Below are 57671 nucleotides of genomic sequence, written 5' to 3' on the forward strand. Positions count from 1 at the left end.
CTAAAGTTGCGCGCAGTTTCGATAGTCCCCCACGTAGATGATCAAAGAATCCAGTCACGTTTTCGCTCCCTCTCTGTAATTGTTTTTGCCGCACATGCGGCCCGTGAAAATAAAAAGAACGTAATAAAGGCGCGCCCTGCGCACCTAATATTTATGTTATTGTAACGCCTCTTATGACAATAAACAAGAAAATAAAAACAAAATTTTAAAAAAAGTAATAAAAATCCCCAAAAACAACCCGCCACGCCGCCGCAGCTTCACCGTCTCGCGCCAAATAAACGCAGGAACGCCGGCTCGTTTTGCCGCATGACCTGGATAGCAAATCTCCGTCAACGCCTTCACGCGACATCCGGCGCCCCCCCTGCCCCCACATAAGATCATAGCGGAAAGACGAACCGTCCCCCCGCGGAGAAGTTTGCGGGGGGACGGTTCGTTATTTTATCGTTTATTTATTGGCGCCGTTCGTTTACCGCTTGCCTTTCCTTCCGAGCATCGCGGCCGCAGCCAAGGCCAGCATAGCTATGCCTCCCGCTCCGGAAGAACAGCCGGTTCCTGGGTTGTTGAGCCATGGATGTGGGTCCGGGTTGGGCTCCGGCGCGACTGTGATGTGCGCCTCCACTTCGGCTAGGTAGTAACTTGCGCCATGTGGTACGAAGGCGTAAACCATGACGTCCGCGCTGCCTGTCTTGGTGCCGGTGACGCGCGCCACAGTTGCGTCGCCGCTTATAGCAAAGTTTTCTATCTTTGCTATATTCTGGGAGACGGCTGTTTGAAGCGCGTAGCTCGCTCTGGGGTAGGTGCGCACCGTAATGTCCGATGAAGTATTTACAACGGCCTTGAGGTCGTAATCGTCAAATAGGATGGTCGTGATTGGGATATTGGCCGCGTCGAAGGAGGCGACGCCTGGTGACGCAGTCCTATTGTCGTTTTTTCCGACACCGCTTGCAGCCGCGTCGGCGAGCCAGCCGCAGTTGGTAACCGTGGCGGAGAAGCCGTTCTGCCCCACTACGCCGCCGACCGCCTCGTTGCCATTAACGCTGCCGATCATCACGCTGCTGGTCACAGTGCCGTTGGCAACGATGCTGATGTTATCCCCCACTGCGTCGACTGCGACGCTGTCGATTATCACGCTGTCGGTCACAGCACCGTTGGGAACTGAGCTGATGTTATTCCCCACTACGCCGCCTACCGACTCGTTGCCCTTAATGCTGTTAGTCATCACGCTGTTGGTCACAGCGCCGTTGGGAACGATGCTGATCTTATCCCCCACTGCGTCGACTGCGACGCTGTCGGTTATCACGCTGTCGGTCACAGCGCCGTTGGGAACTGGGCTGATGTTATTACCCACTACGCCGCCTACGACTCTGCCGCCTGTAACGCTGCCGGCCATCGCGCAGTTGGTAATTGTGCCGCGGTTCTGGGCCGCCACACCGCCAACGTTAATATAGCCGGTGACGCTGCCGGTCATCGCGCAGTTGGTCACCGTGCCGTTGAAGTTATCGCCCGTCACGCCGCCGACGTTAATAGTGCCGGTGACGCTGCCGGTCATCGCGCAGTTGGCCACTGCGCCGCCATTATCACCAGCCACGCCACCTACGGAAGCCCCGCCCGCTACGCAGCCTGAGAGACGAAGGTTTTTTACCACGCCGGCTCGGCCGATATATCCGAAGAGGCCCTGATGTGATGAATCGCCCGTCTTGTTGATGTAGAGGCCTGTTATCGCGTGTCCGCCGCCGTTGAAAGTCCCCTTGAAGGGCTTCAGTCGCATTCCTATCGCGGTCCATTCGCGCGCGCTGAGGTCTATGTCGTTTGAGAGGATTATTGTTTTGTCTTTGAAGTCGTCCGAGCCGGCGTTTACAAGCGCCGCTGCGCCCGCTAGCTGCTGCGCAGTTGTGATGGTGAAGGTGGTTTTATTCTTGTCGTGCCAGGATATGTCCGCGGAGGCAGCCCAGTTCGTCGTAGGCGCGGGGACGACCTTGACTTTGCAGACCGCGGATAAGTAGCTTAAGTGTACACTTATAGTTGCGTCGCCCGGCGAGACCGACGTGATATCGCCTGAGGCGTTTACTGTAACGACGTTCCAATGGTCTGACGTCCATGTCAGCCCTTCGCCGGCCGAGGAGCGCCAAAGTATGGGCCACATTCTCGGATCGTCGCCCGCCGCCGCTGCGAGCCGCATCGTCTGAGCGTCCGAAGGTGTGACGCCGCTGCTTGCTTCGCGCGCCGCGAAGATCGTCACTTCACTTGGCGTCATCGATAGTATTGAGGCGTCCTGCTCCGCGAAGGAACTCACCATCATAAACGGAGCAAACGAGATAACGGCGATAAACGCCGCAAGCACAGAAATATTTAATCGTTTACCCTCTCCCTTGTACGCTAAAGTTTCGCGCAGCTTAGACGGTCCCGCTCGTACAAGATCAAAAAATCCAGCCATGTTTTCGCTTCCTCTCTATATTATTATTTTTTACCGCGCTCGCGGCCTGTGGAAATTTTCGTTTATCTATCGTTTTGTTTATTGTGCCGTTCGTTTACCGCTTGCCTTTCCTTCCGAGCATCGCGGCCGCCGCCAAAACAAGCATCGCTATGCCTCCCGCTCCGGCTGAACAGCCGCCTGAGCTGCCGCTTTCCGGCGTTGGCTTTGGATCCGGCGCTGGAGCTGGGGCCGGGTCAGGCTGCGGCGGATCGGGTTTTGGCGGAGCAGGCTTTGGCGGCTCCGGCAGGACTGTGAGGCGCGCCTGCATCTGGGCTTTGTAGTTTTTTGCGCCCCTTGCGACGATGGCGGAAACCATGACGTCCGCGCTGCCTATCGTGGCGCCGGTGACGCACGCGGCCGTTACATCGCCGCTTATCGCAAAGTTTTCTATCTTCGCTATATCAGGAAAAACGACCGCTTTAAGTGCGGCGCTCGCACCTGGGTAGGTGCGCACCGTCATGTCCGATGAAGTATTGACAGCGGCCATGAGGTCGTAGTCGTCAAAGAGGATGGTCGTGACTGGAATGTTTGCCGCGTCGAAGGAGGTGACTTGAACTGATGCTGGCCTCTTAGGCTCGCCGATTCCATCATTAGCCGCACTGGCAAGCCAGCCGCAGTTGGTCGGCATAAAGCCGCCGACGTTGGAACCAATTACGCCGCCGACCTTAGAAGAACCCGTGACGCTGCCGGTCATCGCGCTGTTGCTCACCGTGCCGACGCTGATGCCAACCACGCCGCCCACCTCAGAAGAACCCGTGACGCTGCCGGTCATCGCGCTGTTGCTCACCGTGCCGAGGTAGTTCCAGGCCACCACGCCGCCAACAATATTACCACTGCCAGTGACGCCGCCGGTCATCGCGCAGTTGCGAACAACTGTGCCGAAGTCATCGTTAAAGCCCACCACGCCGCCAACAATATTACCACTGCCAGTGACGCTGCCGGTCGTCGCGCAGTTGCTCACCGTGCCGCTGGCGTTCCTGCCCACTACTCCGCCGACCTGAGAAGAACCCTTGACACTGCCGGTCATCGCGCAGTTAGTCACTGCGCCGACGTTATCACTCGCCACGCCGCCTACGGAAAATCCGCCTGCTACGCAGCCTGAGAGACGGAGGTCCTTTATCGCGCCGGCTGCATCGATACATCCGAAAAGGCCCTGATTCTTATCCTGAGGGCCCGTCTTGTTGATGTAGAGGCCCGTTATCGCGTGTCCGCCGCCGTCGAAGGCGCCCTTGAAAAGTTTCGCATCTGTTCCTATCGCGGTCCATTCGCGCGCACTGAGGTCTATGTCGTTTGTGAGGGTTATCGTGTCGCCCGTGAAGTCGTCCGAGCCGGCGTTTACAAGCACCGCTATGCCCGCGAGCTGCTGCGCTGTTGTGATGGTGAAGGTGGTTTTATTTTTATTGTGCCAGGATATGTCCGCGGCATCGGCCCAGTTCGTCGTAGGCGCGGGGACGACCTTGACTTTGCAGGCCGCTTGACTGCCGCTGGCAGTGTGCGTCGCGGTGATGTTTGCACCGCCCTGTTTGACCGATGTGATGTCGCCTGAGGTGTTTACTGTAACGGAGTTCTTATTGTCTGATTTCCATGTCAGCCCTTCGCCGGCCGGGAAGACCGAAATTGTGAGCCGCATCGTCTGTGCGTCCCCAGATGTGACGCCGCTGCTTGCCTCGCGCGCCGCGAAGATCGTCACTTCTTTTGGCGTCACCGTAAAGTTTGAGGCGTTCTGCGCCGCGAAGGAGCGCTTCATCATAAACGGAGCAAACCCGATAACGGCGATAAGCGCCGCAACTGCAAAAATATTCAATCTTTTTGCTCCTCCATTATGCACAAAAGTTCTGCATAGCTCCAACGGTCCAGCACGTACTAGATCAAAAAATCCAGCCATGTTTTCGCTTCCTTTCTATATTATTTTTTACTGTGCTCGCAACCTGTGGAATAAAAGAACGGAACAAAAGCGTACCTGGCACGCCTTATATTAATCCTGATTTTAGCGTATTTGTTAATAATATTCAAGAAATAAAAAATAAAATTTTAATAAAATCAATAAAAATTATAAAAATTAACCAACCGCAGCCTGGCGGTCAGGCGTTATTGCGGAAAGACGAACCGTCCCCCCGCGGAGAAGTTTGCGGGGGGACGGTTTATTTCTTTGCTGCGGCGCGCCGGCGCGCCGGGGGGGGGATGGCCGCGGCCGGTTGTACGAAATGTGCGCCGTTAGAAATTCTGCACCAGGCTTTCAAAGGTGTCGGCCGCGCGGATGAGTTTCGTCTCGCCCGATGCTGTGATGAGCACTTCGGCGGGGCGCAGGCGGCAGTTGTAGTTGGAGGCCATCGAGTAGCCGTAGGCTCCGGCGTTTTCTACCACTATCATGTCTCCTTCGCGCACTTGCCCAAGCGCGGCGTTTTCTGAAAGGATGTCGCCGCTTTCGCAGATGTTGCCCACTACGACGGCGGTCTCTTTTGAAAACGGCGCGGGCGCTCCCGGGTCTTCTAGGTTTTTTATTATGCGCATTTCATGGCGCGAGCCGTAGAGCACGGGGCGCATGAGGACGTTGAAACCGATGTCGGTGCCTATGTAGCCTTCGCCGTGGTTTTCTTTCAGCGCGTTTACGGTGCCGAGCAGCAGGCCGCATTCGGCGCAGATGTAACGGCCCGGCTCGCATTTGAAGTGGACGAATTTGTTGTCGTAGCGTTCTATAAAATCGTCGAGGATTGGAAAGAGTTCGCCGCGCAGTTTCTCAAGGTCGAGGCGTTTTTCGCCGGGGCTGTAGGGGACGCCGAAGCCGCCGCCGAAGTCTATAAATTCGAGGCCGGGGAAGTTTTGTTCTATCATGGCAAGGAGGCTTTTTGCGGCGCGCACGTAGGCGTCCGGCTCAAGAAAGAGCGAGCCTATGTGCTGGTTTATGCCGACGAGCTTCATGTCGTATTTCGCCAGTATCTCTTTTACTTCACAGCAGAAGGCTGGGTCTACTCCAAATTTCGTTTTGTCTCCGGCCGTTACGACTTTGTCGCAGTGTCCCGCGCCTATGCCGGGGTTGAAGCGGATGGCGGCGCGGCCTCCGCGGTTTATGCTGCCGAGCCTTTCAAGCTGGGATACTGAGTCTACGCTGACTAAGATGCCGCGGTCTACGCAGTAGCGCAGTTCGTTTGTGGAGACGTTGTTTCCTATGTAGAATATGTCGTCGCCGGAGAAGCCCGCTTTTTCAAGCAGAAATATTTCGCCGGGGGACATTGCGTCGGCTGTGATGCCCTCTTCTTTGATTATTTTCAAGAGGTGTATGTTTGAGTTGGCCTTTATTGAAAAACTGGGAACGATGCGGCCGCAGAAGGCGTCCGCTATCTCTCTGCATCTGCTGCGCAGTATCTCTTCGCTGTAGACGTAGACGGGGGTGCCGTATTCGCTTATTAGGCCGGGGGCCTCTTCTTCTTTTATGAACATTTTTATTCTCCTCCCTGCGCGGCGCTAGAGCCTCGCCGCTTTTGTCGCTTTCGCGGCTGCTGCTACGGCGCGCGCGACGGCGGGAACGACGCGTTCATCAAGCGCAGAGGGGATGATGTAATCTTTTGAAAGTTCTGCGTCGGTGACGAGCGCGGCGAGCGCTTCCGAGGCCGCGAGCTTCATCTCTTCGTTTATCAGTTTCGCGCGCACCGAGAGCGCGCCGCGGAATATGCCGGGGAAGCCGAGGCAGTTGTTGACCTGATTGGGGAAGTCGCTTCTTCCGGTGGCGACTACGGCGGCGCCCGCGGCTATCGCTTCGTCGGGGAATATCTCTGGGGTGGGGTTTGCCATTGCGAAGATTATCGGGTCTTTTGCCATGCTTTTTACCATGGCGCCTGTGAGCAGGCCAGGGCGGGAGACTCCAAGGAAGGCGTCCGCTCCTTTTATTACGTCGGCAAGCGAGCCGCGTCTTTTCTCAGGGTTTGTGACGCGCGACAGTTCTATCTGCGCCTCTGTAAGCCCTTCGGGGAAGCCGCAGCAGAGCGCGCCGCCTTTGTCGCACATGATTATGTTTTTTGCGCCAGCCGATAAAAAGTATCTGGCGATGGAGCTTCCGGCGGCACCCGCGCCGTTTATTACGAGCACTGTATCTTCTATTGAGCGTTTTGTGAGCCGCAGCGCGTTTTTGTAGGCGGCAAGCGCTATCACTGCCGTGCCGTGCTGGTCGTCGTGAAAGACGGGGATATCGAGGAGCTGCTGCAATTTTTTTTCAATTTCAAAGCAGCGCGGCGCGGAGATGTCTTCTAGGTTGATGCCGCCGAAGGAGACGGCTATTTTTGAGACGACGTTTACAAATTCGTCGATATCCTGCGTGGAGACGGCAAGCGGTATGGAGTCGATGCCGGCAAAGCGTTTGAAGAGGCAGCTTTTGCCCTCCATGACCGGCAGCGATGCGGCGGGGCCTATGTCTCCCAGCCCGAGCACGGCGGAGCCGTCCGTTATGACGGCGACCAGGTTGTTTTTTATTGTGACGTTCCAAAGTTCCTCTGGATCTTTTTCAATGGCACGGCATGGCTCCGCTACGCCCGGCGTGTAGACGAGCGCCAGGTCCTCCATGCTGTCAATATTTTTCCTGCATTCGACATTGAGTTTGCCCTGCATTTCTTTGTGCATTTTCAATGAACGTGAATAGATATCTTCCATCAATCAAACCTCCGCGAAATTACGATTTAAAAAGTTTACCCCCTTATAGGTGTTATTGCAAATACCAAATCTCTTTTTTACCGTTATAATTTAGCTGTTTGTACGTATATATAGGATTTGGAGGGTTTTTTATGACATCCGACAAAAAAGAGCTTTATAATAAATGTATATCTTTTCATGGGCACAGCTGCGGCGGCCTCATGATCGGCTTTCGCGCCGCGCTCTGCGCTATGGAGCTGCTGGGAATAGAGGAGCCTTCCTGCGACGAGGAGATCGTCTGCATCGCGGAAAACGACGCCTGCGGCGTAGATGCTGTACAGGCGCTGCTTGGCTGCACCGCCGGCAAGGGAAACCTGATTTTCAGGCTGCGTGGCAAACAGGCTTTCACCATCTTCGACCGCAGACAGAACAAATCGTTCCGGCTTGTGTTAAAAGAAAGAGCTTTTGCCTCAAAAGAAGAGAAGCTTCGTTTTATGATGGAGGCTCCGTCGTCCGAAATATTTGAAGTAAAGACGCCCGCCTTTGAGTGTCCACCGAAGGCAGAAATATATTCCTCTTTTCCCTGCGGCAGCTGCGGCGAAAGAACCGCTGAACCGTGGCTGAGAGCAAAAAACGGCAAAATGTTATGCCTGGACTGCTGCAAAAAATAAACAAAGGCGCGCGGGGCTTTCATTTCAGCAGTACCGCGCGCTTTTTGTTTTACATTCCCATGTAGGCTTTTCTTACTTCGTCTGAGTTCAGCAGTTCCTGCGCGCTTCCTTCGTGGACGACGCGCCCTGTCTGGAGCACGTAGCCTCGGTCGGCTATTTCCAGCGCTTCCTGTACCATCTGCTCTACGAGCAGGATGGTGACGCCGCGCTTTTTTATCTCGACTACCGTCTCAAAGACTTTTTCAACAAGGCTTGGCTGGAGGCCGAGCGAAAGTTCGTCGAGCATGAGCAGCTTGGGGCGCGACATGAGGCCGCGCGCGATGGCGCACATCTGCTGTTCGCCGCCGCTCATCGTCTCCGCCGTCTGGTCGCAGCGCGATTTTAGTATCGGAAACAGCTCGAACATCTCTTCAAGCCTTTCGGCGTTGGCTTTTTTGTCGCCACTTGCGAAGGAGCCCAGCTCAAGGTTTTCGCGCACCGTGAGCTTTGAAAAGAGCCTGCGTCCCTCCGGCACGTAGCTCAAGCCGTTTTTTATGCTTTTGAAGGCGGGGAGGGCTGTGATCTCCCTACCGTCAAAGGTGATGGAGCCGGAGGTGGGGTGCATCAGCCCCGCTATCGCGCGCATGGTGGTGGATTTTCCCGCGCCGTTTGCGCCAAGTACGGCCACTATCTCTCCTTCGTTTACGTGCAGCGATAGGCCGTGGATGACCGGCACTTGGTCGTATGCGCAGCGGATGTTATTTACTTCAAGGATCGCCGCGGCCATCATTCTCCCTCCTTCCGCTGGTGGAGCCTTTTGCTGTATTTTTCGCCAAAATAGGCGGTGATGACGGTGGGGTCGTTTACAACTTCGTGCGGCGTGCCTTCCGCGATTTTTTTGCCGCTGGCGAGGACGACTATTTTGTCGGCGATGGGCATTATGGCTTCCATTATGTGCTCCACCATGAGGATGGTCAGCCCCTCTTCCTTCAGCCTTTTTATGACTGTGACCATGTCTTTGACTTCAGTTGAGGTGAGGCCCGCGACGGCTTCGTCGAGCAGCAGCAGCTCCGGTTCTGTGGCAAGAGCGCGCGCGACTTCGAGCCGTTTTTTGTTGCCTATCGTAAGACCTCCCGCCGGACGGTCTTTGTTTTCTTCAAGGAAGCAGAGCGAAAGACAGCGGTTTGCTACGGCCGTCGCCTTTGCGGTGTCTCCTGTGCGCATGTAGGCGCCGACCATGATGTTCTCGAATACGGTCATTTCTTTTAGCGGACGCACGACCTGGAAGGTGCGCGCCAGCCCCAACCGCGCCATTTTATGCGCGGGAAGGGCCGTCACGTCTTGGTTTTTGAATAGTATTTTTCCAGAGGTCGGCAGGTAGAGGCCGGCGACGCAGTTGAAGAGCGTCGTCTTCCCCGCTCCGTTCGGCCCGATAAGGCCGACTATCGTCCCTTTTTCAACGCTGAAGGAGACGTCGCTGTTGGCTTGCAGCGAGCCGAATTTCATTGTAAGGTCTTTTACCTCTAGCAGCGCCATCAGCGGTCAGCTCCTTTCTCTTCCGGGCCGTTCGTTTCGTCGTTCTGTTTTTTCTTTACGAAATAGCCGAGCAGCCCCATGATGCCTTTCGGCTCTTTTATCATGACGACGATGATGATGAGGCCGAAGATGATGAGGTCCATGCCGGCGCCGAGGAACGAAAGGTAGGCCCTCGTGTATTCCTGCAGCGGAATGAGGACGAGCGCTCCAAGGAACGGCCCCCAGAAGGTGCCTATGCCACCAAGTATGGTGATGAGCACAAATTTCATGGACATGTCAAGCGACATGACCATCGGCGGGTCTACGCGGTAGTTGTATTGCGCGAAGAAGGCTCCGCAGAGCGCGGCGAAGGCCGCAGATATTGCCATGGCTCCAAGCTTGACGAAGGTGCTGTTGACGCCGAGCGACTCCGCCGTCTCCTGTCCCTCGCGCACCGCGAGCAGATAGTAGCCTAAGCGGTGTTTTTCTATCCATCTCACGACGCCGAATACGAGCAGGAAGATGGCGAGGGCCCCAAGGTAATAGCCGGTCTTTGTGTTCGACCACGAGAAGTTGAGCCAGCCGTCGGGCAGTATCGGATAGTCCAGCCCAAGCGCTCCGCCGACTGCGTCCCATATCATGAAGAGCCGGTTGAATATCTCAACGATGGCGAAGGTGGCTATGGCGAAATAGTGCCCCTTGAGCCGGAAGCACGGATAGCTGATAAATATAGAGACGGCGGCTGCGGCTAGCATCCCAATCGGCGCGCCGTACCACGGCAGTGTGTTGCAGGTGACGACGGCAAGCGCCGCGCCGTATGCGCCTATGCCGAAGAATACGGAGTGTCCGAAGGAGACCTGGCCGCCGTAGCCGCTGATAATGTTCCACGACTGGGCCATCGCCGCGTAGAGCAGTATCATCGTAGCTACGTGGCCAAAGAACGAACCTCCTATGACGCCCGGTATGCAGGGCAGTATCAACGCGGCTATGATGAAGCCGTACCAGAGTTTGTCTTTTTTGCTCATAGCCGTCACCACCCAAAGAGCCCTTTGGGGCGCACAAGTATTACGAGAAGATAGATGGCGAATACCGCAACGTATTTTAGCACCGCCGCCACGTAGAAGCCGGTGAAGGATTCGACCAGACCGATGAGGATCGCGGCAAAGAGCGCGCCGGGGATGCTGCCGAAGCCTCCAAGCGCCACTACAACAAAGGCGATGAGGCTGAAGAGGCTGCCGACTTCGGGATGGACGGCCAAGTAGGTGGTCATGAGACCGCCAGCTATGCCGACGCATGCTCCACCGAGGCCGAAGACGAGCAGGTATATTTTTTCAGTGTCTATGCCCATCAGCTCCGCCGCCTCTTTGTCCATCGCCGTCGCCTGTATCGCCCAGCCGAGCCGCGTCTTTTTGATGAGGTAATAGAGCGCGCCTATTATGGCCAGCGAAAACAGCCCGGTGACGAGCTGCGGTACGGAGACGATTGCGCCTCCTATTTCAAATGTCCTGCCGTCAAGCAGTGTGCCGGAGAGCAGACGGAAGTTCGGGGAGAAACGGTTCATGCAAAAGTTTTTCAAAAGCATGGAAAGGCCGAAGGTGGCAAGCAGCGGCGCCATCGCAGCTTTTCCGAGGCTTCTTTTTATTACCCACTTATAGGTGAGCCCTCCTAATATAAAGAGGAATATGCCGGAGGCTATCCATGTAAAGATTGGGTCCAGCCCAAGCATGAAGCCCATCCAGTAGCAAATGTACATCGCCACCATGAGAAACTCCCCATGCGCAAAATTGATTACGTCCATTACGCCCCATATCATGCTGAGGCCGGCGGCTACAAGAGCGTAGAGCAGGCCGCTCAATATGCCGTCGATAAGGACTTGCAGAAAATTGCTCATGCAACGACCTCCTTCAAAAAATGGCGGGGCAGCTTCAGCGCCCCGCCGAGAGACTGCGTGATACTTTTAGGATGTTATGAAAGGTTACTTGCGTTTGTTCCAGGGAACCATCGGCACGATCGGCTCTTTGTCTTTGTATTTGAGCGGGAAGACTGTGTTGTAGCTCTGGTTTTCGAGCTGGGTGATTACGGAAAGCGCCTTTACGTTCTGCCCGTCGGGGCCGAATTTGACGGAGCCGCTGAGCGACATGACGGACGGGAAGTCCATCGTCTGAAGCACTTTAAGCACTTTTTCAGTGTCGACGGCGCCGGCCTTTTCTATCGCCTGCGCAAGCACCATCAGCATGACGGCCTCCTGGATGGAGTCGCTGTCAAAGGGCTGATTGCTCTTCGGCGTGTAGTATTTGTCCTGTATCTTTATCGCTTCGGGCATGAATTTTTTTGCAAGCTCCGGCGAGTAGCCCATGCCGCCCATGAAGAAGTTGCCGTCCGCGCCAAGTTCTTTCTGCACGGCGGGGTTCTGGTATCCGGTGCAGTAGTTGAGGGCTATCTTCGGCAGCCAGTTTACCTGTTTCATCGTGCGCACCCACAGCGAGTAGTCTCCGCCGAGCGCCGCTCCGAACACTGCGTCTGGATTGGCTGACTTCAGCTTCTGCACTTCGCTGTTGAGGTTGGTGGCGCCGTTGTTGAAGGGGACGTCGGCTACGACGGTGAGGTTTATCTTTTTAGCCGCCTTGCGCGCCTCGTCTGCCGCGTGCTTTCCAAATTCCGTGTTTTCGTAGATGAGGCCCAGCGTCTTTATGCCGGCCTTTTTATTTTTGTTCAGGTAGTCGATATAGTCGACGAACTCAACGGATTCTATCGCGTCGGTCGGCGCGTGGCGGAAGAAATATTTATATCCGCGTTCCGTGAGGGCGGCGGAGCTTGAACAGCCGCACATGAATATTTTCTTCGCACGTTCGGCTACCGCGCTTGCGGGCTTCGTAGCGGCGCTGTTGTAGCAGCCGATTATCGCAAAGACTTTTTCCTGATTATAGAGACGCTCGGCCTCCGATTTCGCGACGTCCGGCTTGCCCTGATGGTCGGCCGGGACTATTTTTATCACATATTTACCGCCGAGCAGTCCTGCGTTTGCGGCAAGCGGCGCTTTTATACCGGGATTCTTTGTGTTGATGACCTCAGCCGCAGCTAGCACTGAGTTGACGCAGTTCTGGCCGGAGACGGCGGCGGGGCCTGTCAGCGGGAACAAAGCGCCGATCTTGATCTCTTCGACGGCGAACGCCGACGAAGAAGCAAGGAGAGCGGTGCAAAGAACCAGCATAACGACGATCATGGTGCGTTTGTTCAGTTTCATAATTACATCTACCTCCCTTGTTTTTAGGAGCCTAAGAGGCTCCGTGTTCATTATAAGCCAAATTTTATTTTGCAGTCAATTTCTTTATATATACTTTTCCGACAGCTTATCCCAAAGCCACTATTTATATTGACATTTAATAAGAGCAGCATTATATTCTTAGTATCACAGTGGACAATTCCACGCATTAAAAACAAATAAACATCTCAAGGAGGATGTTATTCTATGATATTTCATGCAGAGGCCGTAATCACACCGCGCGAGGGAGTTCTGGACACTCAGGGCAAGGCCGTTGAAAAGACGCTTGCACATCTTGGATATAAGGGACTGAACGAAGTGCGCGTGGGGCGCATCGTTACGCTCCAGCTTGAGGCCGAAAGCGCCGACGCGGCCACGGAGGCCGTGAAGAATATGTGCCAGGACCTTCTGGCGAACGACCTGATTGAGACTTATAAAATTTCGGTGCGGGAAGCATAGCGATGAGAACAGCCGTCGTCGTTTTTCCAGGAAGCAACTGCGACCGCGACGTACAGCGGGCGGTCGCGGAGACGCTGAAAACACCTGTCGATATGGTATGGCATGAGGAGACGGACTTCGCCTCCGAGCCGGACCTCGTTATCCTCCCCGGCGGATTCTCGTACGGGGATTATCTGCGTTCCGGCGCGATGGCGGCGCGTTCGCCCATCATAGCAGCGGTGCGCCGCCACGCGGAGGCCGGAAAGCTGCTGCTCGGCATCTGCAACGGCTTTCAGGTGCTTACGGAGACAAAGATGCTGCCGGGCGCTTTGCTGGTGAACACTACTACGACCTTCCTCTGCAAAAAATGCTACGTGAGGGTCGAGCAGACGGAAAACCATTTCACCTCCGGCATGAAGAAGGGCGAGATAGCCCAGTACCCCATCGCGCACCACGAGGGGCTTTATTTCCTGCCGAAGGCGGAGCTTGATGCGCTTGAGGAGGCGGGGCAGGTGGTCTTCCGCTACGCTGACCCGAACACCGGCGAAGCGGGCGCGGAGTACGCGCCAAACGGCGCTTTGAACGGCATCGCCGGCATCTGTAATAAGGAAGGAAACATTCTGGGGCTTATGCCGCACCCTGAACGCTCGACGGTATCGCATCTGAACGGCGGAACGGACGGCGCGGCATTCTGGCTTTCTATAGCAGAAGATTTCGCAAAGAGAGGTAGACGTTAATGGATTTCCGCAAGGTTGGACTCTCGGAATCAGAATACAAGAGGATCATAGAACTGCTCGGACGCGAGCCGAACGCTCTCGAACTGGAGCTTATCGGCGTAATGTGGTCCGAGCATTGCAGTTATAAATCTACGCGCCCGCTTTTGCGCACTTTCCCGTCAAAGGGGAAGTATGTGCTGCAAGGACAGGGCGAGAACGCCGGCGTGGTGGATATGGGTGAGGGCTGGGGCTTCGCCTTTAAGGTGGAAAGCCACAACCACCCCTCCGCGGTGGCTCCGTTTCAGGGCGCCGCGACCGGCGTGGGCGGCATCATCCGCGACATTATAGCGATGGGCGCGCGTCCTACCGTCTCTATGGACGGCCTTTTCTTCGGCGACGCGTCGCTTCGCAAGACAAAGAATCTGGCAAAGGGCATCGTTGAGGGCATCGGCGCTTACGGCAACGCGGTGGGCGTGCCCATCCTCGGCGGAAAAACTTTTTATTCTCCCTGCTACAACGACAATCCGCTTGTGAACGCGTTCAGCGCGGGCTTCGTGCGGCTAGACAAGATGGCGAGTTCGCAGACGGCGAAGCCGGGCGATTTCGCGGTGCTGCTTGGCTCAAAGACGGGCCGCGACGGAATCGCGGGCGCCTCTTTCGCCTCGCGCGAGCTTGACGAGGATTCAAAGGCCAGCAAGCCTCAGATACAGATAGGCGACCCGTTTGAAGAAAAGCTGCTTATTGAGTGCTGCATCGACCTGCTTGAAAAGAACCTCATCGCCTCTATGCAGGACATGGGAGCGGCGGGCATTCTTTCATCGTCTAGCGAGATTGCGCACAAGAGCGGCTGCGGCATCGACATAGAGGTAGAAAAGATACCGCTACGCGAAGCTGACATGCTCCCGTGGGAAATTTTCCTTTCGGAGTCGCAGGAAAGAATGCTGCTCGTCGTCGAAGAGCCTCAGCTGGAGGCGGTATTCGCGCTCGCAAAACACTACGGCCTTGACTGCGCCGTGGTCGGCACTATGACGGACAGCAGACGTTACCGCGTCTACAAAAACGGAAATCTCGAAGCGGAGCTGCCTACCTCTATCCTTGGCGACACGCCGGAGAAGATATGGCCCGCGGCCGAGCCAAAGGATATGCCCGCCCGTCAGGCGATAGACCCCGCCTCTTTAAAATGCACGGACGCGGCGGCAGACCTGCTTGAGATGCTTTCCTGCCCCAACGGACATAAAAAAGACGCTATATGGGAGCAGTATGATTCCATGGTGCAGCTCCACACGATAGCCGGCCCCGGCGAACCCGCGGCGATAACGGAGGTGCCGGAAACGCGCCGCGCCTGCGTGCTTACGATGGAGGCCGAGCCGTACAAGTGCTGGACGGACCCGTACACTGGAGCGGCGGAGGCTATGGCGCTTTCGCTTCGCGGCCTGTGGCTCACGGGCGCAGAGACGCTGGGCATGACGAACTGCCTGAATTTCGCCTCTCCCGAAGACCCTGAGAAGTTCTACGAATTAAAGGAATGTCTGCGCGGACTTGCGGAGACCTGCGGCGCTCTTGACTGCCCCGTAGTCTCCGGCAACGTCAGCCTTTACAACGAGACCGCGACCGACCGCATCTTCCCCACTCCGCTCGTTGTGACGGCTGGGCTTGTGGTGGACCGCGACAAAGTTGTCCGCGCCGGCCGCGCACAACCGGGCGACGCCGTATATCTCGTGGGCAAAGCGGAAGGGTCGCTCGGCGGCTCGCGCTATCAGCAGTACAAAGACGGCAGGCCGCTTGGCGTCACCGTCGCCACAGACTTTGAGGCTGAAAAGGCTTTCCGAAAGGCGGCGCTTGACGTGGCGCACCGCCAGCTTGCGCGTTCTGGACGCGTAGTGGCGGGCGGCGGCCTCGTTACCGCTCTTGCAAACGAAGCGGTAGCGTCCGATACAGGCATGGAGATAACGCTTCCCGTTGGAACGCGCGTGGAAAAAACGCTTTTCTCAGAGGGCGGAGCGCGCGCGGTCTATTCCGTGGCGCCCGAGCGCGCGGCGGAGTTTGAAGCGGCGTGGGCCGGTTTTCCGTGCGTGAAGGCGGGCACTGCCGGCGGCGATAAATTTACGTGGCGCGAGGTTCTCTCTCTGCCGCTTGAAGAGCTTAAGAAAGCATTTACGGAGGAAAAATAAATAATATGTGCGGAATTTTCGGAGCGTACAGCCAAAGCGGCAATGCCGTATTGGAAGACATATATCTCGGACTTTGCGCTCTGCAGCACAGAGGCCAGCTATCGGCGGGCGTCGCGTGGACGGATAAAGGCTCCGTACACATCAAAAAGGGCCTTGGACTTGTTCACGAGGCGCTCTCCCAGAGCGAGCTGGCAAAGATAGAGGCGCACACTGCGATAGGACATGTGCGCTACGCGACGACCGGAGGCACGAGGCCCGAGAACTGCCAGCCGCTTGGCGCAAATTACGCGCAGGGGCCGATAGCGATCGCGCATAACGGAAATCTTACGAACGCGGCGGCTCTTTCCAGCTATCTTGCAAACCGCGGCGCTATTTTCCAGACTTCGTGCGACACGGAGACTATCATTCAGCTGATGGCCCATCAGCCGGCGACGGTGCAGCTTGAAGCGCTGGAGACGGCCCTTGGCAAGTTGCAGGGAGCCTACAGCCTCGCCGTTCTGCTTGAAGACTGCCTTATCGCGGCGCGCGACCCCTACGGGTTTCGTCCGCTCGTCCTTGGACGGCGCGGAGACGATTATTTCGTCTCCTCCGAGTCGTGCGCGCTGGATATGATAGGCGCGGAGCTTGTGCGCGACGTGGAGCCGGGCGAGGTGCTGGTGATCGACAGGCGCGGCATCATCTCGCGCAAGATGAAAAAACAGGCGCAGCGTCACCGCAAATGCGCCTTTGAATATGTCTATTTCGCGCGGCCGGACAGCGTCATCGACGGCAGGTCTGTATATAAGGCAAGAAAGAATCTGGGCGCCTGTCTCGGCCATTGCTTGGACTGCCAAAAAGACGCGGTCGTCACGGGGATGCCGGACAGCGGCACGCTCGCGGCGCTGGGCCTCGCGGAGGAAGCCGGCATGGAGTTTGAGGCCGGCGTCGTGCGCAACAGATATGTCGGGCGCACCTTCATTCAGCCGACGCAGCGCGTGCGCGACGCGGGCGTGAAGATAAAGCTGAACCCTCAGCCCGGCATTTTCGAGGGCAAAGAGGCGGTGCTGGTGGACGATTCCCTTGTTCGCGGAACGACGGCCGGCCGCATCGTTTCGATGATACGCGACAGCGGAGCGAGCAAGGTGCACATGAAGATAGCCTCTCCGCCCGTGCGTTTTCCCTGTTATTACGGGATAGACACGCCGAGCTCGGAGGAGCTTGTCGCGGCTCAGATGGAGATACCGGAGCTCTGCCGCAAGATAGACGCGGACTCGCTGGAATATATAAGCTGCGAGGAGCTTTGCCGCGCTATAGGACTTCCGCGCGACGAACTGTGTACAGCATGTTTTGACGGCGATTATGTGGACGAAAATCAGGACGGCGATCTGCTCGAAGTATAGGCTCGCGTAATAAAATATTTTATTGATGCTGTGTATAAGGTAAAAAAATATAAAAATCTAAATTGCGGAGGCGCATTGAAATGGAACTGACAAAAAAGGATTTCATCTACGAAGGCAAGGCAAAGAGGCTCTACACGACGGAGGACGCAAATTACGTTATCGTCGAATACAAGGACAGCTTCACCGCTTTTAACGGCCTCAAAAAGGCGACTATGAGCGGCAAGGGCGTCCTCAACAACAACATTTCGTCAAAGCTTTTCACGATGCTCGCTGAAAACGGCGTTGAATCGCATTTTGTAAAAAGGCTCAACGAAACAGACCAGCTTGTGAAGCGCGTCAACATCGTGCCGCTTGAGGTGATCGTGCGCAATATCACGACCGGCTCGCTCTGCAAGCGTCTGGGCGTCGCTGAGGGCATGACGCTGCCGCGCCCGCTCTTTGAGATGTGCTACAAGGACGACGAGCTTGGCGATCCGTTCATCATCGAAGACCACGCCCTGCTCTTCGGCTGGGCGACAAAGGAAGAGCTGGACAAGATCAAAGACATCTCCCTTAAGGTGAACGCCATCCTCAAGGATTACTTTGAGAAGCTGGGCGTCGTGCTTGTGGACTTCAAGCTTGAGTTCGGCAAGGATATGCAGGGCAATCTTATACTCGCCGACGAAATCTCCCCCGACACCTGCCGTTTCTGGGACAAGTCTACAGGCGACCATCTTGACAAGGACCGCTTCCGCAAGGACCTCGGCGATGTGCTCGGCGCATACGAAGAGATCTGGAAGAGAATTTCAGCTTAGCCTGATATGAGCGGAATTTTCGGCGCGTACAGCGCAAAGGGAAAGCCCGTACTCGAGGAGGTCTATCTCGGCCTCTACGCCTTGCAGCACCGCGGGCAGGAATCCGCCGGCATCGCGTGGACGGAAGACGGACGCGTCGCCTCGGCGCACGGGGTGGGCCTCCTTCACAACGCGATAGACCAGCAGAAGCTTGCGGACGAAAAGGCCTCCTGCGCGATAGGGCACGTCCGCTGTGTGCCGCTTGAAAGCTCCCAGCTCCAGAACGTGCTGCCTATATGCGCCAACTACGCGCGCGGCCCTGTCGCCATCGCGCACGACGGCCTTGTGACGAACCTTGCGGAGCTTACGGAGCAGCTTGAACAGCGCGGCGCTATTTTCCAGTCTTCGACGAACTCGGAGGCGGTGCTGCACCTTATGGCGCAGCGTTCGCACATGCAGCCGGTGGACGCGCTCGTGGACTCGCTCAAAAGGCTCGAAGGCTCTTATGCTATAGCAGTGCTGCTTGAAGACGCCTTCGTCGCGGCGCGCGACCCGTACGGCTTCAAGCCTCTGGTGCTCGGTGAGCGCGACGGCGTCTATTACGCCGCCTCGGAATCCTGCGCGCTCGACATAGTAGGCGCGAAGCTCTTGCGCGACGTGGAGCCGGGCGAGATCGTCGTAATCAACTCAAAGGGGCTGACAAGCCTCCGCGTGAGGCAGGAAAAATGCGGGCGCTGTATGCACTGCTCGTTTGAGTACGTCTACACCGCGCGCCCCGACAGCATCATCGACGGACGTTCCGTCTACGAAACGAGAAAAGAGATGGGACGCAGGCTTGCTCTCAAGTCCCCGTGCGGCGACGCCGACCTTGTGGCGGGAATGCCGGACAGCGGAACTATATCAGCGATAGGCTACGCGCACGCGGCGCGCACGCCCTTTGAAATGGGCGTCGTCCGCAACCGCTACGTCGGACGCACCTTCATCCAGCCAACGCAGAAGGTGCGCGAGCTGGGCGTGAAAATAAAATTGAACCCGATAGAAGAGGTCTTCAACGGCAAGAAGGCGGTCATCGTCGACGACTCGATCGTGCGCGGCACTACGGCGGAACGCGTCGTGGCGATGATAAGAAACTGCGGCGCGGCGGAGGTCCACCTTCGCATCGCCTCCCCGCCCGTTCTGCACCCCTGCCGCTACGGCATCGACACGCGAAAGCAGGAGACTTTAGCCGCCGTCCGCATGACGCTTGATGAACTGTGCCGGAAGGTAGGCGCGGACTCTCTGGACTATCTTACAGAGGAGGACCTCACTGAATCCATAGGCCTCCCCGCCGACAAACTGTGTACCGCCTGCTTTTCAGGCAAATACCTCGAAGACGACAAACAGGAGAAATGCTAAATGAGCAAGCTCAGCTATGAGAAATCTGGAGTAAGCATATCGGGCGGAGACGCCTGGGTGGAGACTATCAAAAAACTTCTCGCAAAGCATCCTAAAGATCCAAACTGCGTGGGCGGCGTGGGCGGCTTCGCGGGGCTTTACAGCATAGGCGGAGGCCAGTGCCTCGCCGCGTGCTGCGACGGCGTCGGCACAAAACTGGAGCTGGCGAAGGCGGCGGGGCTTTACCGCGGCCTCGGACAGGACCTTGTAGCCATGAACGTGAACGACCTCGTGACGGTCGGCGCGCGCCCGCTCTTTTTCCTCGATTACGCCGCGTGCGGCAAGCTGGACGAATCGATGCTGGCTCAGGTCGTTGAGGGCGTCATCGACGCCTGCGACGAAAGCCTCTGCGCACTGCTTGGCGGCGAGACGGCCGAGATGCCCGGCGTTTACGGCGCCGACGGCTTTGACCTGGCCGGTTTCTCAGTAGGCATAGTCGACTGCGATAAGATAATCGACGGAAGTTCCATTCAGGAGGGCGACCTCATCGTGGGCCTTCCCAGCTCCGGCGTACACAGCAACGGATTCAGCCTCGTGCGCAGCGCTCTGGGCGCGGAGGGGCTGAACGTGCCTCTTGATGCGATCCCGGAAGGCTGGAACGAGAGCGTAGGCGAGGCGGCAATGCGCCCGACGAAGCTCTACGTCAAGGCAGCGCTTGCGGCCATAAAGACCGGCGTTGTGCACGGCATGGCGCACATCACCGGCGGCGGCATGTACGGCAACGTCATCCGCGTCATCCCGAAGCACCTTGATATTCTTGTAGATTTCAAATCATGGGAGCGCCCGAAGATTTTCGACCTCATCCAGAGCGCTGGCATTGACGAAGAAGAGATGCGCAAGGTATTCAACCTCGGCATCGGCTACGTCTTCATAGTAGCGCCCAAAGAGCTTGCAGCGCTGGAATCGGCGCTTTGCGAGCTTGGCGAAAAGCCCGTCGTAATAGGCGAGGTCATAAAATGTACCAACCGCGCATAGCGATACTGATCTCAGGCACCGGCACGAACATGGAGGAGCTTTTAAGGGCCTCCATCACAAAAGAGCTGCCGGCGCAGGTATCGTTCGTGGGAAGCGACAATCTTGAAGCAAAAGGGCTGATGAAGGCGGCCGCTCTTGGCGCCTCCACGCGCGTCTTCTTCTATAAGCGCGACGGGCGGAGCTGCGCGGAAGAGGCTCTTGCCGCCGCAATCGAAGAGACGCATACGGACTGGATAGTGCTCGCCGGCTTCATGCGCATACTTTCACCCGAATTTGTACGGCGTTTCGCGCACCGCATCATAAACATCCACCCGGCGCTGCTGCCCGCCTTTCCCGGCGCGCACGGCATACGCGACGCATGGGAGGCCGGCGTGGCTGAAACCGGAGTGACTGTCCACATAGTGGACGAAGAAGTTGACCATGGGCCGATTTTGGCGCAGCAGAGCGTGCGGCGCGAAGCAGACGACACGATAGAGACGCTTGAGGCAAAGATACACGCCGTGGAGCATAAAATATATAAACTCGCGCTGAAAGAGTTCCTTGAAAATCATCCGGTAGAGATAGATCAATGGGAGGCTGACAAAGTGAAAAAGATGGAGACGAGAAAGGCGCTTATATCCGTATGGGATAAGACTGGCGTACTCGAACTTGCGCGCGGGCTTGCCGCGCACGGATATGAGATTGTATCCAGCTCCGGCACCGCGAAACACCTTGAAGAGGGCGGCGTCAAGGTAACGGAAGTAGTTGACATGACGGGACTGCCCGCCATTTTGGGAGGCCGCGTAAAGACGCTGCATCCGACCATAATGGGCGGAATACTGGCAAGACGCGGCGTAGCTCAGGACGACGAGGACCGCGAGAAGTTCAACATTCCGCTCATCGACGTCGTAGTCTGCACGCTCTACCCCTTTGAAGAGACCGCGAAAAGCGGCGCCGACCTCGACCATCTCATTGAAAAAATAGACATAGGCGGAGTGTCGCTCATCCGCGCCGGAGCAAAGAACTACTACAACGTAGCCGTTATAACGGACATAGACGACTACGGCCGCGTGCTCGACGAGCTTGAAAAAAAGCAGGAATTTACGCTTGAGTTCAAGCAGGAGCTTGCGCTCAAAGCCTTCCGCAAAACGGCCTCCTACGACGCCGTAATCTATCGCGGCCTCTGCAAAGAGGTTGGCGCGGAGGACGAAGTTGAAGCCTACAAGGTGCTGCCGCTTGAAATGAAGCAGAAGCTCCGCTACGGCGAAAACCCCCACCAGAAGGCGGCCCTTTTTATGCCCCCGCTTGAAGAAAGCCCGTTTGAACAGCTCTCCGGCAAGGAACTTTCCTACAACAATCTGCTCGACCTCGACACGCTGCTGCGCGGCTGCTCCGTTTTCCAGGACGCCTGCGCCTGCACGATAGTAAAACATACGACGCCCTGCGGCACGGCAATGGGAGCTTCGCCCATCGAAGCCTTCAAAAAGGCGCTCGCCTGCGACCCTGTCTCCGCGTTCGGCGGCATCATCGGTATGACGCGCAAGGTGGACCTCGAAACTGCAAAAACGATAACGGAGACCTTCTTTGAGATCCTGGCCGCGCCTGAATTTGAAGAGGGCGTAGTCGATTACCTGAAAGAAAAGAAGCCTAACCTCCGCGTGCTGAAGCTAAAGGCCGGATACGCGCCGAAACTCCAGCTCATCGGCAACCGCTGCGGCTATCTCGCGCAGGAGGACAAACTTCCCGCGCTGCCGACGCAGCAGGACGGCAAATGGCACGGCACACCGCGCCCCGAGCTCTGGGACGACATCATCTTCGCATGGAAGACGGCCGCCATCACAAAGAGCAACGCAATAGTGCTGGTCAAAGACGGAGCCGCGGTTGGCATTGGCGGCGGCTTCACAAACCGCGTAGACGCCGCGGAATACGCGATGAAGCAGGCGGGAGATAAGGCCCGCGGTTCGGTGCTCGCCTCCGACGCCTTCTTCCCCTTCGCGGACTCGGTAGAGCTTGCGGCAAAGGCCGGAGTCACAGCCGTCATAGAACCGGGCGGCTCCATCCGCGACGACGAGGTGATACAGAAGGCCGAAGAACTTGGCCTGAGCCTCTTTATCGGCGGCACGCGCACCTTCCGCCACTAGGAGACTATAATGAAAGTAATGGTACTTGGGGGCGGCGGCCGCGAGCACGCGGTCGTCCACGCCCTTTCAAAGTCAAAGATAACCTCCGAACTGCACTGCTGCCCCGGCAACCCCGGCATAGCGAAGCTTGCGCAGTGCCATGAGGGCGACATCTGCCGCCCAGAAGCGATGACTGCGCTTTGCGCGTCGCTTGGCATAGAGCTTGTCTTTGTCGGCCCGGAAGCGCCGCTTGTGGCCGGCACGGCCGACGCCCTGCGCGAGGCGGGCATTCCCGTCATGGGCCCCGGCGCGTCGGGCGCGAGGCTTGAAGGCAGCAAAGCCTTCTCAAAGAGCTTCATGAGAAAACACGGCATCCCGACGTCGGACTTCGACCTCTGCACAAACATCGCGGAGTGCGAGACGGCGCTGAAAAAACGCAGCGCTCCGTTCGTGGTGAAGGCTGACGGCCTCGCCGCGGGAAAGGGCGCCTTCCTGCCCGAAAGCTATGAAGAGGCCGTCGCCGTCTGCCGAATGATGCTTGATGAGCAGAAGCTCGGAACTGCCGGCAACCTCATAGTGGTGGAAGACTACGTTCCCGGCATGGAAATGACGGTGCTTGCCTTAACAGACGGCAAAACGGTTAGGATACTGCCGTCAAGCCAGGACCACAAGCGCGCGAACGACGGCGACAAGGGAAACAACACAGGCGGCATGGGCGCTTACTCGCCGGTGCCGTGGGTGGACGACGCCTTCATGAAAAAGGTGACAGACGAAGTACTGACGCCCACCGTAAACGGATTGAACAGCGACGGCATACCATTTCGCGGCGTCATCTACGCGGGCATAATGATAGAACCAAGCGGAGCGCTTTCCGTGCTTGAATACAACGTGCGCTTGGGCGACCCTGAAACTCAGGTGGTGCTTCCCGCCTTCGGAGGAGACTTCGGAGAGGCGGTGCTCGCCTGCGCAAGCGGCGAGCTTGAAAAGGCCGAGTGGCCGGGCGCGGCGCGCGTTGCGCTGGGCGTAGTCATGGCCTCCGGCGGCTACCCCGATACATTTGAAAAGGGCTACGTCATAACCGGCGCGGACGAAGCGGACGAAAAAGATGAAAATACTTTCGTCTATCACGCGGGCACGAAGCTCAACGAGAAGGGCGAGCTTGTGACGAACGGAGGCCGCGTACTTACGGTAGTCGGCATCGCGGACGACCTCGCCGCCGCGAAAAAGCTGGCCTACGCGCGCGCCGAACGGATAAAATTCAAAGACGAACATCACAGAAACGACATCGGCGACAAATCGCTGAAAATGGAGGCGTAAACTATGGCATCACCAAAGATCGGCATCATCATGGGCTCCGCGTCGGACATCCCCGTCGTTGAAAAGGGTACCCCGGTGCTGGATACGCTTGAAATAGAATACGAAGTGGCTATCGCCTCGGCGCACCGCACCCCCTCGGACGTGGAAAACTACGCGAAGGGCGCGCGCGCGCGCGGGATAAAGGCGCTCATAGCGGTGGCCGGCCTTTCGGCCGCGCTTCCCGGCGTAGTGGCGGCCGCCACCACGCTTCCCGTCATAGGCGTGCCAGTCAAGGGCGGCGCCATGGACGGCATGGACGCTCTGCTTTCAATAGCGCAGATGCCTCCCGGAGTGCCCGCAGCCTCCGTCGGCCTGAACGGAGCGAAAAACGCCTGCCTGATGGCGGCGCGCATTGTAGCGGCCTGCGACGACGAGCTGACGCAAAAGCTTGAAGCCTACGCGCAAAAAGAGGCGCGCAAGGTGCGCGAAAGCCGCGAAAAGCTGGACAAACTTCCCGCAGCACCCGAAGAAGCCTACAAATAACTATTACTGACGCTTTACAAGCAAGGGCCGCCGATTAAATCGGCGGCCCTTGCTTTTGCTCGAATAATATATTTTTATAAATGCTTTTCGGCGCCCGTGGTCTTATTTTGCTTTTGGCTGTTGAGATAAGCGATATGTTTTTGAAGCACGCCGTTGAAAATTTCAAGACACGGCTCGGAACTCATTTTCGGACATCTGTGCGTCAGCTTGTAATATACGATGTCCGGCGGAGACTCACAGAGCGTTTGAAATACCGCGTTCGGCGTTTCGCGCGCAAACTGGTTTACGGCGGACTCCGGTATGATGCACCACTGACCGGGACGGCGCATAAGCGAGGTGACAATTTTTACGCAGTCCACCCTTACTTTCAGCGATTTCAGCGGGTCCCATACATGGTCGTGCCAGAGGCGATAGACGCCGCTCCACTCAATGTAAAATTCCATGCTCTGGTCGAGCGCAGAGGCGTTTATCTGCAAAGCCGGAGCCTCTCCGGGATGCGGGATGCGCGCCACCGTGACGCCCTCGCTGTAGATAGGCTCTATCTGGACATATCTTGTGTTTCTTTCGTGGATGGTGATGGCGACGTCCAGCTCACGGCTCTCCACCGCCTGGTACATCTGGTCGGAGGGGTCAGTCTGTATCTTCAAATGAACGGGCGGCTTATGAGCCAGCAGCTCGCGGTAGACCGGCGGCAAAAGACGGCAGTTCACGCTCTCCGAGCCTCCTACCGTGAGGGAGTAGCCGCTCCCCGGGCTGCGCGCGTTTGCTATCTCGCGGCTCACCTCCTGCCATTTCAAGGCCAACGGAAGAAAGCTCTCCCCTGCCGGCGTCAGGCAGACAGATTTCATGCCTTTTTGACGGTCGACCAGTATCATCTCCATCTCATTTTCAAGCTCGCTCAGGTTGTAGCTGATGGTGGACTGAGTCACATTGAGCAGCTCCGCCGCTTTGCCAAGAGTCCGCGACATGGCGACGGCAAGAAACGTTTCGATCCCCTTCTCGTGCATCCTTATCACCTCACTGAAAATGACTGCTGTTGCAAGGATGTTGATTTTTTCAAAAACCGCAAAAAAAATGACGACCCCAAATTTTGTGATGATTTGTTTTCAGTATATTATAACCGAGAGTAAAGAATTAAACACCACACTGGCGGCTCTTATGAGCCGCCAGTGTGGTTTCTGAAAGGGTAGTCTGCCGATTAGATAAAGGCAGGTTCGAAGAATAGGTCGTTTTCTGCGAATCTTGAAAGGCGGAAACGATGCAGGTCGACGAATGGCTTTTCGCCCATAAGCAGCTCCTTGCATATCCTACCGCCCGAAGGGCCGAACTGGAGGCCGTGACCGCTCCAGCCGCAGTTTATAAGCAGCCCTTCTACCGGCGTCCAGTCTATTATCGCGTTGTGGTCTGGCGTGTTGTCGTAGGGGCCTGACCACTGGCGCACGACGCGGACGTCGGAGAGCGCAGGGATGCGCTTTAAGACGCTTTTCGTGACGCCTTCGAGGAATTTCGCGCTGTTGCCGCATTCATAGGTGTGAGGCTCGCCCTGGTCGTCGCGTCCAAACATGAAGGTGCCGTTCGGGCACTGTTTGAAGTAGGCGCCGTCGTCGAGGCAGAGCACCATCGGACACTCAAAGACCTCGACAGGCTCCGTTATAAGTATGTTGTGGCGTTCGGGATAAACGGGGACTTCAACGCCGACCGTATTGCAGAGATCGTTCGTATAGGCTCCGACGCAGAGAAGGACTTTCGGCGCGAACCATTGTTCGCCGCTTTCCGTCTCCACTCCCTTTATTTTGCCCTCCTCTGCAAGCAGCCTATTTACTCTCGTATAGGTCTTTATGTCGGCTCCAAGTCTTTTTGCCGCGTGCCCGTAGGCGAGCGTCAACGTCTGGGGGTTGATGTGCCCGTCGTCCTGACAGAAGGCGGCGCCGATGATGCCGTCAAGGTTCAGGTAGGGCCAGCGCGCGTGTATCTCGGGCGGCGTCATCATGACGGAGGGGATGTCAAGGCTCTGCTGGAGCGCTACGTTCTTTCGCAGCTGTTCGAGGCTCTCTTGTGAATAGGCTACCCACATATACCCCCACTGCGTGAACTCTAGCTTCATTCCCGTATCTAGTTCCTCTTCAAGCGTCGGGAATATTTCAAGGTTGTATTTCGCCATGCGAAGGTTCGTTTCCGTCCCGAAATGCTGGCGAAGCCCCGCCGCGCTGCGTCCCGACTGTCCAGAGCCTAGATATTCCTTTTCAAAGAGTACGGTCTTCACTCCCGCTTTCGCAAGTTCGTAGGCCGTAGAAGCACCGTGTACTCCGCCTCCGACGATTATCACATCCGCTGTTTTATCAGTCATTTTATTCCACCTCCTGATCGCCGCCGTCGGCAAGCAAATGAGCCTTTATCGGCTTTACCGGAGGACGAATGACGCCAGAGCGTATCTCTGACATGGGTTTTCCGGTGGCGCGCGCAAGCTCCCTCATGATGATGTCCCGGCAGCCGCGTCCCTGACAGGGGCCCATCCCTACGCGCAGGATACGTTTTAACTCGTCAAATTCGGTGTAGCCCGCCGCGATCCATTTTCTTATTTCGTCTATTTCTATTTCTTCACAACGGCAAATAACATTGGCTTTTGCCATATCAGCACACCACCTTTATGGCGCGGATATCATCCGCAAGCGCCTTTGGAATGACTACGCTCACTACGTAGGTCCTGTCTTTCGACGGCTCTGTTACCGCTATCACCTCGCCGCACGCGGCCTCTTTGCCTGTGCGGTCGAGACATTTTACAAGCGCGCCCTTTTGGGGCAGCGGGATAAGTTCGTATGGCAGTTTAATGACGGCCTTGTCGTCGCTGTAGGTAAGGTCTATAACAAAACAGGCAAGCCCGGGGCATCTTGAAACGCAGATGCCGCAGCCGGTGCATTTTTCGTAATCTATTTCAGGAGTGTCGTTTATATCCGCAAAGGGCAGCACCGCGCCCGTAGGGCAGCTTGTGTAGCAGGGGTTGCAGGGGATGCGCTTCGGACATTCTATTACCGCGTATCCGCCTTTTTTCTTCTCCCACGCCTCTTTGGGCGGCAGTACGGCGCCCGTCGAGTGCTCTACTAATATTCCGCTGTTGAATAATTTTTCTTTATCAAGGCAGTTGCATGAGCAGCCCATCTTTTACGCCTCCCATCCGCTGACAAGCACCTGGCCGATGCCGGCCAGTATTTTTTCTCCGACTTCGCCCGCGCGGAGATGATCAAGCCTCGTCCAGTATTCGTCAAATTTTTTAGCGTCCGTTTTAAGCCCGAGCGCCGCCGCCGCGGAATGGCCCGCGATCCGCCCCTCAACCATCGCGGCGGAAGCCTCTTCTATGCCGGAGGCGTCTCCCGCGACCCACATATCGGGGCAGCTTGTGCGCATGGTTTTGTCGCGGAAGGGAACGTATCCGCAAAGCTGCGGCACGAACTGCATTTTGCATCCGGCCTGCCAGAAAAGCTCCGTTGTAGGCGTAAGCCCGACGGCCATGCAGATGATGTCGCAGTCTACCTTGACGGGCTCGCCTATTAGCTGGAATTTGTCGTCCAGCTCCTGTATGACGGCGCCGTCAAGCACCTTGTCTCCCGTAGCCTCAACGACAGTGTGTCTCAGGAGGATGGGAATGCCGAGACGCCGTATCTTCGCCGCGTGCACCCAGTAGCCGCCGATCTTAGGCATCGCCTCGACGACGGCCGCGACCTCGACTCCGGCCTGCGCCAGCTGATAGCTGACTATAAGACCGATGTTTCCAGCGCCTACCATTATCACCTTTTTGCCCGGCACGACTCCGTAGACGTTCATAAGGGTCTGAACTGCACCGGCTCCGTATACTCCGGGAAGGTCGTTGTTTGTGAAGGGTATCATTCTTTCCTGAGCGCCGGTCGCCATGACCGCCTTTTTAGCTTTTATCCGGTAATATTCGTCTTCGCCCTTCATCACGGTAAAGACGCCGTCTTCCGGGTAGTAGCCTGTCACCGTTGAATTGCAGCGTATATCCACTTTGTCGCCGAGCGATTTTATCTCGTCAAGAAGGATCTCCGCTATCTTATAGCCGCGCGTTCCCGCGTACTCGTCGCGCGAGCCGAAAAATTTATGCGTCTGTTTTACAAGCTGGCCGCCCGGGTGGAGGTCGCTTTCAATCACCGTAACGTTGGCGCCAGCGCCGGCCGCTTCCGCCGCGGCGCAAAGTCCAGCGGCTCCGCCGCCTATCACCAGAAGGTCTGTCTCAAAAGTTTTTTTCATCGTCATGCCCCCTCTAGCACTCTTCCATGGGGACGCGCCCCTTGTCTTTCTGCGTCTCGACCTTCATGCCGGCGGCAAGAGGCGTGACGCAGGTGCGTACATTTGGCACTCCGTCCACCACCATAAAGCAAGAGCTGCATTTGCCGATAGCGCAGAAAAAGCCCCTCGTTCTTTTCATCTCCGGCGTCACTCGATAGATATGGACTCCGTTTGCGTGAAGCGCCATAGCTATAGGCTCGCCCTCAAACCCTTTGAGCTCGCGTCCGTCGAAGGTAAAGGCGATCTCGCGGCCGTGTTCGTACTCCAGTATCGGGTGTCTGCTGATAAGTTCCATGACCTCTCTCCCTCCCTGAATTTCGGTTAAAACAACAATAAAATAAAACTAAAATGATATTTAAACATTAATATAATATCATGCTTTATATTTTTTAAAAATTGAAAGTTACGGCTATATAATATCGATGTATTGGGCATTTAACAAAACCATGGTAAATTATATTAGCTATATTATTAAATATTGGAAGTTAAGTTTATTTATTGTGGTGTCACGTTTTTCTTCCGCGGATACTCGCCTGTTTTTTCTACATGCGGTACGCCACGCCGGAATATTCCGTTGGGTTCAGCGCGCTTTCAAAATGCCTTATCATCGTTATAAAATCAAACACCGGCAGCCCCGTGTGGCGGTGGACGGCCGCAGAGAACGGCGGCAGGTCGCTGCATTCAAGCTGTATAGCCGCGACGTCCGGGTGTTCGGCAAGCATCAGGTCGCAGACCTCAAGTATCTCGCGCTCAACGACGTCGGTATCCATCGTTCCCTTTTCGCCAAGCACCGACGAGCTAAATTCGGGCTTTTCCTCCATGCCGTAGAGCACAACCGGCATTTCTTTCGTGATGCCTACGTTGAGCAGATGCCGCTCCGTCATGACAGAGGCGTTCGCCGAGATGATGCCGACCTTTTTGCCGCGTTTCAGCGTGCGGAGAACGAAGGGCACCTGAAGCATACTCGACATAAATACTGGAATATCAACGGCGTCGGCTATCTCCTGCTGAAAGAGCGCCATAAAGCCGCAGGCGCCAGTTATCGCGCGCACCCCTTCGGCCTCCAGCTTTTGCGCGCCCTCTACAAACGGGGCGAGCAGCGACGGGTCGCGCTGATTCAAAAGGCGGTCGATAGAGGCGCCGCGCACCTCGTGGTAGCGGACGGGAAACGGAAAGGTGGTGGCGTTGCCGACATTCCCGGGCACGCACGGATAGGCCGCGTCTAAAATAAGTATGCCGACCGCCTCTCCGTCCCATGAGCGCGATTTTGATTTGATTTTGTATAAAGGCAACTTCTCTTCCCCCTTATGAAAGATAAATAGAGAAAATATGTTTCCGCGTATGCTCTAAGTCAGAAGAGACAGAGCGCGCGCCCCGTCTCTTCCAGAAATGACAAAATATATTTATTTCTTGTTGCTCTCCGCGTTCATTGTGCGTATGATGGCCCAGATGAAACACCCAAAGCCTATACCTATGCAAACAATCATATTAAGTATCCACATTATTCAGCACTCTCCTTTCACAGCCGGAAGATCAGTCTAGTTTGTTGGAATGGATGAGGCGTTTTGAGATGAATGGATTGAGCAGGCGGCAGACCATCGCGAGCAGCAGCCATTCCATGACCATTGCGCCAGGCGTGTACTGATACTTCGTGATGGGCCAGAACTTGAACCATTCGCCCGGATACCACGAGGCCGCGTCCCACATCCACCAGCCCCACACGAAGGCAAATTCAAACGGGAAGAATTTGATGCAGCTCCACATCCACCTTACATGTATGTCGGAGCACGGAGCTATATCTTCGTTCCAAAGTTTGCCGACGCCGTATTTGATCGAGGCGAGCGAATAAATGAGCCCGACGACGAGCAGCGCGACACCCCAGACCATGTCCTGATTTTCAAAGACCCTGTTGTCGAGCGCCGAGAATGAACCGACGAACATGAAGAATACCGTAACGCAGAGCGTAGCCTTCACGCGCGAGAAGCCCATGTCGATAAGGTTGCGCGTACCGGTCTCAAGCATCGCGATGACGGAGGAAAGGGCGGCTGAGAAAAGCGCCAGGAAGAAGAGCACGGCCATGATGAAACCGCCTGAGGTGTGCGCAAAGAGGTTCGTCAGGTGGACGAAGGTGAGGCCGTTTGCGCCGGACTTCATTACCGCCATAGGGTCGGGGGCGAGCGCAAAGACCGCCGGCAGCACGACCATGCCTGCCAGCATCGCCGCCACCATGTCTCCAAAGGTGACAGTAAACGCGTTCAGTTCGATGTCTTCATCTTTCGCGGCATAGACGAAGTAAACGTGGAACATGCCCCAGCCTGCCCCGGAGGACCAGGCCGCCTGAGTAAAGGCCGCGAGCCACACCCTCGGATTGAGGAAATCCTTCGGGTCCACATGATACATGTACTCAAAACCCTTCCACGCGCCCGGAAGCATCAAAACGCGGACAAGAAGGATGGCAAGCAGGATGAAAACCGCCGGTATCATTATCTTGTTCGCGGTCTCAATGCCGCCCTGTATCCCGCGGAAGATGATGAGCGCGGAGATGATGACAGCTACGATGAACCAGGCCCACGCTTCGAAGGCGGGAGGCGAGGTTGCGAAGCCTTTAAAAAACTCCGTTGCGAAATCCGTGCCGCCGGTTCTTACGACGTCGAGGAACCCGGTGAAGATGAGCGCAAGATATTTCATGACCCATCCGAGAACGACTACGTAATAGCAGCCAAGCATGATGCAGACCATCGCGCAGAAAGCGCCGACCCACGCGAACTTTGGGCCTAGAAGCGCTTTAAAGGCTCCGGCGTTTGCCATCCTGGTTTTTTTACCGAATACGGATTCAGCGCAGATAAGCGGAACAGCCCAAATAAACAGCGCAAGAAAACAGATAAGTATAAAAGCCCCGCCGTTGTTTGAGGCGACCTCACGCGGGAATCTCCAAATATTTCCAGTACCTACGGCCATACCAAGTATGGTGCACAAAAGCCCCCACCGGCTGGAGAATTGCTCTCCGCCCTTTTTAATTTCCGCCATGTGTATACCCCGCTTTCCTTTTTAAAGATTTTTTAGCGCAAAAAAACAACATCCAGGCCATTAAGCCGCACTCCGTCATACCTCTTTGCATTTCCAAAGAGGCTCTTCTCCTTTCCAACGTGGATCGGCGAAACACATATTGTTGAAATAAATTAAAAATGAATAATTTAAACTGACTTTTTTAGTTTACCATTTTTTATATTTATGTCAATAATTAAGTATAATAGATTATTCTAAAGTAATTGTTAAAATATTAAGATGTATTATGGTCCGAAGCGCGAAAAAACTAGCTGTAGCGCGAATAAATTTAAATTTTAGTTCATACATATCAAATAGTTCGATATTATTTATTAAAAATTTTCAATTATGGTTTGGAGAATTGTTTGTGAAAAAATTTTTGCCGGCTCTTCATCTTCTCAACAGATGAAAAACCGGCAAAATTATCGAAAATAAAGCTATTAAATATTTAATTTTTATATATTAGCAAGCGCTCATCATTTGACTATAGGTTTTTTATTTTGGAGCTCAATCTCAGATTCTAGCCGCAGCAGCTCGTTGATGGAATCTAAATCCAAGTTTTTTAATATCTCGTTGCGGTTTTTTATTCCTATCTCGTTTCGCGTCATTCCGGGATTTTTTTCAAGCTGCGTAAAGGCGGAGACCTTCCTGTCGTCGTGGAAGACGTCAAAATCGACGAAGCGTTTTCCTTTTTCGTTGTACTCGAGGCCCATCGCAAGTTTTTTTATCGTCTCCACGTCAAGCGGCGTGTAGAGCTTCAGCATATAGACCGGTATTGTGCGCCGCGTAAGCGCCTGTTCGCGCTCCCACTTTTCCTCCAGTATCATGCCTATCTGCATCCCCTGCGTCACCGTGAGCAGCCGCTGGCGATGGAGGTCAAAGAGGCCGTCCGAATCGCAGATCTTTATTTCGATGTCGTTCCAATCCGGCGTCCCGAGCGCGTCACCGAGATATTCTATCCCGTGGACGGAGAGAAACTGCACCAGCGCGCCCTTCGACCTGGAATGTATCAGGAGCGCGCGCGGGTGGATGTCATCTATGGATATCGTTTTAGCAAGCGACTTCTGCGTGAAATATATTATCGAGGAGGTGCCGGGAAGGTTCGGAAGAAAGACCGGATCGCGGTCGATTATCTCTCCTCCAAGGTCGCGGTGTATGGCCTCCACGCCGCGCTCTACGTCCCCCAAAAGGCGCATCATAAGATACCCCGGCAGCAGCGCTACGTCCCGCACTCCCTCCGTCATGCGGCTGTTGATTATCGTTGCAAGAAAAAGTTCGATGGGGTTCTCGGATACGTATGTTTCGTGGATGGTTCCGTTTTCCGCGGGCGCGGTCAAAAAAACAAGGCGCCGGGTCGGCCCGTATCTTCGCAGCGCGCTTTCTGGGTCAAACGAGACGAGCGTGCCCCACGCCGCAAGTTTGTGCCTCATCTCCTGCGTACCTGAGGAAAGTTTGAGAGCTATGCTTTCCGGTCCCGTCCTTATCAGCGATATCATTGCTCCATGCCTCCTTTTGGGATCTCTTAAAGATTTACTCTTTTCCGCTGGAGCCTCGCGTTGTCCGTGCCTGGCGGATAAGGTATAGCCGTCACTTCACCTGTGTGGATGTGGATCAGATACATAGACTGGATGCCGTTCAAAAACATTTTTCCGTCCGGGGCGGCGCTTGATGTATGCTGTAGGTCGTGGCCGAACAGGTTGTACTGGGCCGGCGCGGTTGCCACGTCATGAAAGGTGTGCCCGGCCCTAAAGGTGAAATCGCCGATTGAAAAACTGCCCGGCGACGTCCACACCTGCACAGAGCTGTCGTGGTGCGCCGAAAGCAGCGTCGGCGCGTCGTCATGGTTGCCGGTGACAAGGATGGCGCCGTAATCTTCATCTGCGAAAACGGAGAAAAATTCTTTTATTTTTTTCTTGTAAAGGTCAAGCATTCCACGGCGCGTTTCTAGTTTGATGTTGTCTACAAAATCTCCGGTGTGCACTATCCATGCTGGGTTCAGCCGGCGCAGCGCGCGTTTGAGGTATGGATAAATAGTTGACGGAGTGTCGGAGATGTGGAGCACCATATCTTTTGCATCGATGCACGGAGGGTTGAGGCCGAACCAGATGCCGAGATCGTCAAAGTTTCTGATTATTGGGCAGTCTCGTATCTCCTGCAAGGTGGGTTTTGGTATGTTCGGTGGTATCCTTTGTGTCGCCATCCTATCGCCCCTTTCGTCTCAAAAAGAGACCCGAATACGGGCTTACTTAAATAAGGCAGGCAAACCCGTTTATTTTATTTTTTTGAGGCTGCGGCAGTCGTAGACAAAGGCCGGCGGTATGTTCATCATCACGAAACGGGTCTTGACGTCGTGGAATATTTTCGTGAAGGCGCCCTTCATGTGCAGCGAATATTGAAAGGCGACGAAATTGCCGTCGCTGGCGAGCGTCGATGAGATGCCGTCAAGCACCGCCTCGGTCACCTCGCGCGGAAGGACGGTGTAAGGCAGGCTTGAAACTATGAGGTCCACCTTTTCTATGCCCTCCTGCGCCAGTACGTTGGGCAGGCGCGTCGCGTCGTCGTATATGTCAAGGCCGGTCTCGCTGCGGAGGCAGCGGCGCAGCTCGTCCTCTATCTCAAAGGCGAAGAGCCTTGTGTGCGGATTCATCTGATCCATTATGGCGCGCGTCATCACGCCCGTTCCCGCTCCAAACTCCGCCACCGTCCGCACGCGGCTCCAGTCGACATTACAGAGCATAGATGCCGCCAACTGAGGCGAGCTTGGAGTTACGCTTCCTATTGTGCGCGGTTCTGTTACAAATTTTTTTATAAAAAGCACTTTCTCTTTGATTTTATTTTCAACCTGTTCCAAGAGCAAGACAACCTCCAAACTCGAGCATCTTCATAATAAATTAGCAGTAAATCTATAATTTGTACAGGCGTAGATGCACTTTATTGCGCAAAAACGCTAAGATATTTATCTCCGCGGTCGGGCTGCACAGTCACCACCGCAGAACCTTTCGGAAGCAGTTTTGCCGCCTCTATTGCGGCGTGGACGTTGGCTCCCGCGGAAATGCCGCTGAAAAGCCCCTCTTCGGCAGCAAGCCACTTGGCCGCCTCGATCGCCTCGTCGTCCGTTACCGTGACAAACCGCGTTATCTCGTCCATAGCGAGGTTCTTTGGGACGAAGTTCGCGCCGATGCCCTGTATCTTGTGCGGCCCAAAGCGCCCTTCGGTGACGAGCGGGCTTGACGCGGGTTCGACCGCTATGACCTCCATCTCTGGAAATTCTTTGCGCATCGCGCGTGCAAGCCCCGTGATGGTGCCGCCCGTGCCAAACGAGGCTACGAGCGCCGCCGGCTTCACTCCATCAGGGAGCTGCGCCAGTATTTCTGGGCCTGTGGTCAGCTCGTGCGCCATCGGGTTGCCGGGGTTTGAAAACTGGTCGAGCATTATAGCGTTTGGGTCGTCGGCAAGTATTTTCTGCGCCGCAGCTATAGCGCCCGCCATCCCCTCCGCCGCCGGCGTGAGAAAGAGCTCCGCGCCGAAGGCTGCGAGCACCGCTCTGCGTTCCTTTGACATAGATTCCGGCATCGTCAGTATGACGCGAAGGGAAAGCGCGCGGCCCAGCATCGCAAGCCCTATGCCGGTGTTGCCGCTGGTCGGCTCCACGATGACGCTCTCGTCGCGCAAAAGGCCCTTCTCCTGAGCATCTTTAAGCATCCCCCACGCGGCGCGGTCTTTTATCGAGCCGCCGGGGTTTGAACCTTCAAGCTTTATCCACACCTCTGCGCCGCCGGTATCTTTTTTTAATTTGTAAAGCGGCGTGCCGCCTATAAGTTCCATTATTTCCAAATCGTCTATGTTCTTCATAAAATATCTCTCCCGTCCGTAATAAGACGCACAAAAAGCCGTCCCCGCCGTCACGCCGCGCCTTTCATCAAAATAGCGGCCTTTTCAAGCGGATGATAATGAGTTATTATAGCGCGTCTCAATATGATTGAACTGCGTCAAATGTAGAACTTGCGAAATAATTTACGTGAGGCTACAATCATCTGAATTGTTATTGAACGTTGGAGGAACATCTTTATGGAATGCAAAGCAAAATACAGACTCAACAAAGCCGACAGAGATCTATTTTACAGCAGGAACGACCCCAAGGACAGGCGGCTCGGCGAGCTCATAGAACGCGCGTCGCTGCGCGACGTGAAGCAGGATACCGTCGTCATTCTCGGAGTGCCCGAAGACCGCGGCGTCACGGCAAATAAAGGGCGCGCCGGAGCGGCCGCAGGCCCTGACGACATCCGCCGCAGGCTCTACAGGCTGACGCCCGGTTTTTCAATGGATTTTGAAAAGCTGGCGGTCATAGACGCGGGTAACCTTGACACGGAGGGGCTTTCGCTTGAGGCGGTCCACGAGGCGGAGACGGCGGCGGTGGCCGACATCGTTTCGCGCGGCGGCGTGCCGATAGTGCTGGGCGGCGGGCACGACCTCACCTACCCCGGAGTGGCCGGGCTTGTGCGCGGCGCGAAGATAGAACGCGACGGCATGGGGCTTATAAACGTCGACGCGCACCTTGACGTGCGCAGCGACGAAAACGGCATCAACAGCGGCACCTCTTTCTACCGCGCGCTGACGCAGCTGCCGGACGGCGCGCTTCAGGGGCACGCCTTTGTGGAATTTGGGATACAGGAGCAGTACAACTCGCCCTATTATTATCATTGGGTGCTGGAGCAGGGCGGACACGTCGTCACGCTTCGCGAAGTCTCAGAGCGCGTCATGGAATTCTTTTTACAGGCGTTGTCCGCCGCGGGGCAAAACAACCGCGCGGTCGCGGTGTCGCTTGATATAGACGCCGTGCGCAGCACGGAGGCGCCGGGGGCTTCTGCGAGCAACCCAAGCGGCCTCAAAGCGCCGGAGCTGGATAAAATAGCCTATCTTGCCGGGCGCAGCGTCAAGGTGCGCTATCTTGATATAATGGAGGTCTCTCCGCCGCTTGACGAGGACCACAGAACGGCGGCGCTTGCGGCGTCCGCCATATTCTCATTTTTCAGAGGTCTGTGCGAGCGGTAAAGGCGGCCGATATAATGTCCGCAAGCCGCTCCCGCCGCGCCAGGCGGAATTTTCCGCAGGAGGCGCCTTCTTCGGCAGCCGAAAAACCTGCCCAGTGAGGCAGAGGGTTCTCACGGCCCGCTTCTATAGCGGGAGGCGACGCGAGCTCGCCGCGAAACCTTTCGCAGCCGGCAAGCGCTTCATTGAGCGAAGAAAGCGGCTCTCCTGCGCCCTCTTTCCAGAAAAGAAGGCCGCCGTAAGATTTCCATTGATTGACAAGCCCCAGCTCCAAAAACGACGGCGCGGCGCGAAAGAGCGGCAGGCGCAGCTCTTTCTCAAAGAGCCCGACGCAGTCTCCCACGGAGAAAGCGCCGCGCTCCAAGAAACCGTTCGCGCATCTGCTTACGGCGCGAATAGTTTCTTCAGCAAGCGGCAGCCTGAACCCGACGAAGGCAAGCCCGTCGCCCTTGAAGGCCGGCTCGCGGTAAAAGGCCTCTACGCCAATCTCGCATGCGTGAAAATTTTCCAGCATCGCAGAGAGCGCGCGCGTTGTGCCGCCGCGCTCCAGAACGACGCAGCTTTCCCAGCGCGAGCCTTCCGCGAACTGGAGTTTTATGACTGGCGCGCCGCTATTCATCCCATACGACGTCCACGCCTTCGGGCACGACCCACACTGAGGCGGAGACCGCCGGAACATCCATGACGGCAGGGCTTATTGTGAGGAATATCTCGCCGCAGTTGTTCGGCGTGTACGACATCAGGAAAAAATCACCTGCGTCAAGCGTTTCGTTATAGGCGCTATCCGGCGCGTCCAGCGCTATTTTCAGATCGTCCGTCACCGCGTATATCCCGCGCCAGCAAAGAGGGCTTTGCGAGAACCGGAGCATGACGCTGTTTCCACCGGCGGGCACAGGGGCCATAGAGCCGGCGTATCCCTCTGTCGTCATCAGGTTGAAGTCCACGCAGCGCCCCTTTGAGTTTGTGAGCCATTCGCCCTCAAACTCCGCGACATCTGTCAGCGGCTTCATTTTTTTCGGCGCAGTCGACTCGTGCGTCAGCTCTATGCCGCCGTCAAGCAGCATCAAATGACGGTGCACGCCGGGAAGCGCGGTAAAGGTCGATTCCTCTTCCTCGACTATCGCGGAGCTTATGCGCCAGCCGAATTTACGCGAGGCGTAGTCCGCGCCCTCCGGCCAGATGGCAAGCTGCGTCGTGACGCCGCCGCTCCATTTTTTTGCCTCAAGCTCCGATTTCCTGACGACTTTAACTGTAATCGCGCACATTTATAGCCCCTCCAAATCAGAAATATTTTCCTCGCTGAAAACTTTTATCCCGTTTTCCATCAAGAGCTTCGCCGTCACTCCGGCCCCTTTGATTTTGTTACCGCTGAAGGTTCCGTCGTAGATAACAGACGAACCGCACGAAGGGCTTCGCTCCTTCAGCACCGCGTGCGCGCAGCTAAGCAGCCGCGCCAGTTTCAGCGCCTCACGCGCGCCCAGCTCAAAGGCCTTTGTGTTGTCCGCGCCGCTTTTTTCATATACGCGGCCATCGCGTATCTCATCCGGGTTTCGCGGCGTAGGCAGGCCGCCGAGCTGTTCCGGGCAGACTGGGATGAGCGTGTGGCGTAAAGAGAGCGCGGCGACGCGCTCGTTGAGGCATCCGCCTCCGCAGTAGCGGCAGTTCAGCCCAAGCAGGCAGGCGCTTACTAGAATTTTCATGTACGATTCCTCCGAAGCTATGTTTTACGGGCGCAAAGCGCCGCATAGCTGTAAAATTTTAACTGTTACGCATATATGTTATACTTAATCCTATCAAAATCAAATAGGTAGATTTGATTGAGAATGCGGGAGGAAAAGAATATGTTATTTACGAAAAAGTTTAGCACGGAAACGCTGAAGAAGAGTAAAAAACGTTTTTACTGGGTTGGCGGGATAATGTTCGTCATAGGCACGCTCTCGCTTGCGATGCCCCTTCTTGCCTCTTTTGCCGTTGAGACGCTCTGCGGTTTTCTGCTGCTGGCTGTGGCGGCCGGCAACGCCTTCGGCGCATGGTCCGCTGTGCGCGGCGGCGGCAGCCCGTGGCAGCAAGCTTTCATGGCGGTCATATCATTTGCGGCAAGCGTCATATTCCTGACGCACCCGCTCGCCGGCATAATGACTTTGAGCCTTATGCTCTCCGCCTATTTCGTGCTTGACGGCATAGCGAAGATCGCCGAATATGTGCGGCTTCGCCCCATCAACGGTTCACTGTGGATACTTGTCTCCGGGATTTTGAGCATCGTGCTGGCCGTCATGATGTGGCGCAATTTCTTTACGGGAGCCTCTATGATAGGGATAATCCTTGGCATCAATTTCATATTCAGCGGCGTCAGCCTGATAGTTCTTGGACGCGGATGCTCTGAGGCGGCAAAGAAACTGTAGCGCGCCGTAAAAACAAATAAAGGCAAAAAGACGGCCTCTCGCTCTTTGAGGGGCCGTCTTTTGCATTTCGGTCATTTTATTATTCCAAGTTTTTCGATGGTCTCCATATCTTTGTCGCCTCGGCCAGAGAGGTTGACCAGCACGATATCATCTTTGTTCATCTCTTTTGCAAGGCGCAGAGCGCCGGCCAGAGCGTGCGAGCTTTCAAGCGCAGGGATTATGCCTTCCGTGCGGCAGAGGAGGCGGAAGGCGGCAAGCGCGTCGTCGTCTGAGGCGCAGATGTATTCCGCGCGTCCGCTTTCTTTAAGCGCCGCATGCGCGGGGCCAACAGAGGGATAATCAAGCCCGGCCGAGATGGAATAGACCTCAGCCGGCTCTCCCGCGTCGTCGGTGAGCACGTAGCTTTTGAACCCATGCAGCACGCCCGGCTTGCCCATCGTGAGGCTGGCCGCGTGGTTGCCATAGGTGAGGCCGCGCCCGGAAGGCTCGACCCCGACGAGGCGCACCTCTTCGTCTTTTATGAAGGCGGTGAAGGCGCCTATCGCGTTGCTGCCGCCTCCGACGCAGGCGACTACCGCGTCGGGCAGACGGCCTTCGCGTTCTAGTATCTGCGCGCGCGCCTCGTCCCCTATGATGCGCTGGAAATCCTGCACCATTTCGGGATAGGGATAGGGCCCGACCGCGGAACCCAGAAGGTAAAAGACTGAGGTGTCAGCGCAGAGCGCGCCAAGCGCCGCGTCAACGGCCTCTTTGAGAGTCCTCTGCCCCTCCTGCACGGAGACGACCGTAGCGCCAAGCGCCCTCATGCGCAGCACGTTCGGCGCCTGACGCTCCACGTCCACCGCGCCCATGTATATGTCGCACTCCATGCCCATGAGCGCCGCTACCGTGGCCGCCGCCACTCCGTGCATTCCGGCGCCCGTCTCGGCGATGACCTTTGTCTTGCCCATTCTCTTTGCAAGAAGTATCTGTCCGATGCAGTTGTTTATTTTATGCGCTCCTGTGTGGTTCAGATCTTCGCGTTTCAGGAAGATGCGCGCGCCGCCGTTTTTCGCTGTGATGTTTTTGCATTCCGTAAGAGCGGAGGGGCGTCCCACATATTCTTTGAGCAGCCGCAGATATTCCTTTTTAAATTCCGGGTCGGCCTTGCATTCGGCGTATTCCTTTGCCATCTCTTCAAGTATCGGCGTCAGCTGTTCTGGCACATAGGAGCCTCCGAAGCCGCCGTAATACGCGCCGTTTGGAAAACCCGCCGTCATGTCGTTTGTCTGTTTCATAATAAAATTCCTCCTGTTCTAGTCTCAGCTTGTCTTTTCTGTGATACAAAGATACAAAAAACGGAAGAGGCAAGTTCCATCCTCTTCCGCAAAAAATAAAGAGGCCCGAATGAACCCACTCGGACCTCGTAAAAGCACGGGCAACCGGCGGGCAGCTTTAGAGGCTGCGCCACCAACCAAATCTATTTGAAGTCGTTACGTAATCAAGTTTTCTCATAGGAGCAAGAATACCACAAATTTCTCAGTTGTCAAATAGGCGCGCCGCATGCGGCCTCTGCGCCTTCGCGCGTAAAGAGCGGCGCTTTGATTTTATCTTTTGCTTCTGGCCCATTCAAACATAGCGAGGCTTGCCGCAACGGAGGCGTTCAGCGAGCCCGCGCCGCCTTCGCGCATCGGGATGAAGCGAATGTCGTCGCAGGCCTTCGTTACGGCCGTGCCTAGGCCCTCGCCCTCCGCGCCCACTACAATGACGCTGCGCGGCGGCAGGTCTTCTTTGAAGAGCGTTTCGCGCCCCTCCATGGCAAGCCCCGTCACCCAGAAGCCGGCCTCCTGCAAAGAGGCTATCGTCTGCGAGACGTTGCCGGTCTTCACCAGCGGCAGCCTCAGCGCCGCGCCCGCGCTTGTTTTTACGACCGTGCCGGTGGGCAGGCATCCGCCGCGTTTTGGTATCATGACGGCCGACGCGCCGGCTGCTTCGGCGCTTCTTATGACGGCGCCCAGATTATGCGGGTCCTGCAAATGGTCGCAGAGCAAAAGGAGCACGGGGGCGGGAGCCGCCGGAAGCTCCGCGATAAATTCATCCGTCTCCCAGACCTTCATCTGCGCGGTGTAGGCGGCTACGCCCTGATGGTTTTCTCCGTTTGTGAGGCGGTCGAGCGCCACAGTCTCAACGTTTTGGAAGACTATGCCCGCCGCGCGGCAAAGCTCCGATATTTTTGCCCAGATGTGAGGCTGGACGTTTTTTGCAAGCAGCACCTTCATGCAGCGCTCCGGGTTTTCCTCCAAAAGCGCGATGACGGGGTTTCTCCCCCAGCAGATGTCCTCCGACGGTGCCCTATCGCCTTCCGTCTCCGGCGCGCGTCTGTTTCTGTTGTCTCTTTGGCCTCTTGAATAATCTCTTGTATCTCTTTTATCTTTCTCTCTTGGCATCGCCATTTTTCATCTCCTCCAAAAATTCTGACAGATAGAGCGAGGTAGGGCCGTTTGCCCGCGCCACCTCTTCGGGCGTTCCTTTCGCGATGAGCCTGCCGCCGCCGCGCCCGCCCTCGGGGCCCAAATCCAGTATGTAGTCGGACGAGGCCAGCACGTCAAGGTTGTGTTCGATGGCGAGCACCGAATTTCCCTGATCCACAAGCTTGTGCAGCAGTTTCAGCAGCTTCTTTACGTCTGTATAGTGCAGCCCGGTCGTCGGTTCGTCAAGCAGGTAAAGCGTATTGCCGCGGAATTTCTTGCTCAACTCCGTCGCCAGCTTCACGCGCTGCGCCTCGCCGCCGGAGAGCGTAGGGGCTGGCTGCCCCAGCCTTATGTACCCAAGGCCCGATTCCTGGAGCACCTTCAGTTTGTTTGCAATGCGCGGGATGCCGCCGAAATGCTCGATGGCCTCGTCAACTGAGAGGTCCAGCACGTCCGCTATCGAAAGCCCCTTGTAGCGCACCTCCAGCGTCTCCCTGTTGTAGCGCTGCCCCTTGCAGACGTCGCACTTTACGTAGACGTCCGGCAGAAAGAGCATTGAGACCTTGAGCACGCCGTCGCCGCCGCAGGATTCGCAGCGTCCGCCTTTGACGTTGAAGCTGAAACGTCCCGGCTGATAGCCGCGCAGTTTTGATTCCGGCAGCTGCGCGTAGAACTCACGTATAGGCGTGAAGACCCCCGTGTAGGTGGCGGGGTTTGAGCGCGGCGTGCGCCCGATGGGGCTTTGGTCTACGAGCACGATGTTGCGCAGCGATTCGTAGCCTGTGATGCCATCGCATCTGCCGCAGCGCTCGCGGAAATCTTTGTCGAACTTTCCGCGCAGCCCCTTGTAAAGCACCTCATATAGAAATGTGCTCTTGCCGGAGCCGGAGACGCCGGAGAGCGAGGCAAAGACGCCAAGCGGTATGTCTATGTTCATTTTTTTAAGGTTGTTCTCACGCGCGCCGCGAACGCTTATGAGGCCGGCGGGCTTTCTGCGCTCCGGGCCGGGGCGCCATATCCCGTCCGCCTCGCCGCGCAGGTAGAGCGCGGTGCTTGAGTTTCCGCGCATTATCTCCTCCGCGCTGCCGTTTGCGACAAGCTCGCCGCCGTGCTCTCCGGCCTCCGGGCCAAGCTCTACAATGTGGTCCGCCGCCGCCATCGTGTCGCGGTCGTGCTCTACGACTAGCACGGAGTTTCCAAGGTCGCGTATGGCCTTCAGCGTGTCAAGCAGCCGGTTCGTATCGCGCGGGTGCAGCCCGATGGTCGGCTCGTCCAGCACGTAGAGGACGCCGGTGAGCTGAGAACCTATCTGCGACGCAAGCCGAATGCGCTGGCTCTCGCCGCCTGAGAGCGTGTCCGCGCGGCGCGAAAGGCTCAGATAGCCCGCGCCGACGTCGTTTAGGAACGAAAGGCGCTTTTTTATCTCAACGAGCGCGATGCCGACTATCTTCCTCTCGCGTTCGCCCAAGTGCAGCTCTTCAAGCACACAGAGGTGTTCGTCTATGGACATCTCCGTCAGGTCCGCTATGTTGTATTTTCCAAGCGTCACGGCGAGAGCGACCGGCTTCAGCCTTTTGCCTTTGCAGGTGGCGCAGGTGTCCTCGACAAGATAGCGCACAAGCTCGTCCTTCACCATCTCGGATTCAGTCTCTTTATAGCGCTTGTCGAGCCACGGCATGAGGCCGATGTATTTTCCGTTATACTCCCAGTCGCCGTTTTTATCTGTGAAGACAAGTTCCAGCTGTTCTTCGGAGCCGTAAAGCAGCTCCTGCTGTATCTCCTTCGCAAGCTCGCGGAAGGGGCGGCTCAGATCCCAGCCCTTTTTCTCCGCAAGCTTCTCCGCCTTGACGAGCATATATTTCATGCTTTTCCACGGGATGAAGCCGCCTTCGCCTATCGGAAGCTCCGGGTTGACCGCAAGCTCCTCTGAAAAATGCGAATGGAAGCCAAGCCCCGCGCAGTCCGGGCAGGCGCCGTCCGGCGCGTTGAACGAAAAAAGTCTGGGCTCGATGTCAGGCAGGCTTATTTCGCAGACGGGGCAGACATATTTTTCGGTGAGCTCCCTGTCGGCCTCGCCCTCCGTTGCAAGCAGAATGAAGCCGTCCGAAAGTTTCAGCGCCATCTCGATGGCCTCGCTTAAGCGCGAACGGTTTTCCTCTTTGACCCGCATTCTGTCGATGAGACATTCTATAGTGTGGCGTTTTTTCTTGTCCAGCTCCACCGCCTCTTCAAGCCAGTAGAGTGCGCCGTCGATGCGCGCGCGCATATAGCCCTGCTGGTGCAGCTTCAGCAGCAGGTTTCTGTATTCGCCCTTTTTAGCCTTTACGACGGGTGAGAATATTTCAAGCGGCTTGCCGGCGTAATCTTTGAAAATTATGTCTATTATCTCATCGACGCTGTAGCGGTGCACCTCGCGGCCGCACTTTGGGCAGTGCGGCGTTCCAGCGCGTCCGAACAAGAGGCGCAGATAGTCGTATATCTCCGTCACCGTCCCCACCGTCGAGCGCGGGTTGTGGTTTGAGCCTTTTTGTTCTATAGAAATGGCTGGAGAGAGCCCCGTGATGTCGTCTACGTCGGGCTTGTCCGATATTCCAAGAAACTGCCTCGCGTATGAGGAGAGCGACTCAACGTAACGCCGCTGGCCCTCCGCGTAGATGGTGTCGAAGGCAAGCGACGACTTGCCAGAGCCGGAGGGCCCCGTGACGACTACCAGTTTATTTTTTGGAATATTTACGTTTATGTTTTTTAGGTTGTGCTGTTTTGCCCCTGTAATTTTTATTTCCTGTTCCAATCGCGTTTCCGCCTTTCAATTTCTGTATGTCGTCTCTTAACTGGGCGGCGCTCTCAAAGTCCAGCTTTTCGACCGCCTCCCACATTTTTCTTTCCATGAGCGCGATATCCTCCGCGCTCGTTTCGGCCGCCGGAGAGGCCGCGCGAAGCCCTGTGTAGCTTTCTTCGCCCTCCCTCAGAAGTTCGTCGGGCAGTAGGTTTCTTATGCTCTTTATTATAGTCTTCGGCGTGATGCCGTGTTCCTCGTTGAATTTATTCTGATAGGCGCGGCGGCGCTCCGTCTCTTTCAGCGCGAGCGCCATGCTGTCCGTCATTCGGTCCGCGTAGAGTATGACACGCCCAGCGCTGTTTCTAGCCGCTCGTCCTATCATCTGTATCAGCGAGCGGTGTGCGCGCAGATAGCCCTCGCGGTCGGCGTCCAGGATGGCGACAAGCGAGACCTCCGGCAGGTCTATGCCCTCGCGAAGCAGGTTGACGCCTACTAGCACGGCAAAGACGCCAAGACGCAGGTCGCGCAGAAGCTCCGCACGCTCAAAGGTGTCAAGCTCGGAATGGATGTAGCGCACCTTGATGCCGAGCTCCGCCATATATTCCGCAAGGTCCTCCGCGGAACGCTTCGTCAGCGTTGAAACGAGCGCGCGCTCGCCGCGTTCGACGATAGGACGTATCTCCGCTATGAGGTCGTCCACCTGCCCCGTCGCCTTATGCACCTCTACCTCCGGGTCCGGTATGCCGGTCGGGCGGATCAGCTGCTCCACAACGTGGTCGGAGTGTTCAAATTCGTAGTCGCCGGGCGTAGCGGAGATAAAGAGCGCGTTTTTTAGCACCGGCTCATACTCGTCCCATTTCAGCGGCCTGTTGTCGAGGCACGACGGAAGCCGGAAACCGTGCTGCACAAGCACCTCTTTGCGCGCGCGGTCGCCGTTGTACATGCCGCGCACCTGAGGCAGCGTCATGTGCGACTCGTCTACAAAGATGAGCGCGTCCTGCGGGAAGAAGTCCAGCAGCGTGCCCGGAGGGTCGCCCGCCTCGCGCCCGTCGAGGTAGCGCGAATAATTTTCTATGCCGGAGCAGTAGCCCAGCTCCAGCAGCATTTCAAGGTCGTACTTTGTCCGCATTTTAAGGCGTTCCGCCTCCAGATATTTGCCTTCGCTCTCAAACTTCGAGCAGCAAAGCTCCATCTCGCGCTCTATTGCGCCCGAGGCCTTCTGGATGGCGTCGGAGCTTGTGACGTAATGCTGAGACGGGAAGATGCCCACCTTCTCTTTGCGCAGCAGAGAATGGCCGGAGACCGGGTCTATCTCGTCTATGCGCTCAATTTCGTCGTCGAAGAAGGAGACGCGCAGCGCCGTGTCGCTGTAGGCTGGATATATCTCCATCGTTTCGCCGCGGCTCCTGAAGGTGCCGGGCACGAGCGAAACGTCGTTGCGCTCGTAGTAATTTTCTATTAGGCGCATCATGAAGGCGCGGCGCTCCCAGCGCTCGCCCTGCGCGAAACGGAAGATGGCGTCCTCGTAGTTCTTGCGCTTTCCCAGCCCGTAGATGCACGAGACGCTGGCGACTACGATAACGTCCCTGCGTTCCAGCAGCGACTTGGTCGTGGCGAGGCGCAGCCTTTCTATCCGTTCGTTTACGGACGAATCTTTTTCTATATAGACGTCTGAGGCCGGCATGTAGGCCTCCGGCTGATAGTAATCGTAGTAACTCACGAAATAGTTGACGGAATTTTCGGGAAAGAACTCTTTGAACTCGCTGTAAAGCTGGGCCGCGAGTGTTTTGTTGTGCGCCATTACGAGCGTAGGGCGGTTCAGCTCCGCAATGACGTTCGCCATCGTGAAGGTCTTGCCGCTTCCCGTGACGCCAAGCAAAGTCTGATGCACGCCCTCCCTTTCGCGGAAGGAGCGAACAAGTTTATCGACCGCCTGCGGCTGGTCGCCTGAGAGCTTAAAGGGAGCTACAAGGTTAAATCTGTCTTCCATTTGCGCCTTTCTATTGTTTTAAATGTTTTTTAAATTTATTCAGCAGACAAATTGTAGCATACTTACAGGCTGCTTAACACAGTAAATATATTCTAAACCGATAGAGCCGCGTGAAAATCGAGCCGCCCTTCTCAGAGCGGCTCGGCTTTGTTATTTCTTTTCGTCCATTGGCGCGTTCATGTTTCTGTCGACCAACTCTTCTATGTCCGGCGCTTCGTTCAGAACCGCCTTGGAATCAGGCTCGCCCTCCTCCGGTTCTTTGTCTTTTTTATCTTCCGCGTCCGGCTCCTTGTCCTTTTCAGGCTTGGCCGCCTCCGCGCTGTTTTCCTGCGGCGCTGCGTGTTCCTTCTTCGGGTAGCCCAGAAGTTCGTCGAGCTCGTCGCCTTCGAGTATCTCTTTTTCAAGCAGCAGCTTCGTTATCAGCTCAAGACGCTCGCGGTTTTCCGTAAGTATCTCGTGCGCCTTGTTCATGCTGCCGTCGACCAGAGCGCGGATCTCAACATCTATCATGTGCGCTATCTCTTCGCTGTAGTTGCGGTCGTCCACGATGTCATGCCCGAGGAATACTTCGTGCTGCTTTCTGCCGAGCGTGACTAGGCCGAGCTTGTCGCTCATGCCGAACTGCGTCACCATCTGACGCGCTATCTGAGTGGCGCGTTCAAGGTCGTTCGACGCGCCCGTCGTCACGTCGCCGAAGCATATTTTCTCCGCGACGCGGCCGCCGAGCAGCACGCATATTTTATCGGAGAGCTCCTGACGCGAGACGAGGAACCTGTCCTCCTCCGGCAGTTGGAGCGTGTAGCCGAGCGCCATATGTCCGCGCGGTATTATAGAGATCTTGTGCACCGGGTCGCTGCCCTTTATCTTGGCGGCCACCAGCGCGTGCCCAGCTTCGTGGTAGGCGATTATCTCGCGTTCCTTTTTGCTGATTATGCGGCTTTTGCGCTCCGGGCCCGCCATGACGCGGTCTATCGCCTCTTCAAATTCCGGCATCCCCAGCATCTCTTTGTCGCGGCGCGCGGAAAGAAGCGCCGCTTCGTTCACGAGGTTCGCAATGTCCGCGCCGACAAATCCGGGCGTGCGGCGCGCGATGACGTCAAGGTCGACGCCGGGCTCTATCTTCATATCTTTAAGGTGGACTTTCAGGATGTCGCGGCGTCCGTTCACGTCGGGACGGTCTACTACGACCTGACGGTCGAAGCGGCCCGGGCGCAGCAGCGCCGGGTCAAGGATGTCGGGTCTGTTCGTCGCGGCTATCAGTATGATGCCGGCGCCCGCCTCAAAGCCGTCCATCTCGACAAGAAGCTGGTTCAGCGTCTGTTCGCGTTCGTCGTGTCCGCCGCCGAGCCCAGCTCCGCGATGGCGTCCTACCGCGTCTATTTCGTCTATGAAGATGATGCAGGGCTGATATTTCCTCGCCTGCTCAAATAGGTCGCGCACGCGGGCGGCACCCACGCCGACAAACATTTCAACAAAATCGGAGCCGCTGATGCTGAAGAACGGCACGTCCGCCTCGCCCGCCACTGCGCGCGAAAGCAGCGTTTTTCCCGTTCCGGGCGCGCCCAGCAGCAGTACGCCGCGCGGCACCTTCGCGCCGAGCTTTGTGAACTTGGCCGGGTCTTTAAGGAACTGCACGACCTCCACAAGCTCCTCTTTGGATTCGTCGCAGCCGGCGACGTCCGCGAAGGTGACCTTTGGACGGTTGTCAAGGAACAGCTTCGCCTTGCTCTTCGCAAAGCCCATCACCTTGCTGCCGCCGCCCTGCATGTTGTATATGAAGTATATCCAGACGCCAATGAGAAGCAGCGTCGGAAGCAGCGACGTCAGAAGCGCCGTAAGCCATGAGTTCTTCGGCGGAGGCACTATCTCCACCTCGACGCCCTTTTCCGCGACAGTCTGCGGCAGAGTCGCCGCGTCCAGTATATAGGTCGTGAACTCCTTGCCGGATTTCAGCGTTCCCGTAAGCTGTTCGTGATCTATCTTCACCTTTGTGACATTGCCGGAGTTTACCTCCTTCATAAAGGTGCTGTAGGGCATCACGTCGCTCTGTGTTGATTTTTTATTCGAGCTGTCGGGGCCGAGAAATACATTGACAAGGCTGACGACAAGCACGATGAGGACAATGTACATCCCCACGTTTTTAGATATCTTCTTCAAATTTTCAATCCTCGCTTTCTATCTTCTTAAAAATCTCCGCTCTGACTCTTGCGCCGATAGTGGTGATCCGTTTCGTTTATTTTATTCCGCCGGTTCGGCGATGTGCACCGCCTTAAGCTGACGAAAATCTCCGTTGTAATCCAGCCCGTATCCTATGACAAATTCGTCTGGTATGGTAAATCCTGTATATTTCACCTCGACCGGCTGGGTGCGGCGCTCGACCTTGTCAAGCAGTACGCATATCTCCAGCGACTCTGGACTTCTTTCTTTGAGCAGCTTGCTCATGTAGGAGAGCGAAAGCCCCGTGTCAAGGATGTCTTCAACGATTATAACGTGCTTTCCCTGTATATCCGTGTTCAGGTCCTTCTGTATCTTTACGACTCCGCTGCTCTTCGTCGAAGCGCCGTAGGAGGAGATCGCAAGGAAATCCAGCTGGACGTCGACTTCAGGGCCTATCTCGCGCACAAGGTCCGCGAAAAAGACCACCGCGCCCTTCAAAACGCAGACGCATATCACTCTCTTGCCCGCGTAGTCCCTGCGGATACGTTCGCCGAGTTCTTTTACCTTTTCCCTCAGCTTTTCTTCGGAAATCAAAACTCTTCCTATTCTATATTCCAAAACGACGCACTCCCTTTGCGTTATTTTTTCAGACTGCAAACAATGTAAAATAATATCATATTTAGCATTATCTCGCCCACCATGGGAGCGATAAATCGCAGGTATTTTTGCCAGTTTTTTTATTTTTTTCAATATCCGCGCGATGGAGCCATCCCATAGCCCGCGCGGAGTAACATATTTCAATATCCTTCGCCCACTGGAAACGCCAAAAGCCGCCGGCGCGTATGAGGCCCACTAAATTTTCCGTCCGCGCGCGCGAAAGAGTCGGAAGCGAAAGCGCCGCTCCCTGAACGCGCAGCATCTCAGAAAGAGCGAGGTCCGAAAGCGCGGCAAACTCGCGCACCTTCCACGCGGCGACGGCGGGCGGCATATCGACGCGGATCTGCGCTATCCGTTCGCGCGCCGCGCTCTCTTTTTCCGCGGCCTCCGCTTCGGCCTGCCTCGCAAGCCCCAGCATCACGCCCTCAAAGCCGCCGTTCATGTTCTCCTTTATCCACGGGATAAGGATGTTCCGAACTTTATTGCGCATGTAATCCGACTGGTCGTTCGTATAATCGTCGCGCCACGCGACTTTGTTTTCCGAAAGCAGCGCCCGCAGCTCGGCGCGAGTAAAATCTATCACGGGGCGCACGACGCAGCCGCGCCGTTCCGGTATGCCGCGAAGCCCGGCAAGCCCCGTTCCGCGCGCGAGGTTTATTAGCTGCGTCTCAACGACGTCGTCCGCATTGTGCCCCACCGCGATGAACGAAAGGCCGCGGCTTTTCGCCGTCTCTTGAAAATGTTCGTAGCGCGCCCTGCGCCCCGCCATCTCAAAGGACTCTCCGCGAAGCGCGCAGGCGTGCACGTCCACCACCTTTACGGCATACTCCACGCCCCATCCAGCGCAGAGCTCGCGTGTAAAAGAGGCGTCCTCGTGCGACGCTCCCTCTCTGGTGCAGTGGTCAAGGTGCGCAGCAACTACGCGCCCCTTGAAAAATTGCTTCATAAGCCACAGCATGGCTACGGAATCTCCGCCGCCCGAGAGCGCGCAGACTATGCCGGGAGCCGCCTCCCAGCCCTGACGCCGCGCCGCTTTAAGGAATTTAGCGCGAAGGTCCATCGTCCTCTTTGGCCTGCGCTTCGCCGAACTGACAGTACTTACGGAGCGAACAGCGCGCGCAGTCCGGTTTTCTCGCGCTGCATATACCGCGGCCGTGCTCCAAAAAATTCAAATGGCTGCCGCGGAAACGGTCGGCTGGAAGCTCCGCTTCAAGCTTCGCCTGTATCTTGTCCGGCGCGTTCTTTTCATCAGCCCAGCCAAACCTTTTGCTGAGCCTCGTTATATGAGTGTCTACCGGAAAACCGGCCATCCCCAGGTCGAAACACTCCACGATAGCGGAGGTCTTCGGCCCCACTCCGGGCAGCGAGGTAAGGTACTCCCTCACCTGCGGCTGAGTCCACCCGCGCAGCTCCTTCAGGGAATACTCGCCAAAACGCCGCTTCACGGCGGCAAGTATCTGCTGTATGTGAGGCGGCTTCGACTGGCTCATGCCGGCAATGCGGAGCACCTCTTTCAGCTCGTCAAGGTCCGCCGCCGCGACCTCCTCCCACGAGGAGTAGCGGCTCTTCATGTTCGCAAAGGCCTTGTCGCGCAGCTTGTCGTTGGTATTCTGCGAGAGTATCGTCAGAATGAGGTCGTCAAGCGGCTCCTCGAAATAAAAATCCGAAGGCGGGCGCTTTTCGTTGCCGTAAAGCGCCTCCAACTCGTCTAAGATCTCCTTCGCGCACCGTATCTCGGCCATTACTTGCCAGCCTCGTCCTCTGCCGGCGCAGCGCCCTCTTTTTTAACGGAGGCGGGCCTTTTGGCGCTCTGTTTTCTCTTTTTCGGCGGGTCAACCCTGTCGCTCATCTCTTTTTTATAGCGGAACGAACGCTCGACCCAGCCTTCAAGCGCGGCCATGACGCGGCCGTGAATGCTTTTTTTGGGATAGAGGCCGTCCTTGTCGGGGACGCCCGCCGGAACTCCGGTCAGTATCTCTATGCCCTCGTCTATCGTGGCAACGCTCCATATATGGAACTTGCCCTTCTTCACGGCGTCCGCCACCTCGTGGCAGAGCATCAGATGCTGCTCGTTCTGCACCGGTATCATCACGCCCTGTTTGCCGGTAAGCCCGCGCGCCTTGCAGTAGCGGAAGAAGCCCTCTATTTTTTCGTTGACGCCGCCTATCGGCTGTATGCGTCCCATCTGGTCAACGGAGCCGGTGACGGCTATAGCCTGATTGACAGGGGCCTCCGCGATGGCCGAAAGCAGACAGTAAAGCTCTGTAGAAGAGGCGCTGTCGCCCTCGATGCCGCCGTATATCTGCTCAAAAGCTATCCTTGCGCTTATCGAGATAGGATATTTTTTGGCGTACATCTTGCCCATATAGCTTGAAAGCGTCATAAGCCCCTTGTTGTGTATCGGGCCTGTCATGCTAGCCTCGCGTTCAATATTTATCACGCCGTCGTTTCCCATAAAGACGTTGGCCGTGATGCGCACCGGCGAGCCAAACGAATGGTCTATCAGCTGCGACACGGTGAGGCCGTTTATCTGCCCTACGGCCGTCCCCTCCGTCTCTATCTTGATGACGCCGTTTTTATACTCTTCAAGCACCTTCTCCTCCCACATGTCGGAGCGGAAAAGCTTTTCATAAAGCGCGCGCTGCACGTGGTCAATGCCTACGAACCGTTTGTTCTCCGCCTTCGCGAAGACCGTAGACTCCACAAGAAGCTCCGTGATACGGTCGAGCTGCGTCGAAAGTTTGTTGCGGTCGTCCGCTAGGCGTGAGGCCCATTCCACGACCTCCCCCACAGCCGCCGCCGTGAAATTGACATGACCCTCAGTCTCAGCGAAGCCCGCCACGAACTGCGCCAGCTGGAACTCGGACTGCGGCGTCCTCGGCATCTCGGAATCAAACTCAGCCTTTATCTTAAAGACCTTCTGGAACTCCGGGTCATAGAGATTGAGCAGATAATAGAGGTACGGAGTGCCGACGATGACGACCTTCATATCTATAGGGATAGGCTCCGGACGCAGCGACGAGACTGGGATATAGCCCAGCTGCTCGCCGAGGTTCTCTATCGAAAGCTCGCGGTAGCGCATGACGCGCTTTAGGACGTCCCACGACATGAACTGGCGCAGCAGCTCGTCCGCGTCAAGCAGCAGAAAGCCGCCGCCCGCCCTGTGCATAGAGCCGGGCGTTATGCGCCTGAAATCGGTGTAGAGATTGCCCTGCTTATTTTCGTAATCCACCTTGCCAACAAGGTTGTAATAGATAGGGTTCGTCTCATAAATGACTGGCGCGCCGCCCTTGGGGTCGTTTGAAACGAAGGCGTTCACCTCATACCGTGAGAAATCCACCTCCGCCGCGTCGTCGCGCACCGAAGCCAAGAAAATGTTGAAATTCGCCGTTATATCGTCGGAAAAAGAGTCAAGCCAGCGGCCAAGCTTTTCGTTCGGCTGATACTTCGCGCGCAGCTCGGTAAGTGTCGGAGTGATGGCCGCTCGGCATATCTGCCCTTCAAGCTCTTTTATCTTCTCTTTGAGGTCCTTTTCGCTCTCGCGTATCTGGCGGAGCTTCTCCAGCGTCTTCTGCGAGATCTCCTCGGATATTTTCTGAAGACGCTCCTGTTCAGCCTCGGGCAGTTTTTCAAACTCTTCCTGCTGCATCTCACGCTTTACGGGCGGCAGCTCCTTAGGCTCACAGGCGCCGTCGGCATCAGCCTCGCCGCCCTCACAGCCCTCGTGCTCCGGCTCCGGCAGCGGAGGCGCCATGATAAGAGGCAGATTCACAAAGCCCTGCGGCGTGCGCTTGATGGCGAAATCTCTTGACTCCGCCCATTTGCGCAGATCCTCCATCACGGAGTTGACCTCCTCCTGGAAGCCCTTCACAAGCTGCGCCTTGTTATCTTCAAATTCGTTGTTGTCAAAAGCCTTTGAAAGCGCCGTCTTCAGATCCTCAACGGCGTCCTCCGCGTCCTTTGAAAGCTCGCGGCCCTTGCCGGCCGGCAAGTTTATGGCAAGCGGCACGCCCGGGTCGGAAAAATTATAGACATATACCCAGTCGTCCGGCGCAGGCATCTTGGCCGCCGCAGTCTTCAGCTCTTCCATCGCGTACGCAGTGCGCCCGCACCCCGGCTCGCCTACAATAAAAATATTGTATCCCTTGCTCTGCACAGAGAGGCCGAAATTAACGGAGCGAACGGCGCGTTCCTGCCCGACAAGCCCCGCCAGCTTTTCAAGCCCCTTCGTGGTCTTGAATCCAAGCGCCTCAAGGTCGGCTGAACGCCGTACCTGCTCGGCGGTAAGTTTTTTATCTTTAATGAGAGACATCTGTTCCTCCTGCATCCTAATCAAATTTATCAGAATGACCAGTTCGTGGCGTTCGGAAACGTTAAGAATAGTCAAAAATAAATTATAACATATATTGAAAATATTTTGTATAAATTTTAAGGCGCGTCAGAAGAGAAATTGACAAAAAATTATCAGGCCGCACGGACAACGGCAAGAGGCGTCGGACAAAAAAAGAACGCCTCATGCCGCCGCCGCGTTCTATGCGGGAGCCGGCGGCGGCGTATTTGATTTTAAAGCGCCCCCCGCGCGCTGCTCTGCGGGGAGACGCTTTTTTCTTTTATCGTTGGCTTGGGGCTATTGTTTATTTACCGCTTTATTTTCCTTGCGCGCATCGCAGCCGCCGCCAAAGCCAGCATCGCAAGGCCCCCGGCTCCGGCTGAACAGCCGTTTGAGCTGCCTCTTTCAGGCGCGGGCGCGGGCGGCGTCGGCGGGTCTATGGACGGTTCCGGCGGGTCTATGGGCGGCTCCGACGGCCCGGGCCGAACGGTAAGACGCGCCGTCACCTCGGCGTTGTAGTTTTTTGCTCCATTTGCGACGAGGGCGGATATTTTGACGTCCGCGCTGCCTGCACTTGTGCCGGTGACCCGCGCCGTCATTACGTCGCCGCTTCTCTCAAAGGCTCCTATCGTTGCTATATCGGGTGAGACGACCGCGCTCAGTTCGGCGCTTGTGCCTGGGCAGATGCGCACCGTCACGCTCGCTGTGGTCTTTACAGCGGCCTTGAGGTCGTAATTATCCAGCAGAAGGGTCGTAACGGGAGTGTCGGCAGCGGTGAAGGAGACGACGTTATATGATTCGCCATCATTCTCTTCTCCGCAAGCAGGCAGACCAGTTTGGTCGAGCCAGCCGCAATTTATCAGCTTGCCATTGCTCTTGCCAGCCACGCCGCCGACAACACTAGGGTCACCAATGACGCTGCCGACGACGCTGCCGGTCATCGCACTGTTGGCAACAGTGTCGACGTTGCCGCTGTTATGGCCTACCACTCCGCCGGCGCGATGGCCGCCGGCGACGCTGCCATTCATCGCGCAGTTGGTAACCGTTCCCGTGCCGCCGTTATAACCCACTACGCCGCCGGTAGCCCCCTGGTCGTAGGCTCCTTGTTGTTGGAAGACGCTGCCGTCGTCGGTAACGCTGCCGGTCATCGAGCAGTTGGTAACGGTGCCTGCATCATTATAGCTCGTCACACCGCCGACATATTCTTTGGTGCAGGTAACGGTGCCGGTCATCGAACAGTTGGTGATCTTCGCGCCGAGTTCGCTCTGCCCAACCACGCCGCCGACTAAACTCTCGCTGGCGACGCAGCCTGAAAGACGAAGGTTTTTTACCACGGCGGAGCTTCTGATAATTGCGAAGAGACCCTCACGATCAGATTTATCCTTGATATAGAGGCCCGTTACCGCGTGTCCGCCGCCGTCGAAAATCCCCTTGAAGCGCTTATTATCATCGGCTATGCCTATCGCGGTCCATTCGCGCGCGCTGAGGTCTATGTCCTTCGAGAGGGTTATCGTGTCGCCCTTGAAGTCGTCCGAGCCGGAGTTTACAAGCGCGGCCACGCCCGCGAACTGCTCCGCCGTCGTGATGGTGAAGGCGGTTTTATTCTCATCGTACCATGATATATCCGCGGAGGCGGCCCAGTTTTCCGTAGGCGCGGCGACGACCTTGACTTTGCAGGTCGCTAAGAGGTCGCCTGATTCTACGGTTATGGTTGCTGCGCCCGGCGCAATCGCCGTGATGTCGCCTGATTTTACTGCAACGATATTATTGTTAGATGATTCCCATTTCAGTTCTTCGCCCTTGGGAAAGGCCGTCACTGTCAGCCGCATCGTCTGGGCATCCGCAGATATGACAACGCCGTTTGCTTTGCGCTCCGCGAAGATCGTCACTTCACTGGGCGCCACCACAAATTTGGGGGCGTTCTGCGCCGCGAAAGAACGCATCATTATAAACGGGGTAAACGAGATGGCGGCAATAAGCGCCGCAAGCACAAAAATATTTAGTCGTTTGCCACCCCCCATATTATGCGCTAAAGCTGCGGGCGCCTTTGATAACTTTGACTGTGCGCTCCTGATGTATTCGCTCATCGTTTTCCCTCCGATCTCTTGAATGTTCATGATTTCAAAACCCAATGCACGCAGCGCCGCCGCGCGCCTGCGTATTTTAGATGAGAAGATTGTAGTGTATTTCAGGAAAATGCACAACAAAAAACGCAAATAAAAAGGCAAAGCGCTGGACTCAGCTTAAAATCTTTACGAAAAGAGGCGCACCCGCCGACCCTGACGTAACCGCCATCCACCCAGCCCAAAATAAACCCCTCATTCCGGCTCTCTGACCGCCGCACAAAATCATTGCGTCAAAACGAAACGTCCCCCCCACGTATTTCTCTGCGAGGGGACGCCTTATCTATCTTATCAGTTGTTCACTGCTATAGTTTTCTTCCGCACTAAAATTAAAAAATCACGAACACATATAAAAACGCCCTCGCGTTACACGCGCTTAGCGCTGCAAGGATAAGGCTGGGCCTAGAAAACCTGAAATAAAATCTATTTAGTACCCGGCATCAACAAATATGGCAAGATTTCCCATAATCATCACTCCTCAAAAAAAGAGGGAAGGAATTGCCTAAAGCAACTGCTTCCCCCATAGTATTAGTGGCATCTTTGGGATGCCGATAGAACTTCGTAGTGAACTTATTTTATATAAATTTTAGTAAGTGTCAACAGTGTTATCGGTCTGCGATAATGTCGGCGATGATCGCGCGGTACAAAAAAAGACAGAGCTTGCGCTCTGCCTTTATAGTCGATTTCTTTTATAATTTAAAATATAAAGAAATACAGCGGGTTATATTTTCTCGACGTCAGAAGCCTGGGGGCCCTTGCTTCCCTGGGTGATCTCGAAGCTGACCTTCTGACCCTCATCGAGTGTCTTGAAGCCGTCTCCCTGGATCGCGCTGAAGTGCACGAAGACGTCATTACCCTCGTCTGTAGTGATAAATCCGTAACCCTTCGTCGCGTTGAACCATTTTACTGTACCGTTGCTTTTCAAAGTGTTGCCTCCCAACAGGAAATTATTGTCATCGCTTTTGACGACTACATAACCTTATACTTTAATGGTGGTCTTGTCAAGGTGATTTACTCAATTTTCAGCTAAATTTATGATATATCTTGAAATGAAATTTTATTATCGCTCTCCTCTTTCAGCAATTAACTAAACTGTGACGCAGGCGCAGGAATCTTTTACGTTTAAGCATATTCCCTTTGAGAAAATCCGTAAAAACTATATTTTGTAAATTAGCGTTATAGGCTATTGTCTGATAATAATTGATGTATTATAATATCACCGTTATGTCAGTAATGGTTAAAACAATTTCCTCGGGAGGGGATATCAAGATGGATATGAATAAACTTACCCAAAAATCACAGGAAGCCTTTTATGAAGCGCAAAATATCGCCGTTCGCCACGGCCATCAGGAGGTGGACGCGGAAAATCTTGCGCTCGCTCTGATCGTTCAGGAAAACGGCCTTATCCCGCGCCTGCTGGACAAGATGGGGATACAGGTGGCGAATCTGACCGCCGCTATTGAAAATGAGCTGAACAAAAAGCCGCGCGTCTCTGGCGCGGGGCAGGAGAGCGGAAAAATTTACGTTTCGCAGCGCCTATCAAAGATATTGGTCAAGGCGGAGGACGAGGCGAACGGACTGAAGGACGATTATATCTCGGTCGAGCATCTTTTTCTCGCTTTGCTTTATGAGACGAAGGGAACGCCGCTAGGGAAGGTCTTTGAGACTTTCGGCATTACGGCGGACAAGTTCCTAAAGACGCTCTCTGAGGTGCGCGGCAATCAGCGCGTGACGAGCGACAATCCTGAGGAAAAGTACGACGCGCTTGAAAAATATGGGCGCGACCTCGTTAAGGCGGCGCGCGACAATAAGCTTGACCCCGTTATCGGCCGCGACGAGGAGATCCGCCGCACCGTCCGTATCCTGAGCCGCAAGACCAAGAACAACCCCGTGCTTATAGGCGAGCCCGGCGTCGGCAAGACGGCTATCGCGGAGGGGCTTGCTATGCGCATCATGCGCGGCGACGTGCCGGAGAATTTAAAGGACCACATTATTTTCGCGCTGGACATGGGTTCGCTGATTGCGGGCGCGAAGTTCCGCGGCGAG

49 protein-coding genes (1 of these 49 running past the window's edge) are annotated in these 57671 nt (G+C 56.0%); 14 read left to right on the forward strand and 35 right to left on the reverse strand.

What is annotated here, in order from left to right; all coding sequences use genetic code 11:
* Positions 1-466 precede the first annotated feature (466 nt).
* The 4 genes from RRY12_01705 to RRY12_01720 all read right to left on the reverse strand — a co-directional run bounded on the left by RRY12_01705 (position 467) and on the right by RRY12_01720 (position 7114).
* Positions 467-2434, reverse strand: coding sequence for a hypothetical protein (locus RRY12_01705; protein ID MEG2183369.1), 1968 nt, complete (start codon positions 2432-2434; stop codon positions 467-469).
* Between the two features lie 94 nt (positions 2435-2528).
* A complete protein-coding gene (locus RRY12_01710) occupies positions 2529-4277 on the reverse strand; it encodes a GLUG motif-containing protein (GenBank protein ID MEG2183370.1) in 1749 nt (582 codons plus the stop codon).
* Positions 4278-4687: 410 nt separating this feature from the next.
* Positions 4688-5911 (reverse strand): diaminopimelate decarboxylase, encoded by a 1224-nt coding sequence (lysA, locus tag RRY12_01715; protein ID MEG2183371.1) that lies wholly within the window; start codon positions 5909-5911, stop codon positions 4688-4690.
* Between the two features lie 24 nt (positions 5912-5935).
* Positions 5936-7114 (reverse strand): malic enzyme-like NAD(P)-binding protein, encoded by a 1179-nt coding sequence (locus tag RRY12_01720; protein ID MEG2183372.1) that lies wholly within the window; start codon positions 7112-7114, stop codon positions 5936-5938.
* A 131-nt stretch (positions 7115-7245) separates the two neighbouring features.
* Here RRY12_01720 and RRY12_01725 point away from each other — a divergent pair, with 131 nt between their 5' ends.
* Positions 7246-7764 carry an FmdE family protein gene (locus RRY12_01725; protein MEG2183373.1) on the forward strand — a complete coding sequence of 173 codons (519 nt, stop codon included), beginning with the start codon at positions 7246-7248 and terminating at the stop codon, positions 7762-7764.
* Between the two features lie 49 nt (positions 7765-7813).
* Here the strand turns inward: RRY12_01725 and RRY12_01730 are convergent, their stop codons facing one another.
* The 5 genes from RRY12_01730 to RRY12_01750 all read right to left on the reverse strand — a co-directional run bounded on the left by RRY12_01730 (position 7814) and on the right by RRY12_01750 (position 12502).
* A complete protein-coding gene (locus RRY12_01730; GenBank protein MEG2183374.1) occupies positions 7814-8530 on the reverse strand; it encodes an ABC transporter ATP-binding protein in 717 nt (238 codons plus the stop codon).
* Positions 8530-9279: an ABC transporter ATP-binding protein gene (locus tag RRY12_01735; GenBank protein MEG2183375.1), complete on the reverse strand. Its 750-nt coding sequence runs from the start codon at positions 9277-9279 to the stop codon at positions 8530-8532. The genes RRY12_01730 and RRY12_01735 overlap by 1 nt, the downstream gene beginning before the upstream one ends.
* Positions 9279-10283 carry a branched-chain amino acid ABC transporter permease gene (locus tag RRY12_01740; GenBank protein MEG2183376.1) on the reverse strand — a complete coding sequence of 335 codons (1005 nt, stop codon included), beginning with the start codon at positions 10281-10283 and terminating at the stop codon, positions 9279-9281. Before RRY12_01740 ends, RRY12_01735 begins: the two co-directional genes overlap by 1 nt.
* Positions 10284-10288: 5 nt before the next feature.
* A complete protein-coding gene (locus tag RRY12_01745) occupies positions 10289-11149 on the reverse strand; it encodes a branched-chain amino acid ABC transporter permease (GenBank protein MEG2183377.1) in 861 nt (286 codons plus the stop codon).
* A gap of 84 nt (positions 11150-11233) precedes the next feature.
* Positions 11234-12502 (reverse strand): ABC transporter substrate-binding protein, encoded by a 1269-nt coding sequence (locus tag RRY12_01750; protein ID MEG2183378.1) that lies wholly within the window; start codon positions 12500-12502, stop codon positions 11234-11236.
* A gap of 225 nt (positions 12503-12727) precedes the next feature.
* Here RRY12_01750 and purS point away from each other — a divergent pair, with 225 nt between their 5' ends.
* From purS to purE, 10 genes are all read left to right on the forward strand, one after another.
* Positions 12728-12979 (forward strand): phosphoribosylformylglycinamidine synthase subunit PurS, encoded by a 252-nt coding sequence (gene purS / locus RRY12_01755; protein MEG2183379.1) that lies wholly within the window; start codon positions 12728-12730, stop codon positions 12977-12979.
* A gap of 2 nt (positions 12980-12981) precedes the next feature.
* Positions 12982-13695 carry a phosphoribosylformylglycinamidine synthase subunit PurQ gene (gene purQ / locus RRY12_01760; GenBank protein MEG2183380.1) on the forward strand — a complete coding sequence of 238 codons (714 nt, stop codon included), beginning with the start codon at positions 12982-12984 and terminating at the stop codon, positions 13693-13695.
* Entirely contained in the window at positions 13695-15845 is a 2151-nt protein-coding gene (gene purL / locus RRY12_01765; protein MEG2183381.1) for a phosphoribosylformylglycinamidine synthase subunit PurL, read from the forward strand. Before purQ ends, purL begins: the two co-directional genes overlap by 1 nt.
* A 5-nt stretch (positions 15846-15850) precedes the next feature.
* Positions 15851-17224 (forward strand): amidophosphoribosyltransferase, encoded by a 1374-nt coding sequence (gene purF, locus RRY12_01770; protein ID MEG2183382.1) that lies wholly within the window; start codon positions 15851-15853, stop codon positions 17222-17224.
* 80 nt (positions 17225-17304) lie between these two features.
* Positions 17305-18018 carry a phosphoribosylaminoimidazolesuccinocarboxamide synthase gene (locus RRY12_01775; GenBank protein ID MEG2183383.1) on the forward strand — a complete coding sequence of 238 codons (714 nt, stop codon included), beginning with the start codon at positions 17305-17307 and terminating at the stop codon, positions 18016-18018.
* Between the two features lie 6 nt (positions 18019-18024).
* Positions 18025-19392: an amidophosphoribosyltransferase gene (purF, locus tag RRY12_01780; GenBank protein MEG2183384.1), complete on the forward strand. Its 1368-nt coding sequence runs from the start codon at positions 18025-18027 to the stop codon at positions 19390-19392.
* Complete coding sequence (purM, locus tag RRY12_01785) at positions 19393-20406, forward strand: phosphoribosylformylglycinamidine cyclo-ligase (protein ID MEG2183385.1); 1014 nt, start codon at positions 19393-19395, stop codon at positions 20404-20406.
* A complete protein-coding gene (gene purH, locus RRY12_01790) occupies positions 20388-22526 on the forward strand; it encodes a bifunctional phosphoribosylaminoimidazolecarboxamide formyltransferase/IMP cyclohydrolase (protein MEG2183386.1) in 2139 nt (712 codons plus the stop codon). The genes purM and purH overlap by 19 nt, the downstream gene beginning before the upstream one ends.
* Before the next feature lie 9 nt (positions 22527-22535).
* Positions 22536-23822, forward strand: a complete 1287-nt coding sequence (purD, locus tag RRY12_01795) for a phosphoribosylamine--glycine ligase (protein ID MEG2183387.1) — start codon at positions 22536-22538, stop codon at positions 23820-23822.
* A gap of 3 nt (positions 23823-23825) precedes the next feature.
* Positions 23826-24344 carry a 5-(carboxyamino)imidazole ribonucleotide mutase gene (gene purE / locus RRY12_01800; protein MEG2183388.1) on the forward strand — a complete coding sequence of 173 codons (519 nt, stop codon included), beginning with the start codon at positions 23826-23828 and terminating at the stop codon, positions 24342-24344.
* 74 nt (positions 24345-24418) lie between these two features.
* Here the strand turns inward: purE and RRY12_01805 are convergent, their stop codons facing one another.
* The 12 genes from RRY12_01805 to cysK form a co-directional block, all read right to left on the reverse strand.
* Positions 24419-25351 carry a LysR family transcriptional regulator gene (locus tag RRY12_01805; protein ID MEG2183389.1) on the reverse strand — a complete coding sequence of 311 codons (933 nt, stop codon included), beginning with the start codon at positions 25349-25351 and terminating at the stop codon, positions 24419-24421.
* 191 nt (positions 25352-25542) lie between these two features.
* A complete protein-coding gene (locus RRY12_01810; GenBank protein MEG2183390.1) occupies positions 25543-26691 on the reverse strand; it encodes an FAD-binding oxidoreductase in 1149 nt (382 codons plus the stop codon).
* A 1-nt stretch (position 26692) separates the two neighbouring features.
* Positions 26693-26974, reverse strand: coding sequence for a (2Fe-2S)-binding protein (locus tag RRY12_01815; GenBank protein MEG2183391.1), 282 nt, complete (start codon positions 26972-26974; stop codon positions 26693-26695).
* A 1-nt stretch (position 26975) separates the two neighbouring features.
* The gene (locus RRY12_01820) at positions 26976-27500 is read right to left on the reverse strand and encodes a 4Fe-4S dicluster domain-containing protein (GenBank protein ID MEG2183392.1); all 525 of its coding nucleotides are present in this window, start codon (positions 27498-27500) and stop codon (positions 26976-26978) included.
* A gap of 3 nt (positions 27501-27503) precedes the next feature.
* Positions 27504-28604 (reverse strand): FAD-dependent oxidoreductase, encoded by a 1101-nt coding sequence (locus RRY12_01825; protein ID MEG2183393.1) that lies wholly within the window; start codon positions 28602-28604, stop codon positions 27504-27506.
* A 13-nt stretch (positions 28605-28617) separates the two neighbouring features.
* Entirely contained in the window at positions 28618-28938 is a 321-nt protein-coding gene (locus tag RRY12_01830; protein ID MEG2183394.1) for a (2Fe-2S)-binding protein, read from the reverse strand.
* A 247-nt stretch (positions 28939-29185) separates the two neighbouring features.
* Positions 29186-29935 carry an aspartate/glutamate racemase family protein gene (locus RRY12_01835; GenBank protein ID MEG2183395.1) on the reverse strand — a complete coding sequence of 250 codons (750 nt, stop codon included), beginning with the start codon at positions 29933-29935 and terminating at the stop codon, positions 29186-29188.
* 241 nt (positions 29936-30176) lie between these two features.
* Positions 30177-31670, reverse strand: a complete 1494-nt coding sequence (locus RRY12_01840; GenBank protein MEG2183396.1) for a sodium-dependent transporter — start codon at positions 31668-31670, stop codon at positions 30177-30179.
* A 494-nt stretch (positions 31671-32164) separates the two neighbouring features.
* On the reverse strand, positions 32165-33184 hold the full coding sequence (locus RRY12_01845) for a hypothetical protein (protein ID MEG2183397.1): 1020 nt from the start codon (positions 33182-33184) through the stop codon (positions 32165-32167).
* A 26-nt stretch (positions 33185-33210) separates the two neighbouring features.
* Complete coding sequence (locus RRY12_01850; protein ID MEG2183398.1) at positions 33211-33888, reverse strand: metallophosphoesterase; 678 nt, start codon at positions 33886-33888, stop codon at positions 33211-33213.
* A 69-nt stretch (positions 33889-33957) separates the two neighbouring features.
* The gene (locus RRY12_01855) at positions 33958-34539 is read right to left on the reverse strand and encodes a methyltransferase type 11 (GenBank protein ID MEG2183399.1); all 582 of its coding nucleotides are present in this window, start codon (positions 34537-34539) and stop codon (positions 33958-33960) included.
* An 80-nt stretch (positions 34540-34619) separates the two neighbouring features.
* The gene (gene cysK / locus RRY12_01860) at positions 34620-35540 is read right to left on the reverse strand and encodes a cysteine synthase A (protein ID MEG2183400.1); all 921 of its coding nucleotides are present in this window, start codon (positions 35538-35540) and stop codon (positions 34620-34622) included.
* A 216-nt stretch (positions 35541-35756) separates the two neighbouring features.
* Between cysK and RRY12_01865 the strand changes: the two genes are divergently transcribed.
* Positions 35757-36740: a formimidoylglutamase gene (locus tag RRY12_01865; protein ID MEG2183401.1), complete on the forward strand. Its 984-nt coding sequence runs from the start codon at positions 35757-35759 to the stop codon at positions 36738-36740.
* On the opposite strand, the gene RRY12_01870 is transcribed toward RRY12_01865, so the two are convergent.
* Genes RRY12_01870 through RRY12_01880 form a run of 3 tightly spaced genes read right to left on the reverse strand, consistent with a single transcriptional unit; the run spans position 36718 to position 38437 of the window.
* Entirely contained in the window at positions 36718-37356 is a 639-nt protein-coding gene (locus RRY12_01870) for a hypothetical protein (GenBank protein ID MEG2183402.1), read from the reverse strand. The genes RRY12_01865 and RRY12_01870 overlap by 23 nt on opposite strands.
* Positions 37349-38002: a HutD family protein gene (locus RRY12_01875; GenBank protein ID MEG2183403.1), complete on the reverse strand. Its 654-nt coding sequence runs from the start codon at positions 38000-38002 to the stop codon at positions 37349-37351. The genes RRY12_01870 and RRY12_01875 overlap by 8 nt, the downstream gene beginning before the upstream one ends.
* On the reverse strand, positions 38003-38437 hold the full coding sequence (locus RRY12_01880) for a DUF523 domain-containing protein (GenBank protein MEG2183404.1): 435 nt from the start codon (positions 38435-38437) through the stop codon (positions 38003-38005). It abuts the gene before it with no gap.
* A gap of 141 nt (positions 38438-38578) precedes the next feature.
* On the opposite strand from RRY12_01880, the gene RRY12_01885 reads away from it, so the two are divergent.
* Entirely contained in the window at positions 38579-39139 is a 561-nt protein-coding gene (locus tag RRY12_01885; GenBank protein ID MEG2183405.1) for a DUF308 domain-containing protein, read from the forward strand.
* Between the two features lie 71 nt (positions 39140-39210).
* On the opposite strand, the gene trpB is transcribed toward RRY12_01885, so the two are convergent.
* The 11 genes from trpB to RRY12_01940 form a co-directional block, all read right to left on the reverse strand.
* Positions 39211-40416 carry a tryptophan synthase subunit beta gene (gene trpB, locus RRY12_01890; protein MEG2183406.1) on the reverse strand — a complete coding sequence of 402 codons (1206 nt, stop codon included), beginning with the start codon at positions 40414-40416 and terminating at the stop codon, positions 39211-39213.
* Positions 40417-40725: 309 nt separating this feature from the next.
* The gene (gene rlmB, locus RRY12_01895) at positions 40726-41571 is read right to left on the reverse strand and encodes a 23S rRNA (guanosine(2251)-2'-O)-methyltransferase RlmB (GenBank protein MEG2183407.1); all 846 of its coding nucleotides are present in this window, start codon (positions 41569-41571) and stop codon (positions 40726-40728) included.
* The gene (gene uvrA / locus RRY12_01900; protein ID MEG2183408.1) at positions 41546-44380 is read right to left on the reverse strand and encodes an excinuclease ABC subunit UvrA; all 2835 of its coding nucleotides are present in this window, start codon (positions 44378-44380) and stop codon (positions 41546-41548) included. Before uvrA ends, rlmB begins: the two co-directional genes overlap by 26 nt.
* On the reverse strand, positions 44304-46358 hold the full coding sequence (uvrB, locus tag RRY12_01905) for an excinuclease ABC subunit UvrB (GenBank protein MEG2183409.1): 2055 nt from the start codon (positions 46356-46358) through the stop codon (positions 44304-44306). Before uvrB ends, uvrA begins: the two co-directional genes overlap by 77 nt.
* 150 nt (positions 46359-46508) lie before the next feature.
* Positions 46509-48515: an ATP-dependent zinc metalloprotease FtsH gene (ftsH, locus tag RRY12_01910; GenBank protein MEG2183410.1), complete on the reverse strand. Its 2007-nt coding sequence runs from the start codon at positions 48513-48515 to the stop codon at positions 46509-46511.
* An 81-nt stretch (positions 48516-48596) separates the two neighbouring features.
* Entirely contained in the window at positions 48597-49133 is a 537-nt protein-coding gene (gene hpt, locus RRY12_01915) for a hypoxanthine phosphoribosyltransferase (protein MEG2183411.1), read from the reverse strand.
* 67 nt (positions 49134-49200) lie between these two features.
* Positions 49201-50232, reverse strand: coding sequence for a tRNA lysidine(34) synthetase TilS (gene tilS, locus RRY12_01920; protein ID MEG2183412.1), 1032 nt, complete (start codon positions 50230-50232; stop codon positions 49201-49203).
* Positions 50216-50914, reverse strand: a complete 699-nt coding sequence (gene nth / locus RRY12_01925; protein ID MEG2183413.1) for an endonuclease III — start codon at positions 50912-50914, stop codon at positions 50216-50218. Before nth ends, tilS begins: the two co-directional genes overlap by 17 nt.
* Positions 50914-53484, reverse strand: a complete 2571-nt coding sequence (locus tag RRY12_01930; protein MEG2183414.1) for an ATP-binding protein — start codon at positions 53482-53484, stop codon at positions 50914-50916. Before RRY12_01930 ends, nth begins: the two co-directional genes overlap by 1 nt.
* 326 nt (positions 53485-53810) lie before the next feature.
* A complete protein-coding gene (locus RRY12_01935; protein ID MEG2183415.1) occupies positions 53811-55589 on the reverse strand; it encodes a GLUG motif-containing protein in 1779 nt (592 codons plus the stop codon).
* Positions 55590-56346: 757 nt separating this feature from the next.
* Positions 56347-56550, reverse strand: coding sequence for a cold-shock protein (locus RRY12_01940; GenBank protein MEG2183416.1), 204 nt, complete (start codon positions 56548-56550; stop codon positions 56347-56349).
* 344 nt (positions 56551-56894) lie between these two features.
* On the opposite strand from RRY12_01940, the gene clpB reads away from it, so the two are divergent.
* On the forward strand, positions 56895-57671 hold the beginning of the coding sequence (gene clpB / locus RRY12_01945; GenBank protein ID MEG2183417.1) for an ATP-dependent chaperone ClpB. The gene runs 1857 nt beyond the window's last position; 777 of the gene's 2634 nt are visible here — the first part of the coding sequence; its start codon is at positions 56895-56897; the stop codon falls past the right edge of the window.

The organism is Cloacibacillus sp., from assembly GCA_036655895.1.
Lineage (GTDB): Bacteria > Synergistota > Synergistia > Synergistales > Synergistaceae > JAVVPF01.

What these genes read in the sequence shown, in the direction of transcription:
- RRY12_01840 (MEG2183396.1), bottom strand. Translation starts at nt 31,670, where the DNA reads ATGGCGGAAATTAAAAAGGGCGGAGAGCAATTCTCCAGCCGGTGGGGG.
- purH (MEG2183386.1), top strand. Translation starts at nt 20,388, where the DNA reads ATGTACCAACCGCGCATAGCGATACTGATCTCAGGCACCGGCACGAAC.
- cysK (MEG2183400.1), bottom strand. Translation starts at nt 35,540, where the DNA reads ATGAAGAACATAGACGATTTGGAAATAATGGAACTTATAGGCGGCACG.
- RRY12_01885 (MEG2183405.1), top strand. Translation starts at nt 38,579, where the DNA reads ATGTTATTTACGAAAAAGTTTAGCACGGAAACGCTGAAGAAGAGTAAA.
- purL (MEG2183381.1), top strand. Translation starts at nt 13,695, where the DNA reads ATGGATTTCCGCAAGGTTGGACTCTCGGAATCAGAATACAAGAGGATC.
- RRY12_01810 (MEG2183390.1), bottom strand. Translation starts at nt 26,691, where the DNA reads ATGACTGATAAAACAGCGGATGTGATAATCGTCGGAGGCGGAGTACAC.
- RRY12_01935 (MEG2183415.1), bottom strand. Translation starts at nt 55,589, where the DNA reads ATGAGCGAATACATCAGGAGCGCACAGTCAAAGTTATCAAAGGCGCCC.
- tilS (MEG2183412.1), bottom strand. Translation starts at nt 50,232, where the DNA reads ATGGACCTTCGCGCTAAATTCCTTAAAGCGGCGCGGCGTCAGGGCTGG.
- purE (MEG2183388.1), top strand. Translation starts at nt 23,826, where the DNA reads ATGGCATCACCAAAGATCGGCATCATCATGGGCTCCGCGTCGGACATC.
- RRY12_01720 (MEG2183372.1), bottom strand. Translation starts at nt 7,114, where the DNA reads ATGGAAGATATCTATTCACGTTCATTGAAAATGCACAAAGAAATGCAG.
- RRY12_01880 (MEG2183404.1), bottom strand. Translation starts at nt 38,437, where the DNA reads ATGAAAATTCTAGTAAGCGCCTGCCTGCTTGGGCTGAACTGCCGCTAC.
- uvrB (MEG2183409.1), bottom strand. Translation starts at nt 46,358, where the DNA reads ATGGAAGACAGATTTAACCTTGTAGCTCCCTTTAAGCTCTCAGGCGAC.
- RRY12_01875 (MEG2183403.1), bottom strand. Translation starts at nt 38,002, where the DNA reads ATGTGCGCGATTACAGTTAAAGTCGTCAGGAAATCGGAGCTTGAGGCA.
- RRY12_01740 (MEG2183376.1), bottom strand. Translation starts at nt 10,283, where the DNA reads ATGAGCAAAAAAGACAAACTCTGGTACGGCTTCATCATAGCCGCGTTG.
- RRY12_01775 (MEG2183383.1), top strand. Translation starts at nt 17,305, where the DNA reads ATGGAACTGACAAAAAAGGATTTCATCTACGAAGGCAAGGCAAAGAGG.
- RRY12_01830 (MEG2183394.1), bottom strand. Translation starts at nt 28,938, where the DNA reads ATGGAACTTATCAGCAGACACCCGATACTGGAGTACGAACACGGCCGC.
- RRY12_01725 (MEG2183373.1), top strand. Translation starts at nt 7,246, where the DNA reads ATGACATCCGACAAAAAAGAGCTTTATAATAAATGTATATCTTTTCAT.
- RRY12_01930 (MEG2183414.1), bottom strand. Translation starts at nt 53,484, where the DNA reads ATGTCTCTCATTAAAGATAAAAAACTTACCGCCGAGCAGGTACGGCGT.
- RRY12_01845 (MEG2183397.1), bottom strand. Translation starts at nt 33,184, where the DNA reads ATGATATCGCTGATAAGGACGGGACCGGAAAGCATAGCTCTCAAACTT.
- RRY12_01815 (MEG2183391.1), bottom strand. Translation starts at nt 26,974, where the DNA reads ATGGCAAAAGCCAATGTTATTTGCCGTTGTGAAGAAATAGAAATAGAC.
- purM (MEG2183385.1), top strand. Translation starts at nt 19,393, where the DNA reads ATGAGCAAGCTCAGCTATGAGAAATCTGGAGTAAGCATATCGGGCGGA.
- nth (MEG2183413.1), bottom strand. Translation starts at nt 50,914, where the DNA reads ATGGCCGAGATACGGTGCGCGAAGGAGATCTTAGACGAGTTGGAGGCG.
- rlmB (MEG2183407.1), bottom strand. Translation starts at nt 41,571, where the DNA reads ATGGCGATGCCAAGAGAGAAAGATAAAAGAGATACAAGAGATTATTCA.
- RRY12_01750 (MEG2183378.1), bottom strand. Translation starts at nt 12,502, where the DNA reads ATGAAACTGAACAAACGCACCATGATCGTCGTTATGCTGGTTCTTTGC.
- RRY12_01865 (MEG2183401.1), top strand. Translation starts at nt 35,757, where the DNA reads ATGGAATGCAAAGCAAAATACAGACTCAACAAAGCCGACAGAGATCTA.
- RRY12_01825 (MEG2183393.1), bottom strand. Translation starts at nt 28,604, where the DNA reads ATGAAAAAAACTTTTGAGACAGACCTTCTGGTGATAGGCGGCGGAGCC.
- RRY12_01745 (MEG2183377.1), bottom strand. Translation starts at nt 11,149, where the DNA reads ATGAGCAATTTTCTGCAAGTCCTTATCGACGGCATATTGAGCGGCCTG.
- purD (MEG2183387.1), top strand. Translation starts at nt 22,536, where the DNA reads ATGAAAGTAATGGTACTTGGGGGCGGCGGCCGCGAGCACGCGGTCGTC.
- trpB (MEG2183406.1), bottom strand. Translation starts at nt 40,416, where the DNA reads ATGAAACAGACAAACGACATGACGGCGGGTTTTCCAAACGGCGCGTAT.
- RRY12_01850 (MEG2183398.1), bottom strand. Translation starts at nt 33,888, where the DNA reads ATGGCGACACAAAGGATACCACCGAACATACCAAAACCCACCTTGCAG.
- RRY12_01735 (MEG2183375.1), bottom strand. Translation starts at nt 9,279, where the DNA reads ATGGCGCTGCTAGAGGTAAAAGACCTTACAATGAAATTCGGCTCGCTG.
- RRY12_01820 (MEG2183392.1), bottom strand. Translation starts at nt 27,500, where the DNA reads ATGGGCTGCTCATGCAACTGCCTTGATAAAGAAAAATTATTCAACAGC.
- purF (MEG2183382.1), top strand. Translation starts at nt 15,851, where the DNA reads ATGTGCGGAATTTTCGGAGCGTACAGCCAAAGCGGCAATGCCGTATTG.
- purQ (MEG2183380.1), top strand. Translation starts at nt 12,982, where the DNA reads ATGAGAACAGCCGTCGTCGTTTTTCCAGGAAGCAACTGCGACCGCGAC.
- purS (MEG2183379.1), top strand. Translation starts at nt 12,728, where the DNA reads ATGATATTTCATGCAGAGGCCGTAATCACACCGCGCGAGGGAGTTCTG.
- RRY12_01705 (MEG2183369.1), bottom strand. Translation starts at nt 2,434, where the DNA reads ATGGCTGGATTTTTTGATCTTGTACGAGCGGGACCGTCTAAGCTGCGC.
- RRY12_01870 (MEG2183402.1), bottom strand. Translation starts at nt 37,356, where the DNA reads ATGAATAGCGGCGCGCCAGTCATAAAACTCCAGTTCGCGGAAGGCTCG.
- purF (MEG2183384.1), top strand. Translation starts at nt 18,025, where the DNA reads ATGAGCGGAATTTTCGGCGCGTACAGCGCAAAGGGAAAGCCCGTACTC.
- lysA (MEG2183371.1), bottom strand. Translation starts at nt 5,911, where the DNA reads ATGTTCATAAAAGAAGAAGAGGCCCCCGGCCTAATAAGCGAATACGGC.
- RRY12_01730 (MEG2183374.1), bottom strand. Translation starts at nt 8,530, where the DNA reads ATGGCCGCGGCGATCCTTGAAGTAAATAACATCCGCTGCGCATACGAC.
- RRY12_01805 (MEG2183389.1), bottom strand. Translation starts at nt 25,351, where the DNA reads ATGCACGAGAAGGGGATCGAAACGTTTCTTGCCGTCGCCATGTCGCGG.